Raw genomic sequence first — 51138 nt, 5'->3', positions numbered from 1 at the left:
ATAAAGAGAAGATCACTTTTCTGTATTATACATGCTTTTATTTTTATTTTTTATAATATAAATATTTTATAAATTTAATAGAATTTAGAAGAAATATTACAATGTAATAGTATTTTAATAATGTTATATATAATTTAATTACAAAATAAAAAATCTATAAGAATAAAATTAAGAATATTAATTTTTTTTTTTTTTTTATATTAAGTACCTAAATTTGAAGATTTAAATTATACTTTATTTTTTAAAAATATTATGTAGTAAATTTGAAAATTTCTTGACAAAAAAAGAAAAAAAATATATTATAATTCTATAGACGGAATAGTCGGTAGGTGATAATAATGGTTAAAAATGAAAGAATGACATATGAAAAGAGAAAAGAAGAAATAAAAAAAGTTGCCTCAAAGGTTTTCGTAGAAAAAGGATTTTCTAATACAACTATGGAAGATTTAGTTAGAGAAACTGGTTTGTCCAAAGGAGGATTTTACTATTATTATAAAAATACTATAGATATTATTTATGATTTAATGGTCGATGGTATAAATTATAGAAATGATATTATAAAAAAATCTTTGGATATAGAAAAAGAAATAAGCATTGAATTTTTGGCAAAAGAAATGACAAAAAAAGTAATAGATGATACTACACTAGCTGGTGTTTACGTGGAATTTTTGCTTGCAAAAAAAAGAAATGAAAAGCTTGAAGAAATTTATAAGACTTTGGCACGTAAAACTATAGAGTCTTTTAAAAAAATTAACATAAATTTTGATAATTACAATATTGCTGTAAGAAAGTTTGAGGTTTTAACTTTTTTTATAAATTCTATGATACTGTCGTCAAATATTTTAAAAGGTAGGGATACTCTTCTTGAGAATAGAGCATTACTTGAGGAAATGTTTTTACTAATTTTAAAAGACGAATAAATTTTTTTATTTTCGCATTGATAATGATTATTAAAACCTATAGAAAGGAGAAAATATGAAAGTATATAAAAAATTATTAAAGTATGTTCCTAATTTAAAACCGTTTGTTTTTATAGCTATATTCGTTTCATTTATTTCATGTTTAATGATTAATTATGGATATTATTTAATTTATAAGTTTTTGAAAACTCTTATTATAGATTCAAACTTAAATGAGGCTGAAAGTTTTGCGTTTAAAATAGCTGGTTTTATTTTTCTTGGAAGCCTAATTTACTTTTTGTCACTACTTATTGCACACAAAGTAGGATTTCATTTGGAGAATGTCTTGAGAAAAAAAGGTGTCGAGGGTTTAAGTAAGGCAAACTTTAAATTTTTCGACACACATTCTTCTGGAAGTATTAGAAAAATTATAGATGATAATGCAGCTTTAACTCACACTATAGTTGCACATATGATTCCAGATAATACAAAAGCATTTACATTTCCCGTATTAATTTTAATTTTGGGATTTTTCATAAGTTTTAGAGTAGGTTTATGTATTTTAATTTTGACAGTCTTATCGCTTCTTTGCTTATTTAGTATGATGGGCGGAAGTGATTTTATGAAAGTTTACCAAGATGCACTTGATAAATTGTCTGCTGAAACTGTTGAATATATTAGAGGGATTTCTATAATTAAAATTTTTGGAGTATCTATCTCTTCTATGAAAAAACTTTTTAAGTTAATTAATGAGTATTCAGATTTTGCTTATAAGTATTCTAAAAAATGCAAACCAACTTATGTTATTTATCAAGTATTATTTTTTGGAATGATAGCAATACTTACAATACCTATGGTTTTTGTTGTAGATAAGTTAGGAGATCCAAAACTGATAGCTCTTGATTTGATGATGATATTATTCTTGTCTGGACTTATGTTTTCAGCGTTGATGGCTGTTATGTATGTTAGTATGTATTCTTTTCAAGGAAACTATGCAGTTGATTCTTTGGAAAAATTATATAAACAAATGCAAGAAGAAAAAATAACATTTGGAAAAGAAGAAGTTTTTAAAAATCATAATATAGAATTTAAAAATGTAACTTTTTCTTATGATGAAAAAAAAGTTATTGAAAATCTTTCTCTTAAATTAGAGGAGAATAAAATTTATGCACTTGTCGGAAAGTCAGGTTCGGGTAAATCTACAATAGCAAAACTTGTCTGTGCATATTACAAAATTGATTCGGGGAAAATTTTAATTGGAGGAGAAAACATAGAAAATTATTCACAAGATGCAATTTTAAGAGAAATTTCGTTTGTATTTCAAGATTCAAAGCTTTTTAGTGATACAATTTATAATAATGTTGCATTAGCTAAAAATGGTGCAAGTAAAGATGAGGTGCTTAAAGCTATGTCATTAGCAGGGCTTGATAGTTTACTAGATAGACTTGAAAAAAGAGAACAAACAAAAATTGGAAGCTGTGGAATTTATCTTTCAGGAGGAGAATGTCAAAGAATTGCAATAGCAAGAGCTATATTAAAAGATTCTAAAATTCTTATAATGGATGAAGCCTCTGCATCGATTGATCCCGACAATGAATATGAACTACAAAAAGCTTTTAAAAATTTAATGAAAGAAAAAACAGTTATTATGATTGCTCATAGATTGTCTGCAATAAGAGGCGTTGATGAAATTCTTTTTATAGAAAATGGAAAAATCATAGAAAGAGGATCTCATAAGGAGCTCTTTAATAAAGATGGCAACTATAAAAAACTTTACAATATGTATACAATGGCAAATGAATGGAGGGTTAGCGATGAAGAACTTTCTTAAAAACCAATTTGCACTTACAGATGATGGTGTAAAAGGAACAATAAAGGCAAGTATTTACAGTTTTTTGGTTTTTGTTATTAATATGTTTCCTGCTATTTTACTTATGATTTTAATGGATAAATTTTTATTAAATCATTCTATGAGTAAAAAATTTTATTTAATTTTTTCTTTTATAACATTAATAGTTATGTTTATACTTTTGAGCATAGAATATGAAACTCAATATAATGAAACGTATAAGGAATCTGCAAAACTTAGAATTGATTTAGCAAAAAAATTATCTAAACTAAAGATGTCGTATTTTTCAAAACACGATTTATCAGACCTTGCACAAAGCATAATGGCTGATGTTTCTTCTATAGAACATGCAAGTAGCCATGCAGTACCAAAAGCTATTGGTTTTGTTTGCTTTTTGCCACTTATTACAATTTTGATGTTAATTGGAAATTGGAAGATGACAATTGTTTCAGTAGTACCAACAGTTTTATCATTTTTGTTTATTTTATTATCTAAAAATTATAGCAAAAGACAATTTGATAAATATTATGTAAGATTAAGAAAAAACTCTAAGGCTTTTCAAGAAAGAATTGAACTTTCAAAAGAAATAAGTGCATTTAATCTTTCTGATAGAGTAAAGAAAAATCTTTATGAAAAACTTGATGATAGTGAAAAAATTCACTGGTCATCAGAAATAAACAATGCTTTTATCATGTTATTTTCAGGAATTTTTTCTTACTTATCACTTCCTTTTACTATAATATTAGGAATTTTCCTTATGAAAAGTGGAGAAATTTCTATTCTTTATCTTTTAGGATATATTTTAGCATCGATGAAAATAAAAGAATTTGTAGATTCGAATATGGAATTTTTTATGGAAATTTTTTATATAGATTCTGCAGTTAGAAGAATAAATGAAATAAGAAATGAAAATGTGTTAAAAGGAAAAGATACAGAATTTAAAAATTTTGATGTTTCATTAAAAAATGTAGAATTTTCTTATGGAGATAAAAAAATTATCGACAATGTAAGTTTTACTGCTAAGCAAGGTACGGTAACAGCAATTGTTGGACAATCGGGCTGCGGCAAGACTACGCTTTTACGTTTGATTTCGAGATTATACGATTATGATAAAGGAGAAATTTTAATTGACAATCAAAATATCAAACAAGTATCCACAGAAAGTTTATATAAAAATATTTCTATCGTTTTTCAAGATGTAAAACTTTTTAATACAAGCATCATGGAAAATGTTAGAATAGGTAGAAAAGATGCAACTGATGATGAAGTTATAGAAGCTTGTAAACTTGCAAATTGTGATTTCATTGAAAAACTTAAAGATGGCTTTGCTACAGATATCGGAGAAAATGGAGAACAATTATCTGGTGGAGAACGACAAAGACTTTCTATAGCAAGAGCTTTTTTGAAAAATGCTCCAATACTTATTTTAGATGAAATATCTTCTAGCCTAGATGTAGATAATGAAATAAAAATTCAAAAATCTCTAAACAATCTCATAAAGAACAAAACGGTAATAATTATATCACATAGAATGAAGTCAATCGAAAATGCTGATAAAATCGTCGTTTTAAAACAAGGTAATGTTGAAAAGATTGGTACTCATAGAGAATTATTAAACTCTAGTGGAACTTATAAAAAATTGGTTGAAAAAACTAAAAAAGCAGAAGAATTTGTTTATTAGGAGGAAAAAATGAATAAAAAATTAGAACTTAAAGATTTGGTACTAATAGGAATTTTTGCAGTAATTTATTTAGTATTAATGTTTGCAATAGGAATGATAGGACTTGTACCTATACTATTTTTAGTTTATCCAACAATAGCAGGTATTATTTGTGGTCCTTTAGTATTATTATTTATGGCTAAGGAACAAAAGCCATTTGCTTTATTTATTTTCGGAATGATAATGCCGATAATTATGACTTTAGGAGGACATACTTATATTGTAGTTTTAATTTCAGTAATTATAATTTTAATTGCAGAGCTTATAAGAAAAATGGGAAATTACAACAGTATGAAACATAATATTATCTCTTGTGCAGTTTTTTCAATGTGGATAGGATCAAGTTTAAGTCAAATGCTTTTTGCCAAAGAAAAATATATACAAATGTGCAAAATGATGGGTGATGAATATACAAAGGCATTAGAAAAATTAATAACATATCCAAATCTTTTATTAGTATTTGTAGGAGCATTTATAGGTGGATTAATAGGAGCGTTTATAGGTAAAAAATTACTTAAAAAGCATTTTGAAAAAGCGGGTATAATTTAATGCTCACCTATAAAAACTCAAAAGTAAATCCAAATCCTATAAGTAAATTTATAGTATTAATTTTGATGAGTTTTACGGTTACTAAGCTAATTTATACTGAAATACTAATGGTATTTGTTTTTTGTATATTCTTTTTTATAAATGATTACAAAAAATTTGCAATAAAATCACTTTTGATATTTTTGATATTGTATTATATACCAAATTTTGAAATAATACTTAAATTTCCCTTTTTAGTAAAAATATTTTTAGGATTTTTATTGCTTATAAGAATGTTTTATCTTCCTTATCTTGCAGGAAGTTTTTTAGTAAGAACATCAGATGTAAGCTCGATAATTACATCTTTTGGAATGTTAAAAGTTCCAAGAGAAATTTCTATTCCTTTAGCAGTTATGTTTAGGTTTTTTCCTTCATTTAAAGAAGAACATTACAATATTAAAACAGCTATGAAAATTAGAGGAATATCAAAGAAAAATATAATAAAATATCTGGAGTATGTTTTTGTTCCTCTTATTATAGTTTCCACAAATTTAGCTGATGATATATCTAAAGCGGCAGAATGTAAAGCAATTTCAAACCCATGTAAAAAAACTAGATATTTTGAAGTTAAATTTAAGCTTGTAGATTTTATTTATTTAGCTATGTTTGTAATTTTGTTTTTTGGAGGTATTTTATGCTCAAAATAGAAAAATTGAATGTGACTTACGGAGAAAAACAAGTATTGAAAAATGTCGATTTAAAAATAAAAGATGCAGAATGTGCTGTTTTAACAGGAGAAAGTGGCTGTGGAAAGACAACTATATTAAATTCGATAAATGGAATTTTGGAAAAATTTACCAATGCAAAAATAAAAGGAAGCGTAAAAATTGACGATACCGATTTGAAAGCAAAACAAATGTATGAAATTTCGATGCTCGTTTCATCAGTTTTTCAAAATCCAAAAACCCATTTTTTTAATATTAATACAACTCAAGAGCTTTTATTTTTCTTAGAAAATATTGGTCTTGATAGAAGTAAAATGGATAAAAGATTGAACAAAATGCTTGAGATTTTTCCTATAAAATATTTACTTAATAGAAATATTTTTAATTTGTCAGGAGGTGAAAAGCAAGTTTTATCTCTGGCAAGTTCATATATTTCAGGGTGCAAAATTTTGTTATTAGATGAGCCAACATCTAATTTAGATTTAAGATATATAGACATACTTAAAAATATGTTAAAAATTTTAAAAAAAGAAAATATAAGTTTAATTATCGCTGAACATAGGTTGTATTATTTGATGGATATTTTCGATAGAGTTGTATATATAAAAGATGGAGAAATAAAAAAAATTTACTCAAAAGAAGAATTTTTGCAGTTTAGCACGGACGATTTACATAATATGGGACTTAGAAGCGTAGTTAGAGAAAAATTGAAAGTTGATTCAATTACAAATGACGGAGAGCTTTACATTGAAAATTTGAATTTTCAATTTACCAAAAACAAAAAGTTTGAAATGAGAAATTTGCATTTTAAAAATGGTTTTGTATATGGGATAATAGGAGCAAATGGTTGTGGGAAGTCGACATTTATAAAATCATTAATTGGTGTTATGAAAAAATCAAAAGAAAAAGTCTACTATAAAGGAAAACTTATAAATAAAAAACAAAGACTTAAAAAATCATCTCTTGTTATGCAAGATGTAAACAATCAACTCTTTAGTGAATCTGTAGATATTGAACTTAAACTTAAAAATGAAAAAACAAAAGAAGAAACAATAGACAAGCTTTTAAATAGATTAAATCTTTTATCATATAAAACAAGCCATCCAATGAGTTTATCTGGTGGCCAAAAACAAAGAGTCGCTATTTTGACGAGCGTTTGTGATATGGCAGATTTTATTTTCTTTGATGAACCTACAAGTGGAATGGATTATAAAAATATGATGTCTATATCTAAAATAATAAAAGAACTTAAAGGTGAAAATAGAATTATTTTTATTGTTTCTCACGATATTGAATTTTTAAATGAAACAACTGATTTTGTATTAGATGTCGAAAAAGAATGTATAAAATAGCTATTTAAAATATTTGAATAGTATATTTTATTAAACTATTGAGAAAGAATCTAAATTTATAAAAAATATAAAAACGGGTATGACTATTTATGAACTGGTAGTTAAAAATTAGATTTAAAAACTAATTAAAGTAGACCAGTTAAGTCATTACCCGTTTTTTAAAATTGTTTTTTAATGAAATAATAAATAACTTATTTTTATTATTTTAAATATTATTTATATTAGAGAAATAATTTTTAATAAACATGATTCCTTCTAAAGTTAATGCTAAACCTAAGCCTGTATAGAAAAAAGCTACAAAAAAAACGGGGAAGACATTTAAAATTCTTAATATAATACCTAATGAAATCATAAAAATCATTATAATATAAGATTTCAAGTCGAAAAAATTCCAAAAGTATGTATTATTTTTATATTTTAAAATTCTTTTTATATGTTTCTTTTTGATTTTAAAAAACATTATTTCAAACAAAAAAAATATAATACTTGAAATAAATAATAAGTAATTTTTTTTATTAATTTGAAAGAAAGAAATTATTCCAATTCTTACTACATTTAATCCTGCTATAATCCAAAAAGTTCCAGCAATTATTAGAAGTGTTTTAGGTTTTACTTTAAACATTTTTCTAACCTCCATTTTAAGTTACTTTTTTAAATGTTTATCTGCATTTTCACATATTTTATAAAAGATATTTTTAAAAATAATCATTTCGTCAGAAGAAATTCCTTCAAATAAATTATTGATAAATTTTTTTTGCAAATTTTTTCCTTCATTGATTATAACTTTGCTTTTTTCTAATAAAAAAATCTCAATATATTTTTTGTTATTGCATTTTTGTTTTCTTATAATTAATTTATTTTTTTCTAAATTTTTTAAAGAATTAGAGACATGTGATTTAGTAGATTTTCTTTTCTCAATAATTCCAGAAGCTGTTTTACATTCTGGATTATTGTATAGAAACATTAGAATATTGTATTCCATCTGTGTTATATTATTTTTATTACATATTTCTTTAGTTAGTTTTTCATAAAAATTTGTAATTGTTTTATGTTTATCCCAAAAATCCATGAAGCCCTCCAAATAGTTCTATTTAGAACCATTTTACTGTTAATACATCTTTTTGTCAATTAAATAATTTCAAAATTAATTATTATATATACACATATTTTTTTTTTTTTTAAATAATTATAAAAATCATGATAAAAAATAATAAAATATTGAAATAAAAAACGAAAGCGTGTATAATATTAAAAAAGCGCTTTCCAACATGATATTTTTATAAAAAGGGGTGATAAAAATAGAAACGAAAGTAAATATGATAGAAATAATAAATAAAGGTATTGATATTGGGGCGAGTGATATTCATATATATCCGAGTCTGAAGAAAATATCCGAAATAAAATATAGAGTGCGGGGGAAAATAGAAAAAGATAGAAAAATAACAAATGATGAAATTGAAGCAGTAATATCATTACTAAAATTTAATGCTAAAATTGATATATCATTAAATAAAACACCTAAATCAGGAAGATTTGATTATGAATATAATGAAAGGATGTACAATTTAAGAGTATCTACCTTACCTTTAAATGAAGTTTATGAAGGTTGTGTTGTAAGAATATTTACGAATGAAATAGAAAAGGTAGATTATAGTATCTTCAATGAGGATATTAAATTAATAAATGGGTTATCTAAATATAAAACAGGTTTAATAATATTTTCAGGGCCTACTGGTTGTGGGAAATCTACATCGATGTATAAATTAGCTTTAGATATAGCAAAAGACAATCGTCAAATCATATCGATAGAAGATCCGATAGAAAAACAATTAGAAGAGATAATACAAATGCAAGTAAATGAAAAAGCAGGAATTAACTATGATAATGCATTAAAATCAATATTAAGATGTGATCCTGATGGAATATTAGTGGGAGAGATAAGAGATAAGGTAACAGCTAAATATGTAATAACTTCAACTTATTCAGGACATATAGTTTTAACAACTCTTCATGCAGAAGATTGTGAAGGTGTTATAAATAGATTACGAGATTTAGAAATATCGAATGAAGATTTAAAACAAACATTGCTTTGTATAATATCTCAAAGAATAGTAAATACAAAAAATGGCAGAAAAGTAATAACTGAATTAATGCAAAAAGATGATATAGAAAAATATATTAAGAAAGAAGAGAAGAGTTATATATTATTAAAAGATAAATTTGAAAGAGCATATAGAGATGAAAAAATATCAATTAAAGAAAAAGAAAAATGGGGATATTAAAAAACTATTATCGAATGAAGAAAAAATATATTTTGTAAGAAGACTAAGAGAATTAATAAAACATGGATATATGATGGGAGATTCGATAGAATTTTTGATGATACAAAATAATGCAAGTGAAGAAATAATTGAAAGTGTAAAAAAAGATTTATCTGAAGGAAAGAAATTATCAAATATATTTAAACAATTGAACTATCCTATGACAATAATAAGTAAAGTCGAATTTTCTGAAAATTACGGAAAAATTGAAAGTATGTTAGAAGAAGTAGAGAAATATTTGATTTTAAAAAAACAACAAAAAGAAAAGATAATAAAAACATTAAGGTATCCTATATTTTTAATTATAACTTTAATGATGATAATAATATTGTTTAATAGTATGGTAATACCTCAATTTCAAAGTATATATAACTCAACAAATTTAAAGATGAGTATAGAAGTAAAAGTATTAATAAAAACTTTATACTATATACCTAAATTACTGACATTAATTGTATTATTAATTATTTTGTTCATTTTATATTTTTCTTATCTATATAAGAATAATCAAAAAAGGTTTTTAAGAGAAATATCAAAAATACCTATAATAAACAGTTATTTTGAAAAATATTTTTCTTATCAATATTCATTAGAAATAAGTTTATTTTTAATGAGTGGATTTTCTATAAAAACCACATTATCAGAAATAATTAAAAAAAATTATAATAAATTTTTCACAGAATTTTCTAGAAAAATAGAAAAAAGCTTAGAAGAAGGAACTCAATTGGAGGAATCGATACAAGGTATAAATAACTTAGATAATAAAATGTCGAGATTTGTAAAACATGGATTAAAAAATAGTATGTTAGAAAAGGAATTAAAATTATATAGTGATATAACTTTAGACACATTACTAAGACAAATAGAAAAATCATTAAAAAAGATACAGCCAATTTTATTTTTGTTATTAGCAATGATTATAATAGGTTTATATTTAGTAATTTTATTGCCGATATTTAATATGACTAGTTCACTAAAATAAGGAGAAGAATATTATGAAAATTTTAAAAAAAATGAAAAAAAATAATGAGGGATTTACACTGATAGAAATGTTAATTGTAATATTTATAATATCAATATTGCTTTTATTAATAATACCAAATATTACAAAAAATTTGGATTCAGCCAAAGATAAAAGTTCACAAGCATATGTGAAAACAGTTCAATCACAAGTAACATCTTATGAATTAAATGAAGGAGATAGCGATGTTACATTTGAGAAATTAGTAGAAAAAGGATATTTAAACGGAACAGCAGAAGAGGCAAGTAAAGCTCCAAATGGAAAACAAATAATAATAGAAAATGGAAAAGCAAGAATACAAGAATAATAAAGGGTTTAGTTTTATAGAAACAATAGGAGTGTTATTTATAGTTAGTATAGTAATAACTATATTGGCATATAATCCAGTAAATAAATATGAAAAATATAAAGAAAGATTAGCAGTAAATGAAATAGTATCAGACATATATTTAATGCAAACAAAGAGCTTAACAACAAAAGAACCAACATTTATAAAATTTTATGAAAAATCTAATGAGTATTTAATGAAATATGATGGTAAATTTGTTAAAAAGAATGTGAAAGAGCAAGGAAAAACCGGAGTTGGGATGAGAGCATTAGATTTTAGATACACGAAAGGAAATGTTAATATTTCTAATACAGTATTAGTTATGTTTAAACATAGCAAATACGAAATAATTATACATTTAGAAACAGGATACATAACAGTTAATGAGAAAAAATAAAGGGTTTATATTAATTGAAATATTGGCAGGTATGTTTATTTCTTCTATAATATTAATCTATTTAATTCCGATGTTGGTGAATGAGAATAAAATTATGAAACAAAATGAAAAGAAAATAGAAATGAAAGAAATATTATATGAAGAATTAATGTTATATGAAAATGAAAATATAGAAGAAAAAAGGGATAATTATGAAGTAATGATAACAGAAGATAAAGCTAGTATAAGAGACACAAAAACAGGAGAAACTCTGACTTATGAGTAGAAATTCAGGATTTACAATGTTAGAAGTAGTAATATCTTTAGCAATACTTTCTATGTTGGTGATATTATTATCGAATATATTGAATTTAACTACAAAAATATCAAATAGTTTTTTAGACTATAGTGAATATGAATATGCAATGATGCACAAAAAAATATTCAATTTTTATAACGATAGTGACAAAATTGAATTAAAAAACAATGAAATAAGATTTTATAATACAGAAGAAGGAAGAGAACATGTCTTAGTTTTTAGAAATTCAAAAATTTTTAAAAAAACTAAAAATCCTGATAAAAATTATGCATCTGGATTTTCATTGTTGTTGGAAAATGTAAAATCATATCAACTTAATATAGAAAATGAAAAAATTATTGTAATCAATATAGTAGATAGAATGGGGAAAAAAAGGACTTTAAAATTTAGATTATTGGATAATTCGAAAAGTAAAGATGAACAAAGAAAAGAAGAAAACTATGAAGACTTTTATGAAAAATAATAAAGGAAGTGCTATTTTAATATCAATATTAACTTTAGTTTTGGTATCTATAGTTATATTTTCCGTTGCCAACATTTATATAAATAAAATAAAAAGCTTAAAAAGTATAAATGATTATTATGATATTAAGATAAAAGAACAAATAATTAAAAATAAAATAAAAAGTTGATATATAAAATAAATTTTTATATTTTCATAGTGGTATATAAAAAATAAGTATTAATATGTACTACAAAAAGGCTTATTAAAATAATAATTTTTTAATAAGCCTTTCAATTTTTTTATTTATTTTTTTTAGGTATTTGAACAAGAATAGATGTTCCCAATATTAAAAATGCACCTATAATTTGAAAAATACTTAGTTTTTCATTTAAGAAAATATAAGAAAAAATAAGAGCAGATATAGGATCTATGTAGGTAAGTAAAGCTACATTAGTAGTAGGCAACTTGTTGACAGCAGAAAAATAGAATAAACAAGCAATACCAGTATGAATAATTCCTACTATAATTATAAAAATTATACTTATTGTATCTGCAGGCAAAATAAGCATTTCCTTGTTTATAACCAATAGATAAATAGCTAGAATCACCGTAGCTATTATCATTTCTACAAAGGTTGTTGTATTTCCGTCTACTTTATAAATTTTTTTATTGAATATAACTAAGAAAGTATATCCAAAAGCAGCAACTAATGCAAAAAAAATATCTTTATTTTCTGATAATTCATTTAGTTTAATATTTGCTACTAAAAACATTCCTATTGTAGAAAGTACAACACAAAAAATTTTAATAATAGTTAATTTATCTTTAAAGACTATTGGAGAAACTAATATTAAAATTGTGGGAGAAAAATAGTATATTAAAGTAGCTATACTTATTTGAATACGGCTATAGGCCTCAAATAAAAAAACCCAACTTATACCTAAAGCACATCCAGCAAAAAAAAGTGGAAAAATATTTTTTTTAATTCCTTGTATATCTATTTTATTTTTGGTAAGTAAAAAAATAAGTATAAAAAAAATTGATGCTATTATAGTTCTAAGTAAGACTATGTGCATTGCAGGAATATTAATATTCTTAATAAAAACCCCAATACTACCAAAAATTAATGAAGATATAATAAGTTTAAAGTAATCTAATTTTTTGTTAGTCATAATATCCCTCAATAAAAGGCGGGATACCTCCTCCCGCCTTACTTTCCATATTTAATTTATTTTATTTATCAGAAGCGTTTTCTAACATTATTTGATCATTAGATATGCTAACTTCATCATATTTGAAATCATTATCATATGAATAATTCATTGTTAATCCCATTTCCATAGAGTAGTCTGAAAAGTCATCTTCAGTTCTATCTAATATAAGTTCATTACAATTATATCGTTCATCAGCATAATCTGATATAATTTCACTATTATAATTTAATTCTGTATTGAAATCCTGGGAATATTCATCATCATCTGAATAAATGAGGTGAGGTGATTCCAAATTAGATAAGTTTGTTGTATACATATTTACACTCCTTATTTGTTTATTTAAGATAATTGTAAATTATTATAATGTAAAAGTCAATATTTAAAATATCTCATTTTATATTATAAAATTAATTAAATATAATATTTTTATATATCGATAATTTTCATAAAAAATCCTCTAGTTTTTAAATTTTATAACATTTTTAAAATGAAATTATTTTGAAACAAGTTAAAAAAGAAAGAAAATACATAAAAAATTTTTAAATTTTCAAAAAAATATGGAAATTATTTTGAAAATATGCTATAATCAAAGATGTTTTACAGTTGTACAGCTTAAAAACTTATAATAATGAGACAAGGAGGTATTCATGAAAGATAGCATTAAATTAAGAAAAAGAGACGGTTTTGCTTCTAGATGGGGTTTTATATTAGCTTGTATTGGATCAGCGGTAGGCATGGGGAATATTTGGCGTTTTCCAGTCCTTGTTTCACAATGGGGTGGAATGACATTTTTAATACCTTATTTAATATTTGTTGCATTGATATCATGTACTGGAGTTATTGCAGAATTCTCGTTAGGTAGAATGGCTGGAGCAGGGCCAGTTGGTGCATTTGCTATGTGTACTGAGCAAAAAGGAAGTAGGAAAATAGGAGAAATAATAGGAATAATACCCATATTGGGGTCACTTTTACTAGCTATAGGTTACACTTGTGTAATGGGATGGGTTTTTAAATACTTTTATTATGCAGTTAATGGTAATCTTACTTCTTTTTCAAATGATATGGATAAAATTGGTTCTACATTTGGAAAAACTGCTTCTTCATTTGGAGCTAACATTTGGCTTGTATTAGCTGTTTTTGTAAGTTTTATTATTTTATCAAAAGGGATTTCTAAAGGAATAGAAAAAGTTAATAAAGTAATGATGCCAGTTTTATTTTTCTTATTTTTAGGACTCGCTATATATATTTTCTTTCAACCTAACTCATTGGGAGGTTATAAATATATATTTACAATTAACTTAAAAGGACTATTAGATATAAAATTATGGATATACGCATTTGGTCAAGCATTTTTCTCTTTATCAGTTGCAGGTAATGGATCTGTTATATATGGTTCTTATTTATCTAAGGAAGAGGATATTCCTTATTCAGCTAAAAATGTGGCGATTTTTGATACTTTAGCAGCATTATTAGCTTCATTTGTAATAATACCTGCAATGGCAGTAGGAGGAGCTACTCTTAGTAAAGGGGGTCCTGGATTATTATTCATATACATAGTTAATGTTATTAATTCTATGATAGGAGGTAGAATATTAATTGTAATTTTCTACTTATGTATTCTTTTTGCTGGAGTAACATCTATTATCAACTTATATGAAGTATCTGTTTCTTATTTAGAAGAAAAAATGAGATTAAATAGGGTCGTATCTTCTTTTATAATCCATTTTATAGGTGGAGGTATTGCACTTTTAATACAAGGTATAGTAGCACCATGGATGGATTTTGTATCAATTTATATATGTCCACTAGGAGCCTTTTTAGCAGGAATAATGTTCTTCTGGGTATATGGAAAAGATAGAGCTTTGAATGCTGTAAATTTAGGAGCAAATAAAAGAGTAGGCTCTGTGTTTTATTTTACAGGAAAATATATTTATTGTGCATTAGCAGTACTAGCGTTGATAATAGGAGCAATTTTAGGAGGTATAGGATAGAATAAATACTTATACTAAATGTAAAAAAATATGAGTTTTGATACAAGTTTATCTTAACAATATTTTAAAAATAAAAAAAAACTACAGCTACATAAATAGCTGTAGTTTTTTTATTCTATTTACTTTTCATATAAGGAAATAGTAAAACATCTCTTATTGAAGGAGAATTAGTTAAAAGCATTACTAATCTGTCAATTCCTATACCTAGACCTCCTGTAGGAGTCATACCATATTCTAGTGCTTCAACAAAATCCTCATCCATTTCATATATTTCTTCATTTCCAGCATCTTTTTCTTTCATTTGTTCCATAAATCTTTTTCTTTGTTCAATAGGATCATTTAATTCTGTAAATGCATTAGCGTGTTCTCTACCAACAATAAAAAGTTCAAATCTATCTGTAAATCTACCATCTTCTTTATTAGTTTTAGCTAAAGGAGAAACTTCTACGGGATGGCCATAAATAAATGTTGGTTGAATTAGTTTATCTTCTACAAATTTTTCAAAAAATTCATTAATTATATGACCTACCTTCATATCTTTTCTAGTTTCAATTCCATGTTCTTTTGCTAATTTGTGAGCATCAGAATCAGACATTTTTTTCCAAAAATCTATACCTGTTACTTCTTTAATTGCGTCTACCATGTGAAGTCTTCTCCATCTAGGAGTAAGGTCAATTTTGTATTCTCCGTATTCAATTTTAGTAGTTCCATGAATTTCATTACATATGTATGCAACCATATTTTCTGTAAGTTCCATTATATCGTGAAAGTCAGCATAAGATTCATAAAGTTCCATCATTGTAAATTCAGGATTATGTCTAGTAGATACCCCTTCATTTCTAAAAGCTCTTCCTATTTCATAAACTTTTTCTAGTCCACCAACAATCAGACGTTTAAGAGGTAACTCAAGTGCGATACGCATATATAATTGTATATCTAGTGCATTGTGATGAGTTATAAAAGGTTTTGCTGCGGCTCCACCAGCAACGGTATGCATCATAGGAGTTTCTACTTCCAAATAGCCTCTATCATCAAGATATTTTCTCATACTTTTTATTATTTTAGATCTAGTTATAAATGTATTTTTACTTTCCTTATTCATTATAAGATCAACATATCTTCTTCTATATCTTTCTTCAACATCTTTAAGTCCATGAAATTTGTCAGGCAATGGTCTAAGAGATTTAGATAATATCATAAATGAATTGGCTTTTACAGTTAATTCTCCTACATTTGTTTTGAAAAGAATACCACTAATTCCTACAATATCGCCAAGGTCAATGTTTTTAAATAGTTCATATTGATCTTCTACTCTGTCTTTTCTTACATAAATTTGTATTTGTCCTTTTAAATCTTGTATGTGAGCAAAGCCGGCTTTTCCTTTTCCTCTTTTAGTCATAATTCTGCCTGCTATAGTTACTTCAATATTTTTCTTTTCTAAATCCTCTTTAGTTAAATCGTTATATTTTGCAACTAAATCGCCTGATAGATGGGTTCTTACAAATTTGTAACCATAAGGATCAATCCCTTTGTCTATCAAATCTTTCATTTTTTCTCTTCTTACTTTCATTTGATCGTTTAGATCTTCACTGTTCATATTTTTATTTTCCGTAGTCATTATAAATCCTTTCAGTATAATCTATAAATATAAGATAGTATTAATTATATCACACATCATAATAAAACTCTACTTTGATTATTAGTAAAGTAGGGTTTTAAAATTTAATAATTAATTGAAACTTATTATTGAATTTTAAAAGAAGAGATTTAAGTTATTGAAAAAAATTAAGAAAAGTTATTACGGAAAAAACAATTTATATAATTTTATATTAATATAATATATTAAGTTATATATTATTTATAGATTAATATTAATATTAGAATATAGATGGTAAAGTATGTTTGTTATTTTTATTAAAACATAAAAATATCTAAAATTATGAACTGTATTTGTCTTTATTAAAGATATTTTTGCTAAATGTAATCATTGATATATACTTAGGTGTGTAAAAATAAATTAGTAATAAAAATTTATAGTAAAAAAAAGAATGTTTTTTCTATTGATAAGATTTTTTTGAAGAATACATATACAAGTAAAGGGAAAATATAATCTTTAGAGATATAGATAAAAAAGGGTGAGTAAAAGAGTAGAAAGGAATAGAGTGAAATTTTAATAAATTTGTAAATCTTAATAATTTGAACTAGGCGAGGTTAGAGAATTTTTAAATTTAATTTACTTAGTTTAAATGTGTTTAAGTTAAATTATAGAATAAATATTAATATATGATAGTTTGTATAGTATATATGATATTAAGAGGAATATCTTTATTACCCTTTAATTTTATAATATTTTTCATTTATGATATGATGTTTGTAATTTATACTATTTAATACACATATTTAGCAGTATTTCAAATAAAAAAGCAAATTAAATATTTTTTAGATTAAAATAAAAAATTTAAAGGTAACATATAATAGAAGAAAAGGTTATTTTATATAAAAATTACAGAATAGGTAGAGAAATATAAAAATGTATAATAATTTTGAAATATATGTTGACATACAATAACATATATGATAATATACTTAATGTGAGTACTTTTCATTATTATTTTAAGCGTTTAGCTTAATTTTTTTACTTGCAAATGAACCACCTGGATGTGTGGTAAAAGAAATAAAATAAAAAATAAGGAAGGAGGGATTACTGGATGCCTACTATAAATCAATTAGTACGTAAACCACGTAAATCAAAAGTAGCAAAATCAGATTCACCAGCACTTAATAGAGGATACAATTCTAAAAGAAAAAAAGAAACTTATGTTTCTTCACCACAAAAAAGAGGAGTATGTACACGTGTTGGTACTATGACACCTAAAAAACCTAACTCAGCTTTACGTAAATATGCTCGTGTACGTTTATCAAATCAAATCGAAGTTACAGCGTATATTCCAGGGATAGGACATAATTTACAAGAACACAGTGTTGTGCTTATTCGTGGAGGTCGTGTTAAAGACTTACCAGGGGTACGTTACCATATAATTCGTGGAGCATTAGATACATCTGGAGTTAACGACCGTATGCAAGGACGTTCTCTATATGGAACTAAAAAACCAAAAGAGAAAAAAAAAATAATATAAAAGCTATATAAACGTATGAAAGGAGGCAAAATAATGCCACGTAAAGGACCAGTTGCAAAACGTGATGTTTTGCCAGATCCAATTTATAATTCGAAATTGGTTACAAAATTAATAAATAAACTTATGTTAGATGGGAAACGCGGTACTGCTCAAAGAATATTATATTCATCATTTGATATAGTAAAAGAAAAATCAGGACGTGAGGCAATCGAAGTTTTTGATGAAGCATTAAATAATATAATGCCAGTTTTAGAAGTTCGTGCTCGTAGAGTAGGTGGTTCTAATTACCAAGTTCCTATTGAAGTTCGTGCAGATAGACGTATTACATTAGGATTACGTTGGTTAGTTAACTATTCTCGTTTAAGAGGAGAAAAAACTATGGAACAACGTTTAGCTAATGAAATTCTTGACGCAGCAAATAATTCTGGGTCTGCTGTTAAGAAAAGAGAAGATACACATAAAATGGCTGAAGCTAATAAAGCATTTGCACATTATCGTTGGTAATAAATTAAAATTTATTATTTAAAATTTAAAATTTAATATTTAATGAAAGGAGAAAAATGACTCATGACTAGAGCGTTTTCTTTAAAAGATACTCGTAATATAGGTATCATGGCTCATATAGATGCTGGGAAAACAACTGCCACTGAACGTATTCTTTATTACACAGGTAAAATCCATAAAATTGGAGAAACTCATGAAGGTGCTTCTCAAATGGACTGGATGGAACAAGAACAAGAACGTGGAATAACAATAACTTCAGCTGCTACAACAGCACAATGGAAAAATCATCGTATAAATATAATAGACACACCAGGACACGTAGATTTCACTGTAGAAGTTGAACGTTCATTACGTGTTTTAGATGGGGCAGTAGCAGTTCTTGATGCACAATCAGGAGTTGAGCCACAAACAGAAACAGTTTGGAGACAAGCAACTACATATGGTGTTCCTAGAATAGTTTTTGTAAATAAAATGGATAAAACAGGAGCAGATTTCTTTTATTCAGTAGGAACAATCCATGAAAGACTTCAAGCAAATGCACACGCAATTCAAATACCAATAGGAGCAGAAGATAATTTCGAAGCAGTTATAGACTTGCTACAAATGAAAGCAATTTATAATGAAGGTGAAAAAGGGGAAATAGTTCGTGTAGCAGATATTCCAGAAGAATATATGGAAAAAGCAGAAGAATATAGAGAAAAACTTCTTGAAGCAGTTGCAGAAACAGATGATGAATTAATGGAAAAATATCTTGGAGGAGAAGAATTATCTGTTGAAGAGATAAAAGCTGCAATTCGTCGTGCAACATGTAAAGTTGAATTTTTCCCAGTAGTATGTGGTTCTGCTTTTAAAGATAAAGGTGTACAACCAATGCTTGATGCAATTGTAGACTTTTTACCATCTCCATTAGATGTACCAGCAATAAAAGGTACAGATCCAGAAACAGGTGAAGAAGTAGAAAGACATTCTTCTGATGATGAACCATTTTCTGCACTTGCTTTTAAAGTAATGACAGACCCATATGTTGGTAAATTGACATTCTTTAGAGTTTATTCTGGTGTATTATCATCAGGTTCATACATTAAAAATTCTACAAAAGGAAAACGTGAACGTGTAGGACGTATTTTACAAATGCACGCAAATTCACGTAACGAAATTTCAGAAGTTTATGCTGGAGATATAGCAGCAGCTGTTGGATTAAAAGCTACATCAACTGGGGATACACTTTGTGATGAAAAAAATGAAGTTATATTGGAATCAATGGAATTTCCAGAACCAGTTATTCAATTGTCAGTAGAACCAAAATCTAAAGCAGATCAAGATAAAATGACAACAGCACTTCAAAAATTACAAGAAGAAGATCCTACATTTAGAGCGGGAACTGATGAAGAAACTGGACAAGTTATTATTGCAGGTATGGGTGAACTTCACCTTGATATAATTGTTGATAGAATGAGAAGAGAGTTCAAGGTTGAATGTACTGTAGGTGCACCAATGGTTTCTTATAGAGAAACTTTCAAAAAATCAGCACAAGTTCAAGGTAAATTTACACGTCAATCAGGTGGCCGTGGACAATATGGTGATGTATGGATTGAATTCACACCAAACGAACCAGGAGCTGGATTTGAGTTTGAAAATGCAATTGTTGGTGGTGTAGTTCCTCGTGAGTATGTTCCAGCAGTAGAAGCAGGATTAAAAGATTCAATGGCAAATGGAGTTTTAGCTGGATATGAATTAATAGACGTTAAAGCTAAATTATATGATGGTTCATACCATGATGTCGACTCTTCTGAAATGGCATTTAAAGTAGCAGCATCATTAGCACTTAGAGAAGCAGCTAAAAAATGTAATCCAGTTATTCTTGAACCAATAATGAAAGTAGAAGTAGTTATGCCAGAAGAATATTTAGGAGATATTATGGGAGATATTACTTCTCGTCGAGGTAGAGTTAATGGAATGGAAGCAAGAGGTAATGCTCAAGTAGTTTCAGCAGATGTTCCATTGGCAGAAATGTTTGGATATGCTACATCACTTCGTTCATCTACTCAAGGTAGAGGTACATATTCAATGAAATTTGATCATTACGAAGAAGTTCCAAAATCAATTTCTGAAGAAATAATCAAAAAAAATAAAGGATAATTACAATAAATTTTATTTTTAAGGTTGCAAAATAAAATTTAAAATTATAAAATAATATTATCATAGAAATATGTTAATTTAAGAAAATATAAATCAAACAATAAGGAGAATAAAAAATGGCAAAAGAAAAATTCGACCGTAGCAAAACGCATGCTAACATTGGTACAATCGGACACGTTGACCACGGTAAAACTACATTAACTGCTGCAATAGCAACAGTATTAGCAAAAAGATCAGGGAAAGGTGAAGCTAAATCATATGATGCGATTGATAATGCACCAGAAGAAAGAGAACGTGGTATAACTATCAATACTTCTCATATTGAATATGAAACAGAAAAACGTCATTATGCACACGTTGACTGTCCAGGACACGCTGACTACGTTAAAAATATGATTACTGGAGCTGCTCAAATGGATGGAGCTATCTTAGTTATAGCAGCAACAGATGGTCCTATGGCACAAACTCGTGAACATATTTTACTATCAAGAAACGTTGGAGTTCCTAAAATTGTTGTATTCTTAAACAAATGTGACATGGTAGACGATGAAGAACTATTAGAATTAGTAGAAATGGAAGTTAGAGAATTACTTTCAGAATATGGATTTGATGGAGATGACGTACCAGTAATAAAAGGATCAGCTCTTAAAGCATTAGAAGGCGATGAAAAATACGAAGATGATATCGTTGAACTTATGAAAGTCGTTGACGAATACATCCCAACTCCAGAAAGAGATAATGCTAAACCATTTATGATGCCAGTGGAAGATGTATTCTCAATCACAGGACGTGGTACTGTTGCAACAGGACGTGTTGAACGTGGACAAGTTAAAGTTGGTGATGTTGTAGAAATAGTTGGTCTTAGAGATGAACCATTATCAACAACAGTTACAGGTGTTGAAATGTTCCGTAAATTATTAGATTACGCAGAAGCTGGAGATAATATTGGTGCATTATTACGTGGTATAGCTCGTGAAGATGTTGAACGTGGACAAGTTCTTGCAGCTCCAAAATCAATAACTCCACATACTAAATTTACTGCAGATGTATATGTACTATCAAAAGAAGAAGGTGGTAGACATACTCCATTCTTCTCAAATTATCGTCCACAATTTTATTTCCGTACAACTGACGTAACAGGTGTTGTTACTTTACCTGAAGGAACTGAAATGGTAATGCCTGGAGATAATGTAACAATGACAGTTGAATTGATTTCACCAATCGCGATAGAAACAGGAACACGTTTCTCAGTTCGTGAAGGTGGACGTACAGTAGGTTCAGGTGTTGTAACAGAAATAATTAAATAATTTTTTAAAAAAGATTAGCAATTGGATATTACATATGCTAATCTTTTTTTTGAAATTTTTAAATATAAAAATCAATATTTAAGGAGTTTTTAATGAGCAAAACAACTCAAATAAAACCAATATTAGATGTGAATGAGAAACCAAAGTTATTATTATGGATAACATTAAGTTTACAACATTTATTTGCTATGTTTGGTGCTACTGTATTAGTGCCAATTTTAACAGGATTATCTCCTAGTGTCGCTTTAGCTACATCAGGTATTGGAACTTTAATATATATTATAATTACAAGAGGGAAGATACCTGCTTACTTAGGGTCTTCTTTTGCATTTATAAATCCTATTATTTCACTATCAACTTCTAATAATTTGCAGACAGCTATGATGGGGGCATTTTTAGCAAGTTTAGTTTACGGTATTATTTCATTATTCATACAAAAATTTGGTATTGATTGGCTATTAAGATTGTTACCACCAGTGGTCGTAGGACCCATTATTATAGTGATAGGTTTAGGAATGGCTCCAACTGCTATAGATATGGCAATGAATAGAACAATAAATGGCACTAAAGAATACAGTTTACAAAATTTTTTAGTAGCTATAATTACATTACTCATAACAATAATTTGTTGTGTGATTCTTAGAGGTTTTGCAAAATTAATACCAGTGTTATTAGGAATTATTTTTGGCTATATTGTATCATGCTTGGTAGGTATAGTAGATTTTACTCCTATAATAGAAGCACCATGGTTTCAATTTCCAAAATTTTTTATACCATTCATTAATTATGTGCCTTCATTTAATTTAGCCGTTTTTGCTATGGTGCCCATTGCAATAGTTACTATAAATGAACATATAGGTCATCAAATTGTTCTGTCAGAAGTGGTAGGGAAAAATTTTATAAAAAATCCCGGTTTGCATAAATCTATATTGGCAGATGGTTTAGCTATGATGTGTGCTTCACTATTAGGAGGTCCTCCTAGCACAACTTACGGAGAAAATATAGGGGTGTTAGCAATAACAAGAGTATTTTCAGTTTTTGTCTTAGCTGGAGCAGCTATATTTGCTATAATTCTAAGCTTTATAGGAAAATTTTCAGCATTTATATCAACAATACCTACACCAGTAATGGGAGGAGTATCGATATTACTATTTGGAATAATAGCATCAAGTGGATTAAGAATGATGGTTGATAAAAATATAGATTTAAGCATAAATAGAAATTTGGTTATTTCTTCTGTTATTATAGTTTTAGGAATAGGAGGAGCAGTTTTAAAATTTAATAGTATAAATTTTGAATTACCTTCAATGGCACTAGCCGCAATTAGTGGTATTTTATTAAATATAATTTTACCAAAAAAAAATTAAAATAAATAATAAAAAATTGTAATAGTCTAATATAGAAAATAATTTATTAAAATTAATAAGAAAAAAATTATACAATAAAATTGTCAATAAACGATTATAATTAAAAAATAAAATAATAAATATCAATGAAAAAGACAAAAAATAGTTGTTCTTTGTAGTTGATATTTTTTTAAATTTTAAATTTCTATTGTTCGTTATTTATAGATGAGTATATAATACAGAAAATTATAGAAAAAAAGAAAGGGGTATGATAAAATAATTTTATAAATAAAGAAGAAGGGGAAAATATGATTATAGCTATAACAGGAAGTATTGCGTGTGGTAAAAGTACGGTGACAAATTATCTTTTAAAAAAAGGATATAAAGTTATAGATGCCGATAAAATAGCACACGACATAATTTTGTACCCTGAAGTAAAAAAATATATAAAAAAAGAATTTTCAGAAGAAGTTTTTGAAAAAGAAGAAATATCTAGAGTAAAATTGGGTAATATTGTTTTTAATAATAAAGAAAAATTAAACAAATTAAACAGTATTTTACACCCTATGATAAGAAAAGAAATATTGAAAAAAATATCAAAATCTGAGAATATTACTTTTTTAGATATCCCATTACTTTTTGAAGCAAAATTTGATGATTTAGCAGATTTCATTTTAGTTGTTTATACAGATAAGTTAAAACAGATAGATAGATTAATGAAAAGAAATAATATAACATATATAGAAGCAATAAAAAGAATAGATAAGCAGTATTCATCAGAATATAAAAAAAAATTAGCAAACTTTGTTATAGATAATAATGGAACAAGGGAGAATACCGAAAAACAAGTAGATAATTTATTAGTAGAATTAAATAAAATAAGAAAGGGAAAAAATTGTGTTAAACATTAAAAATTTAGTTGGGGGATATAACAGAAAAATTGTTATAAAAGATATTACTTTTTCATTACCAAAGGGTAGTATAACAGCATTAATAGGTCTAAATGGTGCAGGTAAAAGTACCACAATAAAACATATATTAGGTTTATTAAAACCCATGGAGGGAAAAATAGAGGTAAATGGTTATAATTTAAAAGATAATTTAAAAGAATATAGAAGTAGTATTTCCTATGTACCAGAAAGTCCTATATTATATGAAGAATTAACTTTAGAAGAACATATAAATTTAACTGCAATGGCATATGGAATAGACATGAAAAAGGCTTGGGAAACTGCAGAAAAATTATTAGAAATATTTAAATTAAAAGATAAAAAGAAACTTTTGCCTATATATTTTTCTAAGGGAATGAAACAAAAAGTGATGATAATATGTGCTTTTTTAGTAGAACCTAATTTATACATAATAGATGAACCATTTTTAGGATTAGATCCTATAGCTATAAATAATCTTATCGAACTTATGTGTAGAGAAAAAAATAAAGGAAAAAGTATTTTGATGTCTACACACATATTAGCAACAGCAGAAAAATACTGTGATAATTTCGTGATTATTCATAATGGGAAAATATTAGCTAGTGGGAGTTTAGAAGAAATAAGAAATAAATTTAATATGAAAAATTCTTCGTTAGACGAGATATATCTTTCACTAACAACTGAGGAGTAATTATGAATGAAATAAAAAAAATATTAAATTTAAGAATAAAAAAAGAAAAAGAAAAAAGATTAGCATATACAAAATACATATTAAATTCGCATTTATTAATGTTTTTACTTATATTAGTAGGAGCAATTATATTTAATTATTCAAATTGGTTAAAAAACTCAACAAAGTTAGAATTATATTCAGTAATATTTATAATTCAAATATTGTTAATATATATTTTAACAACAATAAAAGTAAAAACTTATATAAAAGATGCCGACTCTGTATTTTTACTTCCTCAAGAAGAAAATTATAAAAGTATAATAAAAAGTATTATATTAAATACTATTTCTAAAAAATTTTTTTTAATTATAATTTTTATTTTTGTTTCATATCCTATAATTCATGTTTTAGGAATTGAGTATAAAATAATATTTTATTTTTTATCTATGTTAATATCAACTATATTTTTAACATTTTATAAATTTTATAAGGTTTTTTATGACCATTTAAATAATAAAGATAATATTATAATTTTTTTAATATATTTATTTATTTTAATAAATTTATTATTTATAGATATATTTATTCCATTTTTTATACTATCTATATTACTATTTTTAATTTTTAATAGAAAATTAGAAAAATATATAAATTGGGAAAATGCTGCAAAATACGATAACAATAGAATAGAAAAATATTTAAAATTTATAAATATGTTTGTTGATGTACCTATAAAAACTGTCAAGGTAGCAAGAAGAAAATATTTTGACATATTACTAAAAAAACTAGATAGTAAAAATTTTAATAGTAATAACGCATATAAATTTTATTATTTAAGATCTTTTTTAAGACAACAAAATACAGTTTTTTTATTAGCAAGGTTATTAGTTGTGATGCTATTCGTAGGAGCAACTTTTAAAAATATTTATGTATCTTCAGTTATTATAGTATTTTTTAGTTATTTGTCTATAATTCAATTGATTCCAATGTATAGAAAATTTAATAATATATTATGGTGCCATATTTTGCCAATTGAAGAACATTTAAAATTAAAAAGTTTTATTTTGATAATAAAAAGAATAGTTATGATTTTTTCTGCTATACTTTCTATAGTATTAGTAATAGTAGATTTTTCTGTCGTAAATTGTGTAGTAATTTTTATTGTTTATATAGTAAATATTGGATTAATAAAATATTTATTGAAAAAATCTTTATAGGAGAGGTTTATGAAAAATATAGCAATTATTGGAGGGAATATTTCTGCAGTAGCAGTTGCGTATTTTTTGGATAGAGTATTAAATTCAAAATCGAAAAAGTTTAATATTAATATAATAGAAAAAAAAGAACATCTTTCAGAAAGTAATCTTAGTAAATTCCAATATGGTCAAGAAATATATGATAATGGATGGTATAGTTCTGTCAGAAATGTAGGACCATTATTTCAATTAATATTAGAATTAGGGTTATATAAATATCTAATAAAAAGCAAGAAAAAAATGAAAGTAATATATGATAATAGTGAAATAAAAACTTTTCCAGAAAAAATGTTTTTTTCTTATCCCTTAGATAAAATAGAATTGTTACATAGCAATGTATTTACTATCTTAGAAAAAATATCATTAATATTCAATTTATATAAAGATGAGAAAATAAAAAATATAAATTCTATCACAATAGAGGAATTCTTTTTAAAAAAAATTAATAAAAATGTTTATTATAAGGTCATAGAACCTTTATTAACCAGTTATTATGGTAGTGACATATCCAATCAAAATTTTTCTATAATTTTGCAAGAATTATCTCTAATTGCAATACAGAACAAGAAATTAAATAAAATTTTAGAAAATATGTACAATAAACAAAAAGATGGAGATATTTATTTTGGAGAAGAATATAGACTTAAATTTACTCTGACTTCTATTATGGAAAATTTAGAAAGTTATTTTGGAAGTAGGGTATTTATCGATTTGAAATCAAAAGTAGAAGAAATAGAAAAAATAAACTCTAAATATGTTTTGACAATTAATAATAATAAGTATATATATGATTATTTGATAGTATCCACAAATTATAAAGAATTTTTACATTATTTTAGAAATGATAGAGTATTATGTGATTATTACAAAAATTTAAGCTATAATTCTGGTATTCTTCTTACTATCATATGTGAAAAAGGGAAAATAAGTTTAAATACAAGTATAGGAGAAATTATTTTTAATAAAAATTCTAATAAAAATATAACAAATATTGAATATTTTACTAATAAATGGACAGAAATAAAAGTAAATAATATAGATATAATAAAAATTTACGTTAAAAGACAGGATAAAGTTAAAAATTTACTATTAAAAAGTGATAAAGAAATAATAAATATTTTAATAAATGAGTTAAAAGAAATACATGGTGATTTTGAATATAAAGATATATTTTTAACAAAAAAAATTGAAGATAATATTATGATAAATAAAGATTATCAGAAAAATATAGATAAGATAAATAAACATATTTCAGAAAATTATCCTAATATGTATTTAACAGGAATGCTGATGAAAAATAATAATTTAGCGGATACAATAATAGAAGCTAAAGAGATAGTAAAAAAAATAATAGATAATATGTAGGAGAATATAATGATTTTTAGATACAATCAAATAGATGGTGTAATAGTAACAGAAACTTTTTCAGATTCTAAATTTAATTTAAATAGTAATTTGTATGAATATGTAAAAGAAAATGATATTTTTAGTTGTGAATTTTTGGATATTTATGCTAATTTACCTTATAACTCTACTAAAGAAGTGCTTTTAGGTTTAGGGTTAAAAAAACAATTAACAGCAGATAAGTACAGAGAAGCTTACTTTAATTTATATAATTATTTAGTATCTAAGAAAGAATATATATTTACAGTATCATTAATGGACGATATTGAATATATAAAAGCTGCTATAGAGGGATTTTATTATGGTGCATATAAATTTGATAAATATAAAACAGCTAAAAAAGAAAAAAAAGACATTATAATAAATATTAAAACTAATATAAGTGAAAAAGAATTTTTATATATTTTAAAAGAAACAAAAGATATAATGAGTGAAATATATTTTGTTAAAGATTTAGTTAATGAAAGAGCAGAGTATTTATATCCTGAAACATTAGCTAATATTTGTAATGATAGACTTACCCAAAATGGTATAAAGGTAAATATATATGACGAAAGACAATGTAAAAAAATTGGACTTAATGCATTTTTATCAGTAGCAAAGGGGTCAATAAGGGAACCTAGATTTATAGTTATGGAATATATGAATAATAATTCTAGTAAAGAAATATATGGTTTGGTAGGTAAAGGAATTACCTATGATAGTGGGGGATATTCAATAAAAACGACAAAAGGCATGGAAAATATGAATTTTGATATGGCAGGTGCAGCCACTGTAATAGGAGCAATAAATTTGATAGCCAAAAGAAAAGTCAAAGCTAATGTAGTAGCAGTGGTAGCAGCATGTGAAAATATGATTAGTGGATCATCATATAAACCTGGTGATGTATGTTATTCATTATCTGGAAAAACTATAGAAATAAATAATACTGATGCAGAGGGGAGAGTAACCCTAGCTGATGCAGTATATTATACAAACAAAAATTTAAAAGCTACAAAAATAATAGATATAGCTACTTTAACAGGTGCGTGTTTAGTCGCTCTAGGAGAAACCTATACAGGAGCTTTAACAAACAATAAAAAATTTTTTGAAGATTTTAAAAATGAAACTAATAATAGCGGAGAAAAAGTGTGGCTGATGCCCATAGATGAAGAATTTAAAAAATTAAATAATTCCAAAATAGCTGATATAAAAAACTCAGCAGGAAGAAATGCTGGAATGATTACAGCTGGACTGTTTATAAAAGAGTTTTTATGTAATAATACAGATTGGATACATTTAGATATAGCAGGAACAGCATTCAGAACAACTCCTCAAAAATATCATAAAGAAGGTGCTACAGCAGTACACTTGAAAACCCTTTATAATTTTATTAAAAAATTTTCTTAATAAAGAAACAATATTTTTTATCTGTTACTATTTTATAGTTTACAAAAAATAATTTATATATTATAATGAGTGTGTGTGGGTATACAATAGAAGGAGATAACTATGAATATTCTTAGGAAAAAAGATTTAGAAAGTATCCTACAGGAAAATAAAAAGAAAACACTTAAACCTACTTTAAAAACATTCGACCTAGTGTTATTTGGTCTTAGTGCTATTGTTGGTTCTGGTGTTATGGTATTATCTGGTATAGCTTCAGCAGCAGCTGGACCAGCAGTAATTTTCTCATTTCTATTGGCAGGACTTGCTTGTGCATTGGTTGCTATGTGTTATGCTGAGATGGCTTCAGCAATTCCATCAAGTGGTAGTACATATACTTATTTATATGTATCAGTAGGTGAGATAATAGCTTATGTAATAGGGTGGACATTATTGGGAGGATATATCCTAACAGCAGCAGCAGTAGCGAATGGTTGGTCTGCATATTTTGTGTCATTATTATCTGGTTTTGGTTTGAATATTCCAAAAGAATTTGTAACTATTCCTAGTGAAGGCGGATTTGGGAATGTTCCAGCTATAATTATGACATTATGCTTAATGTTACTCTTATTAAGAGGAACTAGTGAAAGCAAGTTTGTTACAAATTTACTTGCCACTATAAAAATAGGTATAGTTATTCTATTTATAGTAGTTGGGGCGTTTTATGTAAACACTTCTAATTGGACTAGTAATTTTGCACCAACAGGTTTTGGAGGAGTAATGGCTGCCTCTACAATAGTATTCTTTGCGTTTCTAGGAGTTGATGCTATATCAACATCTGCTGAAGAAACTATAAATCCGCAAAAAACTTTACCTAGAGGAATATTATTAACATTAGTAATATGTACAACATTATTTATTTTGGTATCATTAGTTTTAACTGGTACAGTACATTATTCAGAATTAGGAACAGGTAATGCGTTATTTTATTCATTACATCAAATAGGTCAAACAAAAGTAGCTGGAATTGTTTCACTTGGAGCTAGTATAGGACTAATAGCTGGGGTATTGTCATTTATGTATGCGAGTGTAAGAATATCATTTACAATTGCACGAGATGGTTTATTACCAAAAAAATTGACATATGTTAATAAAAATCAGGTACCAAATATAATGACAGTAATTGTAGGAATTTTAACAGCGGTATTAACAGGATTTTTACCATTAGCACAACTGTCAGAAATAGCTAATGTGGCTACAATATGTGCATTTATGTTAGTTGCTTATTCTACAATTAAATTTAGAAAATCTCATCCTGATGCACAAAGAAGTTTTAGAGTTCCTGCTATGCCATTTATTCCTATTGTAGCAATATTGTTATTTGCTGCATTACTATATAGTGTAACTTTAACAACGTGGTTAATAACTATTATATGGATAGTAGTGGGATTATTAATATACTTTTTATATTCCGCTAAACATAGTAAAATAAAGTAAATAAAAAAAATTAGTAGTTAATTTATTAACTACTAATTTTTTTATTAACAATATTTTTCTTTTATAAATTGAGCTAGTTTATTTGAATATAAATCTGCCATTTCATCCGTTTCCGCTTCTACCATAACCCTTATTAGATTTTCTGTTCCAGAAGGTCTTAGAAGAATTCTCCCCTTATTTTTTAATTCTTCTCCTATTTTTTTGTATTCATTTAATATTTCATTATCATTCATAACTTCATTTTTATTTTCAACTTTAATATTAATTAATTTTTGTGGAAAAATAGTTACTTCTTCTGCCAATTTTTTAAGGGTAGTTTTTTTCTCTTTTATTATAGATGTTAAAAAAACAGATGTTAGTATTCCATCTCCAGTAGATGCATAATCAAAAAGTATGATATGACCAGATTGTTCTCCTCCAAGTGAGTAATGATTTTTTTTCATTTCTTCAACAACATATCTATCTCCTACTGAAGTTTTAATAGATGAAATATCAATATTTTTTAAAGCTTTATAAAATCCTATGTTGCTCATTACAGTAGAAACTACCATATTATCTTTAAGTTTATTTTTTTCTTTTAAGTATTTAGCAATAATAAACATTATTTTATCTCCACATATGTGTGTTCCTTCATTATCTACTGCTAAAACTCTGTCACCATCACCATCAAATGCAAAACCAAAATCTACATCATTGTTTTTAACAAAGTCACTTAATGTATCTAATTTCGTTGAGCCTACATTGTCATTTATATTAGTACCATTAGGCATACATCCAATAGTTTCTATATCAGCTTCTAAATCTCCAAAGACAAATGGAGCAATGGATGAAGTTGCACCATTTGCACAATCTAGTGCTATTTTTATACCTTCAAAGTTTGTATTGACTGCTTGTTTAATATGTTGAATATATTTTTGTGAAACTTCAAGTGATGAATATACTTTTCCAATTTTATCATTTATTTGATTTTTTATAATTGTAGGATCATCTATAAGTTTTTCTATAATTAATTCTTCCTCATCAGTAAGTTTAAATCCATCCTTTGTAAATATTTTTATTCCATTATCTTGATATGGATTATGCGATGCAGATATCATAATTGCACTATCTGTGTTCAAAATTCCAGTTAAATAAGCAATAGCTGGAGTAGGGATTACACCTGCTATCATAACATTAACACCAACACTTGTTAATCCTGATACTAATGAATTTTCTATCATATCACAAGAAATTCTAGTATCTTTTCCTATAATTATTTTTGGATTATCTTTTTTAGAAATAAGAAGATGTCCTAAAGCTCTTCCTACTTTGTAGCTTAATTCAGCTGTAAGAGTTTTTCCGGCAATTCCTCTTATACCATCAGTTCCGAAATATTTTCTCATGGAAAATCTCCTTAAATTATTAAATATTTATATGATGATAATACTATATTATTTTGTATTAGTCAATTACATCACTAATTTTGTTTAGTATTAGAAAATAAATTTCTTTTTATGGAATTTTAAAAATTATAAATAATTAATATATAAATTAAAATTTTAAAGTAGTTTAGTAGTTTATATTGTTTTAAAATAAAAAGTTCCCTAAAAGGAACTTTTATTTTAAAATTTTAATTTGTTTCTTTATTATTAAATTTTTTTATATCATTAATCAAATTATCAACTTGATTTTTTCTTTTGAAAAAAGCATTATTTTTATAAATAATAGACGTTAATGATATCATATGTGCTGTTATAGGAGAAACTAATATTATAAATATAATAGCTAATATTAATTTATATTCTAAGGTATTTAAATATTTATAAAAGAATAAAAATCCAGCTATTAAAATTAATTCGACAGCAAAAGATCCTGTAACACCTGAAGCGTGTAATTTACATATTTCATCAGGTAATCTTATAAAACCTAATATAGTGCTCACCATAGCTATAATAGCTAGTATTATAAGAAAGATAATTATTATAGTTATTATCTTATTTATTATCATTGTTTAAAACCTCCTTGCGAGAAAGAAATCTGGTAGTAACCACGGTACCAACAAAGCAAATTATAGATATAATGAGTATTAATGTAATATAAGAAAGTGTTTTGTAATACATGCTTACTAAAACGATAGAAGATATTAACGGCATAGCTATAAGGTCGCTTGCAATAAGTTTATCATATATATTTTTTTTACTAACCATATAGTATAAAAGAAAAATAATCATAATAAACGATATAAAAATACCACAAAGTATAGTAATATTTAATATTTTTTCCATTAGCTTACCTCCAATATTGATTTTTCAAATGTTTCTTTTATAGCAAGTATTTCTTCTTGGATATTTTCTGTATCTAACCTATGTATAAATAGTTTTGAATTGTCGTGACTTATATTGACTGTTATTGTTCCGGGAGTCAAAGTTATCATATTTGATAGCATAACTATTTGCCAATTTTTCTTGATTTCTAAAGGGTATTCAAAAATAGCAGGATTAACATCTAGTTTAGGTTTATACATAAGTTTTAAAACACTTATATCAGCTTTTAGTAATTCTATTAAAAATAATAAAATAAGTTTTATCCATTTATATAAGTAGATAAAGTATAATTGTTTTCCTGGCATATATTTTCTAAAGATGCAGATTACTATAATTCCCCAAAAGAATCCAATAAAAAAGTATTCATGGCTAAATGTACTAGCAAAGAACATCCAAAGAATTCCAAAAAATATATTTATTAAAAATTGAATTGTCATAATGAATTATCCTTTCTTTAGTACTAGGTCTATATATATTTGCGGATTTATTATTGTGTTAGTTGCATTTTGTAAAAATGGATCTATTAAATTACTACATAGTCCTATAATTATAGCTAATGCTAAAAGCATCAAAACAGGGAACATTAAAATTTTAGGTAAAGGCTTGAATTCTAGAGTTTTATTTATATTATCGTAGAATATATTTAAAAATATTTTAATAAGAGAGTAGAGTATAATAAGCCCAGAAAGAGCTACTAGAATAGCTACTAAAATTTGTTTTTCCTCGATAAGTCCTCTTAAAATAAGTGCTTTTCCATAAAATCCACTAAATGGAGGAACACCCGCTAAGCAAAGTGAAGATATAAAAAATGTCCATCCTAGTAAAGGATATTTATTTATAAGTCCACATTTTTTGATATTTTTTACATTACAAATATAGATTATAATTCCAACTATTAGGAATAATACAGATTTTAGTAAAATATCATGAATTGCATATAAAATTACTCCTTTTAGGCCACTATTATTTAAAGTCGATGCTCCAGCTACCATAATTCCTAGTGAAATTACTATGTTAAATATAATAATTTGTTTTAAATTTTTTTGATAAATAGCTCCTATAGAACCAGCTATTATAGATATTGTTGCTAAGAATAGTAAAAAGTATTTTATAAAACTAGATTCATAATAAAATAAGCTGTATGTTCTTATGATTGAATATAATCCTACTTTTGTTAGTAGAGCAGCAAATATTACGGACACACCAATAGGAGGTGCAGCATATGCTCTATTCATCCAAGTGAATAGAGGGAATAAAGCCCCCTTCATGGCAAAAACAAAAATCATCACAGCACCTACAAGGTAAACTCCTCTTTTATCAGGTAATAATGAAATGGTTTTAGAAATATAAGCCATGTTTAGACTACCAACTATTGTGTATAAATATGCTACGCTTATTACAAATAAGCTACCTGCAAAAACATTCATAAGAACATAGCTTATTGACGATTTAACTTGTTCTTTTTTTGTTCCTACTAAAAGAAGTAGGTATGATGACATTAATAATATTTCATAAAAAACAAATAAATTAAAAATATCACCTGTAGTAAAAGCTCCATTGATTCCTACCATTATAAGTAAAAATCCAGTATAGAAGAAACTATTTTCTGTGTTTATATCAACAGTTTTAAACGAATATATTAAAGTCATTAAGAATACAAATGACGAGATAGAAATTAAAATACTATTTATTCCATCAAGAGTTAATGTTATTCCAAATGGACTTTTCCAGTTTCCCATTTCTAAAATAAGAGCTTTATATTTATAAATTTTTATAGTATTGTAAATAGCACTAGCAAGTACTAATAATGTAGCTACAAAAGTTATTTGTCTTTGTTTTACAGTATTATTTTTAAAAAATATTGTTATTGCTGCAAAAAGAAGAGGAATAACTATAGGTATTACAGGTAAATTACTAAGCATCTTTATTTACCTCCTTGATATAGTCTATATCTTCTAAAATACTTATATCATCTGTATTTTTGAGTTTATAATTAGATATGTAAATAGAAATTAATAAGCAAGTTACTGCAAATCCAATAACAATTGCAGTTAGTATAAGTGCAGCCGGGATAGGGTCAATATAATTATTTCCCAATTCAGAAATAATAGGGATAGCTCCATCATAAAGTCCACCAGAAATTAGTATTATAAGGTTTGCTGCATGGCTAAAAAGTCCAACTCCAATTATAATCCTTATAGTACTTTTAGAAAGCATCATATAAACTCCAAAGCTGACTAGGATGCCACAAAGAATTATCATATAAAATTCCATATTATTTTCCGTCCTTTCCAAATGATATGATAATAGTCATTAAAACTCCCACAACTACAAAATAAACTCCAAGATCAAATAGTGCAGCTGTATGAAGCTCAACTTCACCTATTAGGGGAAAGTGTATATGTGTAAAGTGATGTTTGAAAAAATTTTCTCCAAAAAATATTCCACTTATTGCTGTAAATATAGAAAAGACAAGTCCTAGTGCAATCACATATATGTAATTTATTTTTAAAATACTATTTATTTTATTTATTCCATATGTAAACATTAAAAGGCTAAGTGCCATAGTACATAATAATCCTCCTACAAAGCCACCACCAGGAGCAAAATGTCCTCCAAAGTATAAATAAAGAGATAATAAAAATATAAATGTGGAAATAATACCAGCTAATGTTTTCAATATAAGTTCATTAGTTTTCATTTTTAAATTCTCCTTTTTTCATAATTTTGAACATTGAATAAATAATTAATGCTACCATACTCATTACAGTTATTTCAAATAGAGTATCAAATCCTCTGAAGTCCACGATTATAACATTTACTATATTTCCTCCACCAGAAGGAACAACGTTGTTACTATAAAATGGACTTATTATTGAAGGATTTTTATATGCATAAGAAACAAGTCCTACAATAATAAAACTAATACCTGTAATTATCGCTATAAAAGCATTAGTAAATTTAAAGGTTATTTTTTCAATATGTTTAGTGTTTTTTGTAAGTAATATGAAAGCTATTAAAAATATTATGGTTGATATAGATTCAATAACAAATTGAGTCATAGCAAGGTCTGGTGCTCTAAATGTTACATATAGTGCTGTCATCATAAAACCAACACCAGAAGATGTCATTATTATAGCAATTCTATTTGTCATCTTAGATAGTGCAATACAACAAACAATAATTCCTATTGCTATTATAATATTCATATAATGTATCTTAGAAAAGTTACCAATTAACTTGGGTTTATCTAAGAAAAAGTAGCCGAAAATAATTGTTGCTGATAGGGATAAGAAGATATAACTCATATTTCTTCTTAATCTATTTGTTACAAAATTATCATGTAAAATTTTAGATACACTATGAATAATAAAGCCACCTTTATTATATAATTCTTGAATATTAACTATTACTGGATTATAACTATAAATTTTATTTTTATTTGCAAATGTAAAATATATTAACAGACCTAAAATAATAATTACTATAGATGTTAAAAGTTCTGTAGTTATTAAATTATTATGTTTAATATTAGATATAAATTGCTTATTATAGACTATAGATTGTTGAGCTGGTATAACTAAATAGTCTTTATAAAAATTATTTATTAAAGTTAATATAGCTAATATTAATGGTGAAATAATAAATCCTTTAGAAGGTTTATGTAATTTTCTATCTTTTAAAATAGCATCATCGAATTTTCCTAAAAAAGGTTTGAAAGCTAAAATAATTGAATATACAAAAGTACCAATAGAAGCAATAATTATTAATAATATTACTAAATAATAAATACTACTTATATTAGCAAGTTGATAAACAACGGTTAAGAAAAATTCTTTAGAATAAAATCCACTAAATGGAGGAACACCAGCCATAGATAATGCTGCTAATATACTAATAATAAAACTTATTGGTAAAAAAGTTTTCGCTCCTCTTATTAATGATATATTACGAGAATTAACAGTATGATCTATTATACCTGCAATCATAAACAAACATGCTTTGAAAACTGCATGATTAAGAATATGAAAACATACTGCATAAAATGCAAAAGTATAAATAACATTTTGATTATTATAAAGTCCTAAACTACCTATACCAATCATAATTATCATCATACCTAATTGACTTATTGTTGAATATGCTAATATAGCTTTTAAATCTTTTAAGAAAACAGCATTTATAGATCCTATAAGCATTGTTAAAGTACCAAAAATAATTAGTATAGTACTAAATTTGTAGCTTAAAGAAAAAATAATACTAGTTCTAAGAAGTAAATAAACTCCTGCTTTTACCATTGTAGCCGAATGTAGATAACTACTTATAGGAGTTGGAGCTGCCATAGCATCAGGAAGCCATATATGAAATGGGAATTGTGCTGATTTTGTAAAGGCTCCAATAATAAGTAACACCATTGCAATAAATGTATAATTAGATTTATCACTTGTATTTTTGTAAAAATCAATTATTTGTGTTAAATTGAAACTTCCAGTAATTTCTCTGATAATAAAGATTCCAACTAGCATACAAAGTCCACCTAATACTGTGATTAATAGAGATTTTAATGCCCCTTTTCTAGAAACTTCACTTTCATGCCAATAACTAATTAGCAAGAATGATGAAATAGAAGTGAACTCCCAAGACATATACATACTTAGCATATTATCTGATAAGACAATTCCAAGCATACTAGCCATAAAAATCATAAGAAATATGTAAAATTTATGTAATTTACTATCTTCCTTATTCATATAAAATATAGAATATATTATTACTAGTGTACCAATTCCTGTTATAAGAAGAGAAAAAAGTAATGATAATCCATCTAGTTTTAAGTTCAAATCAAGTCCAACATTAGAAGCAAAATTTAAATTGCTAATTATGTTATTACCATTATAAATAGTTGTTATTTTGCTAACAAAATAAACAAATATAACTAATGGAATAAAGAAAACGAAATATCCCAAATGTACATTTCTAATTTTCTTCCTTATTAAAGGTATTATAAAAATCGCAAGAAGCGGTAATAATATACTTATTTGTAACATCAAAAACCCCTCTTTCTTAAGTATAATATTATAATAATATATTATATAACATAAAGAAAAAAAATTCTATATAGAGTAAGAAAGACAAAAAGTATTTATAACTTTTTAAATGTTTAGTAAAATATAAATTATTGTAAAAATTTTTGCTGTTTTTATAATTAGCTTGGCAACCTATGTTAAATATATTTAATAATATTTAGAAAAATAAATTTTATTTTAAAAAATACAATATAAAATACATATTAGTAATATATAAGTAGAGATAAGTATATAAATTTATCATTTATTGATTTTTACAAATTGCTAGTGTATAATTAGTTTAAAAAATTACATTTTATAATATGAGGTGTTAAAATGAAAAAAGTAAGAGTAAGATATGCTCCTTCGCCAACAGGTAATTTGCATATAGGAAATGCAAGAACGGCTCTTTTCAATTATTTATTTGCAAAACACTATAATGGGGATTTTGTATTAAGAATAGAAGATACGGACTTTAAACGTAATAAAGAAGAAGGCGAAAGAAGTCAGCTTAAATATTTGAAATGGTTGGGCTTGGATTATGATGAAGGTATTTTTAAAGAAAAAGATTGTGGCCCATACAGACAGTCAGAGAGATTAGATATATATAAAAAATATGCTGAAAAACTATTAAAAGAAGGTAAAGCATATAAATGTTATATGACTGCAGAAGAGTTAGAAGAAGAGAGAGAAGAACAAAAAAAACAAGGATTACCTCCTAGATATAGTGGAAAACATGCTCATTTAACAAAGGAACAAGAAGAAGCTTTTGAAAGAGAGGGAAGAAAACCTTCAATTCGTATTAGAGTTCCAAAAGATGGAAAATATGAATGGGATGACATGGTAAAAGGTGAATTATCTTTTTTAGGGAAAGATTTTGGAGATTTTGTTATTTTAAAAAATAATGGAGTAGCTACATATAATTTTTGCGTAGTTATTGATGATTATTTAATGGGAATAACTCATGTCTTAAGAGGAGATGACCATGTATCTAACACGCCAAAACAATTAGTAGTTTATGAAGCATTAGGAATTGAGCCACCAAAATTTGGACATATGACTTTGATAGTAAATGAAAATAAAAAGAAATTATCTAAGAGAGATGAAAGTATTATTCAATTTATAGAACAGTATGATGATTTGGGATATTTACCAGAAGCAATTTTTAATTTTATAGCTCTTTTGGGATGGTCTCCAGAGGGAGAAGAAGAAATTTTCTCTAAAGAAGAGTTTTGTAAAATATTCGATGAAAGACGTTTAAGCACTTCACCAGCATTTTTTGATAATCAAAAATTAACATGGATTAATAATCAATATATAAAAAAACAACCTTTGAAAAGAATAAAGGATCTTTCATTACCATTTTTGGTTAAGAAAGGGATAACTACAGAAGAAAAAATTGAACAAAATAAAGAATGGTATGAAAAATTGATATCATTATATCAACCACAGATGAGTTATGGAGCAGAAATAGTAGAATTAACAACACAATTTTTTAAAAAAGAATTAGAGTTTACTGATCAAGAAAAAGAAATATTAGAAATTGAAACTAACAGTATTGTTTTCAATTCTCTATTAGAAAAAATAAAAAAATTAAAAGAATTTAATGCTTTAGAAATAAAAAAAATTATAAAAGAAGTACAAAAGGAAACAAAAGTAAAGGGAAAAAATTTATTTATGCCTATAAGAGTAGCTGTAACTGGAGAAACTCATGGTCCAGAATTAAGTGTAAGTTTAGAATTATTAGGCAAAGAAACTGTTGTTAATAGAATCAAAAAATGTTTAAAATAAATAGTGTTATTTAATCTAATAAGTACATAGTTACTTATTAGATTTTTTTAAAAATTAATAATTAAAAAGTTTATTATAATATTTGTAAAAGGAAAAATATTTTTAATGAAATACTATTAAATTTAATTATTAAGATAATATAATATTTATAATTAATAGACTTTAATAATTTAATATAGTATAATAGTGTCTATATTGAGTAAATTTTTAAATTACGAGAGGTAGATAATGATTAAATTTTTAAAAGCAGTAGTAACTGAAATAAAAAAAGTAAGTTGGCCTACTATGCCAGAACTTTTAAGAAAAACAGCTATTGTAATTTTTTCTGTTGCAATAATTATGGCTTTTATTTATTTTGTTGATTTGGGGATATCAACAGTTTTAAGACAAATGAAGTAAGGAGTTAAAATGGAAGAAAATACAATTAATAAAGAATGGTATGTTATACATACATATTCAGGATATGAAAATAAAGTAAAAGACAATTTAGAAAAACGTGTTGAAACGTTAAATATGCAAGACAAAATTTTTAGAATAGTAGTACCAGAAGAAAAAAGAGTAATAACTACTCCAACAGGTAAAAAGAGAGAAATAAATAAAAAAACTTTTCCAGGATATGTTTTAGTAGAATTAGTAATGACAGATGAGTCATGGTTTATAGTAAGAAATACTCCTGGAGTAACAGGATTTGTAGGATCTCATGGGGGAGGGAGTAAACCTGAACCTTTATTACCTGAAGAAATAAATTTTATTTTAAAAGAAATGGGATTAGCAAGTATATCTGAAATTGATATGGAAAAAGGAGATAGAGTTAAAATTATTTCTGGACCTTTTTCAGATATGGAAGGAATTGTATCAAACATAGATTTACCAAATTACAAAGTGGATGTTCTTATAGAACTTATGGGAAGATCTACTAAGGTAGAGTTAGAATTATATCATGTAGAAAAAATAACCAATTATTAGAAAGATTAGGTAAGTATATGAAAAAAACAGCAGTACTTGTAGATTCAACAGCATATATGGACAATGCCTTAAAAAATAATAAAAATTTAAGAATTGTTTATTTAACTGTAAATATTGATAAACAAGTAAAAAAAGAAATATTAGACATAAATATGGATGAATATCTAAAATATTTGTCAAAAGAAAGAAAAAAATTTCCTACAACATCTCAACCTGCTATAGGAGAAATAGTAAAAGTATTACAAAATTTAAAAAAAGAAGGATATACAGACGTTATAGCAATAGCGTTATCTAGTGGTATAAGTGGTACATATTCATCTTATAAAACAGCATCTTTAATGGTTGAGGGAATAGAATTGCATACTTTTGATTCTGAAGTTTCATGTCAGGCAGAAACATATTATGTTAGAAAAGCACTGAGATTAATAGAAGAAGGAGTTTGCCCTGAAAAAATAATAAATGAATTAGATGAAATGAAAAAAATTTCAAGGGCATATTTTGTTGTAGATGATCTTTCACATTTACAAAGAGGAGGAAGATTAACTCATGCAGAAGCAATAATAGGAAGTCTTCTTCAAGTAAAACCTATTTTACATTTTGAAAATACAAAAATAGTTCCTTATCAAAAAATAAGAACATTGAAGAAAACTATAAAGAAAATGTATGAACTTTTTGATGAATATTATACTAAAAATATAGGTAAGAATATATATATTAGCGTTTTACATATTAATAATATAGAAAAGGCAGAAGAAATAAAAGAGTATTTAGAAAGTAATTATAAAAATATAAATATAGAAGTAGGAGAAATAGGTCCAGTAATAGCAACCCACTTAGGACCTGGAGTTATAGGTATGTGTTATACTATATTATAAGATTAGCATTGCTAATCTTTTTTTATAAAAAATAAATTTTTACTAAATTTTCATATTATATGGTATAATCAAAATAGAATATTACTAGTAGAGGAAATAGTAATGAAAAATTTAAATTTTACAAAAGATATTTTTGTTGATACTATTTTAATAAACGATGAAATACTTATAAAAAAATTAAAAACAGCAAAAAGAGACTATAGATTTTCGATAATTTTAAGTTCTTATAGAAAAAAGGAAAATTTAAAAAATATAATAGAAAATTTACTATTACAAAAAGAACAAAATTTTGAAATACTTATAATAGATGATTTGATGACTAATGAAATAGAAAATATATATGAGTTGTTTTTTAATTATGAAAATATAAATTATATAAAAAAACAGTTAGGTTCAAGATCTAGTGCAAAAAATATAGCTATAAGTTATTCAAAAGGAGAATACATCATATTTATAGAAGAAGAAGTTAAGTCTTTAAATCAAGATTATTTATTAAATTTTGAGAAAAAGATAAAAACAAAATATTATGATATTATTGCATTAAAAGATACAATTTTTGATTATAATAGAACTGGTATTGAATTTTTAAATGATGAGATTTTGAGAAAAAAAGAAAAAATAGAGTCCTGTCTTGCTTTTTATGCTATAAAAAAACAATTTTTAAATTTATATTTATTACAATTTAGTACAGATATATTAGAAGGAGAAAATCTTTATTTTAAAATAAAACTTTTTAATATAGTAAAAAATATATCATATATAGACAATATAAGTTTTATAAAAAAAGAAGGTAAAAGGCTAAATGACAATATCATAAAGAATAATGAATATATATCGCGTAAACTAAAAATGATAGAAAAAATTGAAAAATATCTTAGTAATATTGATAATAACGATTATTTAAAATATTTGTGTGGATATCTATATCTAGAAACTCTTAAATATGTTAATGATATAAAATTAGAAAAAAGTATTTTACTATCTATAGCAGAAAGAGAAGAGTATTTTAAAAAAGATTCATTTTTTAAAAGGTTTATTTTGAAAATATCGCCAAAAATATTTATTAAGAAATATTTATAAAAATAAAATTCTGGAGGTTCAAATTGAATATTAACTTAATATATGCTAGTCTTACAGGGAATACTGAAGCACTTAGCGAACTAATAGTGGAAAAATTTAAAGATGATAAAAATATAGATGTAAAACTCAATTTTGTTGAAGATATGAGTGATTATTCATTGCTAGAAGATTCTGACGCCTTTATAATAGCAACGTATACTTATGGTGATGGAGATTTACCAGAAGAAATGGAAGATTTATATAATACTATTCCTTCACTTAATTTAAATGGAAAAATTTATGGCGTTGTAGGCACAGGAGACACAACATATGATGAATTTTGCGTATGTGTCGATCAATTTGATAAACAAATAAAAAAAGCTGGAGGAGTTAATCCAACAAGTAATTTAAAAATAGAAATAGAAGCAGATTGTGATGAAGATTTTGAAAATATTAATAAATTTATAGAAGACTTTTCTAATGCTTTAAAAGAAAAATAGTATCATAAAAAAAGAACGATATTAGCAAAAATATTGTTCTTTTTTTTATAATTATTATATTTTTCTTATTTTTCCATATAAATCATTAATATTTTTAGAATTAGTTATTATCATTAAATATACTATTTCTTTTTGCCATTTTTGTATTTCATTTATAAGAGCATTTTTCCCTTTATTTATTAATATATCTAAAAATACTCGAGATATACCACAAGCTTTAGCTCCTAATGCTAAGGTTTTTATTATATCAAGAGGATTTCGGATACCTCCACTTGCTATTATATCAATATTATTACGATATTTTTTAGCTATTTCGAGCGAAAAAGCTGTAGTGTAACCAATTTCCTCAAGATACGGAGAAGGAGTAGAACTTCTAATATTTTCGATTCTAGCAAAATTTGTCCCATCACGTCCGCTAATATCAATAGCATCTAATTTTAAATCAATAGCCATTTTAATAGTATTTTCATTCATTCCAAATCCAGTTTCTTTTAAGATTATAGGAACTTTTGTTTTTTCTCTTACATTTTTTAAAGTTTTATACCAATTTTCAAAATTTTTATCTCCTTCTGGCATTATCATTTCTTGTAGTGGATTAGTATGAAGCTGAAGATATTTTGCATTAGTATATTTTAAAGATGATAAAATTTCCTGTACTGATTTATCTAATCCTATATTTAATGTATTGTTTTTAGGATATGCGATTTTATCTTTTTCATTGTACAATGCAGGGGAAAATGATCCAGAAAAAAATTTAATATTTGTGATATTGCTAACTTCTAATAGAATATCGTTTATTTTATTACATTCTTTTCCACCCCCTGTGATTGCATTTATGAAAAAAGGCCACTCCCATTCATCGCCACAAATATTAGTTTTTGTAGATACATCATTTATTCCTATTAATGGAATACTATTATAATCTATTCTATAGGAATCTAAGCTTGTTTTTATAGTTTTTTCACTAAGTGCTATATTAATATGATCTTTTTTTCTCATAATTTCCTCACAATTTTTTCAAATCTAAAGTAACAGTAAATTTTTTCACTGTATCTGTTTTAAATGCTAATACCATATCTCCACATCCAGAACCGCTTTGTTTTCCACATGGATACATCATAATAAATTTTTTCATATCTATTGTTTCCATTGGTATATTAGATATTCTTTCTAGATATAATAAATTTTTTCTTATATCTTTTATTATGGGAATTATAAGATTAGGATTGCTTTGTTTTAAAAATGCTTTTAATCTTAAAGTTAGCTGATTTGACCTATCAATAAATCTTTTATATTTTGCTTTTTCTAACATTCTTTTTATTTTTTTTCTTATATTGTTAGTTTCTAAGAACATATCTTTTTTGTTTTGGCTCCATCTTTTAACATGAATTTTTGTATCTATGGCTTCTCCCGTCCATTTAGCAATCATTTCTAATGGAGCTTTAACATCTATTTTTTCTATTTTAAGATCTGGCCAAGGAAGTTTATCAATAATTTCTTTTGGGGAATTATTTTTAATATAGTGATATAGTTTCTCTTGATTAAATTTTTGATAAAAAATCACCCCTTGATTACAACTTGCTGCAACATCACCCATAGATCCTTTTAGATTGTTTATAATACTGAATGTAACTATTATTTTAAAAATTTTCAGGTTATCATATGAAACATTATAAAATCTAAGCATAGCTTTCGTAATTGCGACTAAGACAGCTCCACTAGATCCTAAACCATACTTTTTATTGTCACTTATTAATTCGTTATGAATTGTTAATGAAAAGTCTTCATATTTATCTACATAATTTCTTATAAAATTAATTAATTTTTGAATAATTGTAAAGTTTTCATGGTAATCTTCCATTAAAATTTCTTTATTGTGCATATTGTCATAAATTGTAGTTTTAGTTGATTTTGAAATAAATGCTATAATTTTTTTAGGAACAGAGGTAATAATGGCTTTAGAAGAATTTTCTAATATAGCATATTCTCCGCAGATATAAAGTTTTCCGTATCCTATTCCATACATAAAATGATTTTTTTTGTCCATAGTTTTTTAACTTCCTTATATATTAAGTCTTGGTTTTCTCTTTGATATAAAATTTTAACATTTGGACCAGCATCTATAGTAAAATAACATTCAATTCCTTTTTTTCTTAATTTTTTTACTATGTCTATAGCCTTATATGTTTCATTTGTTAAAAAAGAAAAAGGTGGATTAGCTTTTTTTGTTGTCGAATGCATATATAGAGCATTATCCTCAGCGATTTCGCCTATTTTTTTAAAGTCTGATTTTTTAATTGCATCTAGCATATTAGAAAAATCATTTTTTGCTTTACATACCCAGTCATTATAATTAGAGGAAGTATTTACACAAATTTCCATTGCTTTTCTACTAGAAATTTCTTTTCTATTTTCATTAACTACTAAAACCATCATCGCTAGATTAATATCAGATTTTATTTCCTTTACAGTGCCATCTTCTAGCCAAGATGCCATTTTATAAAAACTTCTACATGAAGAGCCAGAGCCTTCTTTGGCAATAGATATTAATTCTTCTTTAGATTTATTGAGATTAAAGTATTCATTACATGCTATTACTAATGCCATTGTACCGCTTGAACTAGATGAAAGACCAGCTGCTGTTGGTAAAGAATTATAACTAATTATTTTGATTTTTTCTCTATTTTTAGGAATAAATTTATTTATAAAATTTATTATTTTAGATAATTCTTCTTTAGATTGTTTTTCATCGTTAATATAAAATTCGTCATCATTAGAAGAACTTTTTATTATTTTAGTTTTGGTTTTTAATTTATCTAACCTTAATGATAAGTTGGGGTTGAATGGTAAAACGGGATTTTTTTGTTTTTTCCCCCAATATTTAACTAAAGCAATATTTGCATATCCTATACTGAAACTATCCATGATAAGAATCCTTTCTCTTTTAATTTTTTCTGAATATATTTAGCACTTTCATAGCTTTTACAAAGTGAAATACAACATCCTCCATTTCCCCCACCAGTAAGCTTACTACCTAGTGCATTGTTTTTGTTACAAATTTCTACCACTTCATCATTTTTTTCATGGCTAACATTAATTTTTTTTAGAATATCGTGTGCTAAATTCATATACTGTCCAATTTTTTCTAATTGTTTTTTTTCTAAGCAGGGAATAACTTTTTCTGTAATATCACCTAAAATATCAATATATTTTTTGTTTTTTTTATAATTTTTTCTTACGTTAGCAACAGTATCTTTGGTTATTCCTATAACTCCAGTATCTATTATAAGAAGAAAAGCATCTAGTTTAAAATCTAATTTTTTAGCTCCAGCATCTTTAGAAAAAACAAGAGGATAATCATTTAGAACCTGATTAACATCTATACCACTTGGATTTCCATGTATAAATTTTTCACATGAATCAGCTATTTCTTTAATATTTTCAACATTAGCAGCACGACAAATTGCTACACATAATGCAGCGGAAGACCCCAGTCCCTTACCTACTGGTATTTTACTTTCAATTAAAATTTCTGTATTATCATCAATATTGCATTTATTTGCAATAAATTTAAGAGTTTCATCTCTTTTTTGTTTATTATTTTTATTTTTTAGTAATTTTACATTTACTGTCATTTCTAATAGTGGAATAGTTATTCCTTTTTTTCCATATACAACAGAATGCTCACCAAAAAAAATAGCTTTAGCGTGTGTCATCTCAACCTCATTAATCATTTTATTTGTACATTAATTATAATAAAAAAATTAATTATTGTAAATGTCTTTAAATTATTATTAGTTGCATGATAAATTAATATTTTATTTTAAAATTATATATCGACGATAAAAATAATCAGGATGTATTTTAAATATTATAAACAAGAATAAATCTTTTTTTGATAAATGTGTTATAATAGAGAAGATTTAAAATTATAGTAATTTAGGAGTAAAGATAATGAAAAAAATAATATATAAAAAAAAAATAAGAATTTTTATAGAAATTCTAATAAGTTTAATAATAATTTTTTTTATTTTTATTTCTAGATACATACTTGAGGAAGGGTTAAATACACATTCTTATTTTAAGAAAATAGGATATACTAAAGAAAATAGTGCTATTCAAGAAGATAATCAAGAATATGAGAAAAAGTCAAATTCAGAAGTAGATATGTCAGAAAAAATAGATAATATATTAAAAGAATATGAAACAGATAATAATAAAATAGGAATAGTTTACTATGATTTAAAAAATAATTATAGATATTCGAATAGTAGTGATGAATATTTTTCAATGGCCAGTACAACAAAAGTCATATATGCTATGTATGTATATGACAGAGTTTATAAAGGACAAATATCAGAGGATGAAGAAATCCCTTATTATCCTAGTTATTTAGAAGAAGGAAATGGGGAAATAACAAACAATAAGAAAAAAAAATCATATAAATTAGATTATGTTATAAAAAATATGCTAACTTATTCTGATAATACTGCAACAAATATGATATTGGGAAATAAAAATAATACTACACAATTGTTAAAGAGCTTTTTTAGAAATAATTTTTCAATAGAAATTAAAGAAAATATGTTAAAAGAAAATAAATTGACACCTAGTCAAATGGAAAGTGCTTTTAAATATTTATATGAACATAAGGATAAGTATGAAAAAATTATAGAATATTTAAAAGATTCTAAATATAATGAATGGATTAAAAATGGTATTCATAATAAGATTATAGCAAGTAAATATGGCCAAATCTCAGGAGTTGCTAATGACTCTGCTATAGTTTTTGATGATAATAATGGTGACTATATATTGCTTATCTATACATATAATTTAAATAATCAAGAAAAGGTTATTGCTGATATAAGTAATAAAATAGATACATTGCATGATGAAAATAATAAAAATTAGGAAGTTAAAGTTTTTATTTTATATTTTAATCATATACTTTATTTTTTAAAAATTGCCAAAATATTTTATAAATGTTATAATTATTTGAAGTTGTAGGCAGTATATAATGAGAGGAAAAAAATAATGTCATTTTTAAGTAAAATATTTGATAATAATAAAAGAGAATTGAAACATCTTTCTAAAATTGCAGATAAAGTAATAGAAAGAGATAGTTATTATAAATCTTTATCAGAAATAGAGTTAAAAAATAAAACAGAAGAATTCAAAAATTATATAAAAGAAGAAAAAGAAAAAGGTAGAAAAAGTTCTGATATATTAGATGATATATTAATAGAAGCTTTTGCTGCAGCAAGAGAAGGAGCATATCGTTCTTTGGGATTAAAACCATTCAAAGTTCAAATTATGGGAGGAATAGTTTTACACCAAGGTGATATATCTGAGATGAAAACTGGTGAAGGTAAAACATTAACATCAACGATGCCAGTTTATTTAAATGCACTTGCTGGAGAAGGAGTTCATGTTATAACAGTAAACGAATATTTATCACAACGTGATAAAGAGGAGATGGGTGTTTTTTACGAATATATGGGACTTACTGTTGGATTAAATCTAAATTCATTGTCATCTCAAGAAAAAAGAGAAGCATATAATTGTGATATTACTTATTCTACAAACAATGAATTAGGATTTGACTATTTAAGAGATAATATGGTGAGAACAGTAGAATCTAGGGTTCAAAGGCCTTTAAATTTTGCAGTTATAGATGAGGTCGATTCGATTTTGATAGATGAAGCTAGAACACCACTAATTATATCAGGAGAGGGACAAGAATCTACATCTTTATATAAAGTTGCTAATTCATTTGTTAGAACATTAAAAAAATCTAATGAAGAGGATGGTAGTGATGGGGATTATACATTAGATATAAAAACTAAAGCAATTCAGCTTTCAGAAAATGGAATAGATAAAGCTGAAGAATATTTTGGATTACAAAATTTATATGATATAAAAAATGTAGAATTAACTCATCATATTAATCAAGCATTAAAAGCTAATTATACAATGAGTTTAGATGTAGATTATGTGGTTCAAGATGGTGAAATATTGATTGTTGATCAATTTACAGGTAGAACAATGCCAGGAAGAAGATTTTCTGAAGGACTACATCAAGCTATAGAAGCAAAAGAAAATGTAGTTATTCAAAAAGAAAGTAAAACAATGGCTACTATAACTTTCCAAAATTATTTTAGAATGTATAAAAAATTATCGGGGATGACTGGTACAGCAAAAACAGAAGAAGAAGAATTTAGAAATATTTATAATATGATAGTTACATGTATTCCTACAAATAAACCTGTAATAAGAATAGATGCACCAGATTTAGTATATTCTAATATGGATTCAAAATATAAAGCAATAGTAAGAGATGTAAAAGAAAGATATTTGCAAGGGCAACCCGTCCTTTTAGGTACAGTAGCAATTGAAACCAGTGAATTGCTTTCTAAGTTACTATATAAAGCTAGCGTTCCTCATAAAGTATTAAATGCTAAGCAAAATGAAAGTGAAGCAGAAATAATAAAAACAGCCGGTCAAAAAGGATCTATAACAATTGCAACTAACATGGCTGGACGTGGGACAGATATAAAATTAGGAGAAGGAGTTGTTGAACTAGGAGGGCTTGCAGTTATAGGTACAGAACGACATGAATCAAGAAGAATTGACAATCAGCTTAGAGGACGTTCTGGAAGACAAGGAGATCCTGGATTTTCAAGATTTTATCTTTCTTTAGAAGATGAACTTATGGTAAGATTTGGGGCAGATAGATTAAAAAAATTAATGAGTATGAACGATGATGCTCCATTAGAAAGTAGAATGATTTCAAGATCTGTAGAAAGTGCACAAAAAAGAGTAGAAGGTAATAATTTTGATGCAAGGAAACAAGTTTTACAGTATGACGATGTTCTTAGAAAACAACGTGAAATAATGTATAATGAAAGAAATCAGGTTTTAGAATCGGAAAAAGTTTCAGATACAATATCTTATATGATAAAAAATTCTATTCATAAAAATATAAATTATATATCTAATGTAGATTATTATGGAGAGCAAATTGAACTTGATGAGATAATAAAACAAATAAATGATAAATATTTTAGTAGTAATCCCATAATATTAAATGAAAATTCTGAATATACTACATTATCGGAAATAGAAGATAAGGTAATAAACAGGGTAGAAGAAGAAATTTCAAAAAAACGAGAATTGCTTACTGATGAAACTATGGATAGTTTTGAAAAATATATATTATTAAACTCTATAGATGAACATTGGACTGACCATATTGATCAAATGGATCAATTGAGAAAAGGAATATTTTTAAGATCATATGGGCAAATAGATCCTTTACGAGAATATAGAAATGAAGGACATATTATGTTTGAAAATATGATAGATGAAATTGAAGATTCTGTTGTTACTAATTTACTTAGAATAAAAGTAGAAAGAAAAGATGAAGTAGAGATAAAAGAAGAAGAAAAAGTTCTAGTTACTAATGATGGAAAAGAACATTTATCAAGAAAACCTATAAAAAGTTTATCAAGAGAAGAAAAAAAACAAAGAAAAAAAGATAGATTAGAAAAAATAAAAGATTTGAAAAAAAGAAAAAAAGAATTAGAAAAAAATACTGGATTTTAAATAAATATAATGATATAATCAATATGTTGTATGTAAAATTTGTATATTCTAAATAGGAGGTATATTTATGCGTGTAAATGTAACGTTAGCATGTACAGAGTGTGGAGATAGAAATTATATAACTAAGAAAAATAAAAGAAATAATCCAGACCGTATAGAGTTAAAAAAATATTGTCCAAGATTAAAAAAAGTAACTCTTCATAGAGAAACAAAATAAGAAACCTTATATTTTTAAGGTTTCTTTTATTTTATAAAAAATTATATTAATAATAAAAAAAGGAGAAATAAATTTATAAGGTGACCCCACAAAGTTGGACCTAAT

General features: G+C 25.6%; 51 protein-coding genes. 34 read left to right on the top strand and 17 right to left on the bottom strand.

Annotated elements, in window-relative coordinates; all coding sequences use genetic code 11:
* Nucleotides 1–338 precede the first annotated feature (338 nt).
* Genes HMPREF1871_RS01110 through HMPREF1871_RS01085 form a run of 6 tightly spaced genes read left to right on the top strand, consistent with a single transcriptional unit; the run spans nt 339 to nt 7073 of the window.
* Nucleotides 339–920 (top strand): TetR/AcrR family transcriptional regulator, encoded by a 582-nt coding sequence (locus HMPREF1871_RS01110; protein ID WP_066128855.1) that lies wholly within the window; start codon nt 339–341, stop codon nt 918–920.
* Nucleotides 921–975: 55 nt separating this feature from the next.
* Nucleotides 976–2730: an ABC transporter ATP-binding protein gene (locus HMPREF1871_RS01105; protein WP_066128851.1), complete on the top strand. Its 1755-nt coding sequence runs from the start codon at nt 976–978 to the stop codon at nt 2728–2730.
* A complete protein-coding gene (locus tag HMPREF1871_RS01100; RefSeq protein WP_066128850.1) occupies nt 2714–4429 on the top strand; it encodes an ABC transporter ATP-binding protein in 1716 nt (571 codons plus the stop codon). The genes HMPREF1871_RS01105 and HMPREF1871_RS01100 overlap by 17 nt, the downstream gene beginning before the upstream one ends.
* 9 nt (nt 4430–4438) lie before the next feature.
* Nucleotides 4439–5017, top strand: a complete 579-nt coding sequence (locus HMPREF1871_RS01095) for an MptD family putative ECF transporter S component (RefSeq protein WP_066128847.1) — start codon at nt 4439–4441, stop codon at nt 5015–5017.
* The gene (locus HMPREF1871_RS01090) at nt 5017–5703 is read left to right on the top strand and encodes an energy-coupling factor transporter transmembrane component T family protein (protein ID WP_066128845.1); all 687 of its coding nucleotides are present in this window, start codon (nt 5017–5019) and stop codon (nt 5701–5703) included. The genes HMPREF1871_RS01095 and HMPREF1871_RS01090 overlap by 1 nt, the downstream gene beginning before the upstream one ends.
* Nucleotides 5691–7073: an ABC transporter ATP-binding protein gene (locus HMPREF1871_RS01085; RefSeq protein WP_066128842.1), complete on the top strand. Its 1383-nt coding sequence runs from the start codon at nt 5691–5693 to the stop codon at nt 7071–7073. Before HMPREF1871_RS01090 ends, HMPREF1871_RS01085 begins: the two co-directional genes overlap by 13 nt.
* 205 nt (nt 7074–7278) lie before the next feature.
* On the opposite strand, the gene HMPREF1871_RS01080 is transcribed toward HMPREF1871_RS01085, so the two are convergent.
* Both HMPREF1871_RS01080 and HMPREF1871_RS01075 read right to left on the bottom strand, forming a co-directional pair.
* Nucleotides 7279–7695: a hypothetical protein gene (locus tag HMPREF1871_RS01080; protein WP_066128839.1), complete on the bottom strand. Its 417-nt coding sequence runs from the start codon at nt 7693–7695 to the stop codon at nt 7279–7281.
* Nucleotides 7696–7716: 21 nt separating this feature from the next.
* Nucleotides 7717–8142, bottom strand: coding sequence for a MarR family transcriptional regulator (locus tag HMPREF1871_RS01075; protein WP_066128836.1), 426 nt, complete (start codon nt 8140–8142; stop codon nt 7717–7719).
* Nucleotides 8143–8389: 247 nt separating this feature from the next.
* Here HMPREF1871_RS01075 and comGA point away from each other — a divergent pair, with 247 nt between their 5' ends.
* From comGA to HMPREF1871_RS01040, 7 genes are read left to right on the top strand one after another with little or no spacing between them, the layout of a single operon-like run.
* The gene (gene comGA / locus HMPREF1871_RS01070; protein ID WP_232297334.1) at nt 8390–9355 is read left to right on the top strand and encodes a competence type IV pilus ATPase ComGA; all 966 of its coding nucleotides are present in this window, start codon (nt 8390–8392) and stop codon (nt 9353–9355) included.
* A complete protein-coding gene (gene comGB / locus HMPREF1871_RS01065; protein WP_066128831.1) occupies nt 9312–10376 on the top strand; it encodes a competence type IV pilus assembly protein ComGB in 1065 nt (354 codons plus the stop codon). The genes comGA and comGB overlap by 44 nt, the downstream gene beginning before the upstream one ends.
* A 13-nt stretch (nt 10377–10389) precedes the next feature.
* Entirely contained in the window at nt 10390–10722 is a 333-nt protein-coding gene (gene comGC / locus HMPREF1871_RS01060) for a competence type IV pilus major pilin ComGC (RefSeq protein WP_083505602.1), read from the top strand.
* Nucleotides 10697–11140, top strand: a complete 444-nt coding sequence (locus HMPREF1871_RS01055; protein WP_066128829.1) for a prepilin-type N-terminal cleavage/methylation domain-containing protein — start codon at nt 10697–10699, stop codon at nt 11138–11140. The genes comGC and HMPREF1871_RS01055 overlap by 26 nt, the downstream gene beginning before the upstream one ends.
* A complete protein-coding gene (gene comGE, locus HMPREF1871_RS01050; protein ID WP_066128825.1) occupies nt 11127–11405 on the top strand; it encodes a competence type IV pilus minor pilin ComGE in 279 nt (92 codons plus the stop codon). The genes HMPREF1871_RS01055 and comGE overlap by 14 nt, the downstream gene beginning before the upstream one ends.
* Nucleotides 11398–11901: a prepilin-type N-terminal cleavage/methylation domain-containing protein gene (locus HMPREF1871_RS01045; protein WP_066128822.1), complete on the top strand. Its 504-nt coding sequence runs from the start codon at nt 11398–11400 to the stop codon at nt 11899–11901. Before comGE ends, HMPREF1871_RS01045 begins: the two co-directional genes overlap by 8 nt.
* A complete protein-coding gene (locus HMPREF1871_RS01040; RefSeq protein WP_066128819.1) occupies nt 11891–12070 on the top strand; it encodes a hypothetical protein in 180 nt (59 codons plus the stop codon). Before HMPREF1871_RS01045 ends, HMPREF1871_RS01040 begins: the two co-directional genes overlap by 11 nt.
* 112 nt (nt 12071–12182) lie before the next feature.
* On the opposite strand, the gene HMPREF1871_RS01035 is transcribed toward HMPREF1871_RS01040, so the two are convergent.
* Both HMPREF1871_RS01035 and HMPREF1871_RS01030 read right to left on the bottom strand, forming a co-directional pair.
* On the bottom strand, nt 12183–13055 hold the full coding sequence (locus HMPREF1871_RS01035; RefSeq protein ID WP_066128816.1) for a DMT family transporter: 873 nt from the start codon (nt 13053–13055) through the stop codon (nt 12183–12185).
* A gap of 61 nt (nt 13056–13116) precedes the next feature.
* Entirely contained in the window at nt 13117–13413 is a 297-nt protein-coding gene (locus tag HMPREF1871_RS01030; RefSeq protein ID WP_066128812.1) for a DNA topoisomerase IV, read from the bottom strand.
* Between the two features lie 331 nt (nt 13414–13744).
* Between HMPREF1871_RS01030 and HMPREF1871_RS01025 the strand changes: the two genes are divergently transcribed.
* Complete coding sequence (locus tag HMPREF1871_RS01025; RefSeq protein ID WP_066128807.1) at nt 13745–15088, top strand: sodium-dependent transporter; 1344 nt, start codon at nt 13745–13747, stop codon at nt 15086–15088.
* Nucleotides 15089–15203: 115 nt separating this feature from the next.
* Here HMPREF1871_RS01025 and lysS read toward each other — a convergent pair whose 3' ends face one another.
* A complete protein-coding gene (lysS, locus tag HMPREF1871_RS01020) occupies nt 15204–16685 on the bottom strand; it encodes a lysine--tRNA ligase (protein WP_066128858.1) in 1482 nt (493 codons plus the stop codon).
* A gap of 1111 nt (nt 16686–17796) precedes the next feature.
* Between lysS and rpsL the strand changes: the two genes are divergently transcribed.
* The 11 genes from rpsL (at nt 17797) to HMPREF1871_RS00965 (ending at nt 30648) form a co-directional block, all read left to right on the top strand.
* Nucleotides 17797–18225, top strand: coding sequence for a 30S ribosomal protein S12 (gene rpsL / locus HMPREF1871_RS01015; protein WP_066128804.1), 429 nt, complete (start codon nt 17797–17799; stop codon nt 18223–18225).
* Between the two features lie 33 nt (nt 18226–18258).
* Nucleotides 18259–18729: a 30S ribosomal protein S7 gene (rpsG, locus tag HMPREF1871_RS01010; RefSeq protein WP_066128801.1), complete on the top strand. Its 471-nt coding sequence runs from the start codon at nt 18259–18261 to the stop codon at nt 18727–18729.
* Nucleotides 18730–18792: 63 nt separating this feature from the next.
* Complete coding sequence (gene fusA, locus HMPREF1871_RS01005) at nt 18793–20868, top strand: elongation factor G (protein ID WP_066128796.1); 2076 nt, start codon at nt 18793–18795, stop codon at nt 20866–20868.
* Nucleotides 20869–20984: 116 nt separating this feature from the next.
* Nucleotides 20985–22175, top strand: coding sequence for an elongation factor Tu (gene tuf / locus HMPREF1871_RS01000; protein ID WP_066128793.1), 1191 nt, complete (start codon nt 20985–20987; stop codon nt 22173–22175).
* Between the two features lie 92 nt (nt 22176–22267).
* A complete protein-coding gene (locus HMPREF1871_RS00995; protein WP_066128790.1) occupies nt 22268–23542 on the top strand; it encodes a solute carrier family 23 protein in 1275 nt (424 codons plus the stop codon).
* A gap of 287 nt (nt 23543–23829) precedes the next feature.
* On the top strand, nt 23830–24432 hold the full coding sequence (gene coaE / locus HMPREF1871_RS00990) for a dephospho-CoA kinase (protein ID WP_066128786.1): 603 nt from the start codon (nt 23830–23832) through the stop codon (nt 24430–24432).
* Complete coding sequence (locus tag HMPREF1871_RS00985) at nt 24416–25144, top strand: ABC transporter ATP-binding protein (protein ID WP_066128783.1); 729 nt, start codon at nt 24416–24418, stop codon at nt 25142–25144. Before coaE ends, HMPREF1871_RS00985 begins: the two co-directional genes overlap by 17 nt.
* 2 nt (nt 25145–25146) lie before the next feature.
* Complete coding sequence (locus tag HMPREF1871_RS00980; protein WP_066128780.1) at nt 25147–26343, top strand: ABC transporter permease; 1197 nt, start codon at nt 25147–25149, stop codon at nt 26341–26343.
* A gap of 9 nt (nt 26344–26352) precedes the next feature.
* Complete coding sequence (locus tag HMPREF1871_RS00975; RefSeq protein WP_066128778.1) at nt 26353–27747, top strand: hypothetical protein; 1395 nt, start codon at nt 26353–26355, stop codon at nt 27745–27747.
* Between the two features lie 9 nt (nt 27748–27756).
* Nucleotides 27757–29175: a leucyl aminopeptidase gene (locus HMPREF1871_RS00970; RefSeq protein ID WP_066128775.1), complete on the top strand. Its 1419-nt coding sequence runs from the start codon at nt 27757–27759 to the stop codon at nt 29173–29175.
* 102 nt (nt 29176–29277) lie between these two features.
* The gene (locus tag HMPREF1871_RS00965; RefSeq protein WP_066128773.1) at nt 29278–30648 is read left to right on the top strand and encodes an amino acid permease; all 1371 of its coding nucleotides are present in this window, start codon (nt 29278–29280) and stop codon (nt 30646–30648) included.
* Nucleotides 30649–30692: 44 nt separating this feature from the next.
* Here the strand turns inward: HMPREF1871_RS00965 and glmM are convergent, their stop codons facing one another.
* The 8 genes from glmM to mbhE form a co-directional block, all read right to left on the bottom strand.
* Nucleotides 30693–32030: a phosphoglucosamine mutase gene (gene glmM, locus HMPREF1871_RS00960; protein ID WP_066128770.1), complete on the bottom strand. Its 1338-nt coding sequence runs from the start codon at nt 32028–32030 to the stop codon at nt 30693–30695.
* Between the two features lie 227 nt (nt 32031–32257).
* Complete coding sequence (locus tag HMPREF1871_RS00955; protein ID WP_066128767.1) at nt 32258–32635, bottom strand: monovalent cation/H(+) antiporter subunit G; 378 nt, start codon at nt 32633–32635, stop codon at nt 32258–32260.
* On the bottom strand, nt 32622–32834 hold the full coding sequence (locus tag HMPREF1871_RS06355; protein ID WP_269746034.1) for a monovalent cation/H+ antiporter complex subunit F: 213 nt from the start codon (nt 32832–32834) through the stop codon (nt 32622–32624). Before HMPREF1871_RS06355 ends, HMPREF1871_RS00955 begins: the two co-directional genes overlap by 14 nt.
* Nucleotides 32835–32911: 77 nt before the next feature.
* Entirely contained in the window at nt 32912–33388 is a 477-nt protein-coding gene (locus HMPREF1871_RS00945; RefSeq protein ID WP_066128761.1) for a Na+/H+ antiporter subunit E, read from the bottom strand.
* A 6-nt stretch (nt 33389–33394) separates the two neighbouring features.
* Nucleotides 33395–34873: a proton-conducting transporter transmembrane domain-containing protein gene (locus tag HMPREF1871_RS00940; protein WP_066128759.1), complete on the bottom strand. Its 1479-nt coding sequence runs from the start codon at nt 34871–34873 to the stop codon at nt 33395–33397.
* A complete protein-coding gene (locus HMPREF1871_RS00935; protein WP_066128757.1) occupies nt 34866–35225 on the bottom strand; it encodes a sodium:proton antiporter in 360 nt (119 codons plus the stop codon). The genes HMPREF1871_RS00940 and HMPREF1871_RS00935 overlap by 8 nt, the downstream gene beginning before the upstream one ends.
* 1 nt (nt 35226) lies before the next feature.
* A complete protein-coding gene (locus HMPREF1871_RS00930) occupies nt 35227–35652 on the bottom strand; it encodes an MnhB domain-containing protein (RefSeq protein ID WP_066128754.1) in 426 nt (141 codons plus the stop codon).
* Nucleotides 35642–37999 carry a hydrogen gas-evolving membrane-bound hydrogenase subunit E gene (mbhE, locus tag HMPREF1871_RS00925; protein ID WP_066128751.1) on the bottom strand — a complete coding sequence of 786 codons (2358 nt, stop codon included), beginning with the start codon at nt 37997–37999 and terminating at the stop codon, nt 35642–35644. The genes HMPREF1871_RS00930 and mbhE overlap by 11 nt, the downstream gene beginning before the upstream one ends.
* Nucleotides 38000–38353: 354 nt before the next feature.
* Between mbhE and gltX the strand changes: the two genes are divergently transcribed.
* The 6 genes from gltX to HMPREF1871_RS00895 all read left to right on the top strand — a co-directional run bounded on the left by gltX (nt 38354) and on the right by HMPREF1871_RS00895 (nt 43208).
* Nucleotides 38354–39808: a glutamate--tRNA ligase gene (gene gltX / locus HMPREF1871_RS00920; RefSeq protein ID WP_066128746.1), complete on the top strand. Its 1455-nt coding sequence runs from the start codon at nt 38354–38356 to the stop codon at nt 39806–39808.
* Nucleotides 39809–40036: 228 nt separating this feature from the next.
* Complete coding sequence (secE, locus tag HMPREF1871_RS00915; protein ID WP_066128744.1) at nt 40037–40207, top strand: preprotein translocase subunit SecE; 171 nt, start codon at nt 40037–40039, stop codon at nt 40205–40207.
* Nucleotides 40208–40216: 9 nt separating this feature from the next.
* The gene (gene nusG, locus HMPREF1871_RS00910; protein WP_066128741.1) at nt 40217–40774 is read left to right on the top strand and encodes a transcription termination/antitermination protein NusG; all 558 of its coding nucleotides are present in this window, start codon (nt 40217–40219) and stop codon (nt 40772–40774) included.
* Nucleotides 40775–40791: 17 nt separating this feature from the next.
* Nucleotides 40792–41649 carry a DegV family protein gene (locus tag HMPREF1871_RS00905; RefSeq protein ID WP_066128737.1) on the top strand — a complete coding sequence of 286 codons (858 nt, stop codon included), beginning with the start codon at nt 40792–40794 and terminating at the stop codon, nt 41647–41649.
* A gap of 102 nt (nt 41650–41751) precedes the next feature.
* Complete coding sequence (locus tag HMPREF1871_RS00900; RefSeq protein ID WP_066128732.1) at nt 41752–42729, top strand: glycosyltransferase family A protein; 978 nt, start codon at nt 41752–41754, stop codon at nt 42727–42729.
* 23 nt (nt 42730–42752) lie between these two features.
* On the top strand, nt 42753–43208 hold the full coding sequence (locus HMPREF1871_RS00895; RefSeq protein ID WP_066128729.1) for a flavodoxin domain-containing protein: 456 nt from the start codon (nt 42753–42755) through the stop codon (nt 43206–43208).
* A 54-nt stretch (nt 43209–43262) separates the two neighbouring features.
* On the opposite strand, the gene HMPREF1871_RS00890 is transcribed toward HMPREF1871_RS00895, so the two are convergent.
* The 4 genes from HMPREF1871_RS00890 to mvk are packed head-to-tail and all read right to left on the bottom strand — an operon-like array spanning nt 43263 to nt 46924.
* On the bottom strand, nt 43263–44207 hold the full coding sequence (locus HMPREF1871_RS00890; protein WP_066128727.1) for an alpha-hydroxy-acid oxidizing protein: 945 nt from the start codon (nt 44205–44207) through the stop codon (nt 43263–43265).
* Between the two features lie 7 nt (nt 44208–44214).
* The gene (locus tag HMPREF1871_RS00885; RefSeq protein WP_066128724.1) at nt 44215–45255 is read right to left on the bottom strand and encodes a mevalonate kinase family protein; all 1041 of its coding nucleotides are present in this window, start codon (nt 45253–45255) and stop codon (nt 44215–44217) included.
* On the bottom strand, nt 45222–46133 hold the full coding sequence (gene mvaD, locus HMPREF1871_RS00880) for a diphosphomevalonate decarboxylase (protein WP_066128721.1): 912 nt from the start codon (nt 46131–46133) through the stop codon (nt 45222–45224). The genes HMPREF1871_RS00885 and mvaD overlap by 34 nt, the downstream gene beginning before the upstream one ends.
* The gene (gene mvk, locus HMPREF1871_RS00875; protein ID WP_066128718.1) at nt 46115–46924 is read right to left on the bottom strand and encodes a mevalonate kinase; all 810 of its coding nucleotides are present in this window, start codon (nt 46922–46924) and stop codon (nt 46115–46117) included. The genes mvaD and mvk overlap by 19 nt, the downstream gene beginning before the upstream one ends.
* A gap of 238 nt (nt 46925–47162) precedes the next feature.
* On the opposite strand from mvk, the gene HMPREF1871_RS00870 reads away from it, so the two are divergent.
* From HMPREF1871_RS00870 to rpmG, 3 genes are all read left to right on the top strand, one after another.
* Nucleotides 47163–48122 (top strand): serine hydrolase, encoded by a 960-nt coding sequence (locus HMPREF1871_RS00870; protein ID WP_066128717.1) that lies wholly within the window; start codon nt 47163–47165, stop codon nt 48120–48122.
* 120 nt (nt 48123–48242) lie between these two features.
* On the top strand, nt 48243–50816 hold the full coding sequence (gene secA / locus HMPREF1871_RS00865) for a preprotein translocase subunit SecA (RefSeq protein ID WP_232297335.1): 2574 nt from the start codon (nt 48243–48245) through the stop codon (nt 50814–50816).
* Nucleotides 50817–50883: 67 nt separating this feature from the next.
* Nucleotides 50884–51033, top strand: a complete 150-nt coding sequence (rpmG, locus tag HMPREF1871_RS00860; protein WP_003145675.1) for a 50S ribosomal protein L33 — start codon at nt 50884–50886, stop codon at nt 51031–51033.
* The last annotated feature ends 105 nt before the right edge of the window (nt 51034–51138 follow it).

The organism is Gemelliphila asaccharolytica, from assembly GCF_001553005.1.
GTDB classification, from domain to species: domain Bacteria; phylum Bacillota; class Bacilli; order Staphylococcales; family Gemellaceae; genus Gemelliphila; species Gemelliphila asaccharolytica.
This window is presented reverse-complemented; position numbering and strand designations above follow the sequence as displayed.

Coding starts and splice junctions, on each gene's coding strand:
- HMPREF1871_RS01110 (WP_066128855.1), top strand. CDS start 339: ATGGTTAAAAATGAAAGAATGACATATGAAAAGAGAAAAGAAGAAATA.
- HMPREF1871_RS01105 (WP_066128851.1), top strand. CDS start 976: ATGAAAGTATATAAAAAATTATTAAAGTATGTTCCTAATTTAAAACCG.
- HMPREF1871_RS01100 (WP_066128850.1), top strand. CDS start 2,714: ATGAAGAACTTTCTTAAAAACCAATTTGCACTTACAGATGATGGTGTA.
- HMPREF1871_RS01095 (WP_066128847.1), top strand. CDS start 4,439: ATGAATAAAAAATTAGAACTTAAAGATTTGGTACTAATAGGAATTTTT.
- HMPREF1871_RS01090 (WP_066128845.1), top strand. CDS start 5,017: ATGCTCACCTATAAAAACTCAAAAGTAAATCCAAATCCTATAAGTAAA.
- HMPREF1871_RS01085 (WP_066128842.1), top strand. CDS start 5,691: ATGCTCAAAATAGAAAAATTGAATGTGACTTACGGAGAAAAACAAGTA.
- HMPREF1871_RS01080 (WP_066128839.1), bottom strand. CDS start 7,695: ATGTTTAAAGTAAAACCTAAAACACTTCTAATAATTGCTGGAACTTTT.
- HMPREF1871_RS01075 (WP_066128836.1), bottom strand. CDS start 8,142: ATGGATTTTTGGGATAAACATAAAACAATTACAAATTTTTATGAAAAA.
- comGA (WP_232297334.1), top strand. CDS start 8,390: ATGATAGAAATAATAAATAAAGGTATTGATATTGGGGCGAGTGATATT.
- comGB (WP_066128831.1), top strand. CDS start 9,312: ATGAAAAAATATCAATTAAAGAAAAAGAAAAATGGGGATATTAAAAAA.
- comGC (WP_083505602.1), top strand. CDS start 10,390: ATGAAAATTTTAAAAAAAATGAAAAAAAATAATGAGGGATTTACACTG.
- HMPREF1871_RS01055 (WP_066128829.1), top strand. CDS start 10,697: ATGGAAAAGCAAGAATACAAGAATAATAAAGGGTTTAGTTTTATAGAA.
- comGE (WP_066128825.1), top strand. CDS start 11,127: ATGAGAAAAAATAAAGGGTTTATATTAATTGAAATATTGGCAGGTATG.
- HMPREF1871_RS01045 (WP_066128822.1), top strand. CDS start 11,398: ATGAGTAGAAATTCAGGATTTACAATGTTAGAAGTAGTAATATCTTTA.
- HMPREF1871_RS01040 (WP_066128819.1), top strand. CDS start 11,891: ATGAAAAATAATAAAGGAAGTGCTATTTTAATATCAATATTAACTTTA.
- HMPREF1871_RS01035 (WP_066128816.1), bottom strand. CDS start 13,055: ATGACTAACAAAAAATTAGATTACTTTAAACTTATTATATCTTCATTA.
- HMPREF1871_RS01030 (WP_066128812.1), bottom strand. CDS start 13,413: ATGTATACAACAAACTTATCTAATTTGGAATCACCTCACCTCATTTAT.
- HMPREF1871_RS01025 (WP_066128807.1), top strand. CDS start 13,745: ATGAAAGATAGCATTAAATTAAGAAAAAGAGACGGTTTTGCTTCTAGA.
- lysS (WP_066128858.1), bottom strand. CDS start 16,685: ATGAACAGTGAAGATCTAAACGATCAAATGAAAGTAAGAAGAGAAAAA.
- rpsL (WP_066128804.1), top strand. CDS start 17,797: ATGCCTACTATAAATCAATTAGTACGTAAACCACGTAAATCAAAAGTA.
- rpsG (WP_066128801.1), top strand. CDS start 18,259: ATGCCACGTAAAGGACCAGTTGCAAAACGTGATGTTTTGCCAGATCCA.
- fusA (WP_066128796.1), top strand. CDS start 18,793: ATGACTAGAGCGTTTTCTTTAAAAGATACTCGTAATATAGGTATCATG.
- tuf (WP_066128793.1), top strand. CDS start 20,985: ATGGCAAAAGAAAAATTCGACCGTAGCAAAACGCATGCTAACATTGGT.
- HMPREF1871_RS00995 (WP_066128790.1), top strand. CDS start 22,268: ATGAGCAAAACAACTCAAATAAAACCAATATTAGATGTGAATGAGAAA.
- coaE (WP_066128786.1), top strand. CDS start 23,830: ATGATTATAGCTATAACAGGAAGTATTGCGTGTGGTAAAAGTACGGTG.
- HMPREF1871_RS00980 (WP_066128780.1), top strand. CDS start 25,147: ATGAATGAAATAAAAAAAATATTAAATTTAAGAATAAAAAAAGAAAAA.
- HMPREF1871_RS00975 (WP_066128778.1), top strand. CDS start 26,353: ATGAAAAATATAGCAATTATTGGAGGGAATATTTCTGCAGTAGCAGTT.
- HMPREF1871_RS00970 (WP_066128775.1), top strand. CDS start 27,757: ATGATTTTTAGATACAATCAAATAGATGGTGTAATAGTAACAGAAACT.
- HMPREF1871_RS00965 (WP_066128773.1), top strand. CDS start 29,278: ATGAATATTCTTAGGAAAAAAGATTTAGAAAGTATCCTACAGGAAAAT.
- glmM (WP_066128770.1), bottom strand. CDS start 32,030: ATGAGAAAATATTTCGGAACTGATGGTATAAGAGGAATTGCCGGAAAA.
- HMPREF1871_RS00955 (WP_066128767.1), bottom strand. CDS start 32,635: ATGATAATAAATAAGATAATAACTATAATAATTATCTTTCTTATAATA.
- HMPREF1871_RS06355 (WP_269746034.1), bottom strand. CDS start 32,834: ATGGTTAGTAAAAAAAATATATATGATAAACTTATTGCAAGCGACCTT.
- HMPREF1871_RS00945 (WP_066128761.1), bottom strand. CDS start 33,388: ATGACAATTCAATTTTTAATAAATATATTTTTTGGAATTCTTTGGATG.
- HMPREF1871_RS00940 (WP_066128759.1), bottom strand. CDS start 34,873: ATGCTTAGTAATTTACCTGTAATACCTATAGTTATTCCTCTTCTTTTT.
- HMPREF1871_RS00935 (WP_066128757.1), bottom strand. CDS start 35,225: ATGGAATTTTATATGATAATTCTTTGTGGCATCCTAGTCAGCTTTGGA.
- HMPREF1871_RS00930 (WP_066128754.1), bottom strand. CDS start 35,652: ATGAAAACTAATGAACTTATATTGAAAACATTAGCTGGTATTATTTCC.
- mbhE (WP_066128751.1), bottom strand. CDS start 37,999: ATGTTACAAATAAGTATATTATTACCGCTTCTTGCGATTTTTATAATA.
- gltX (WP_066128746.1), top strand. CDS start 38,354: ATGAAAAAAGTAAGAGTAAGATATGCTCCTTCGCCAACAGGTAATTTG.
- secE (WP_066128744.1), top strand. CDS start 40,037: ATGATTAAATTTTTAAAAGCAGTAGTAACTGAAATAAAAAAAGTAAGT.
- nusG (WP_066128741.1), top strand. CDS start 40,217: ATGGAAGAAAATACAATTAATAAAGAATGGTATGTTATACATACATAT.
- HMPREF1871_RS00905 (WP_066128737.1), top strand. CDS start 40,792: ATGAAAAAAACAGCAGTACTTGTAGATTCAACAGCATATATGGACAAT.
- HMPREF1871_RS00900 (WP_066128732.1), top strand. CDS start 41,752: ATGAAAAATTTAAATTTTACAAAAGATATTTTTGTTGATACTATTTTA.
- HMPREF1871_RS00890 (WP_066128727.1), bottom strand. CDS start 44,207: ATGAGAAAAAAAGATCATATTAATATAGCACTTAGTGAAAAAACTATA.
- HMPREF1871_RS00885 (WP_066128724.1), bottom strand. CDS start 45,255: ATGGACAAAAAAAATCATTTTATGTATGGAATAGGATACGGAAAACTT.
- mvaD (WP_066128721.1), bottom strand. CDS start 46,133: ATGGATAGTTTCAGTATAGGATATGCAAATATTGCTTTAGTTAAATAT.
- mvk (WP_066128718.1), bottom strand. CDS start 46,924: ATGACACACGCTAAAGCTATTTTTTTTGGTGAGCATTCTGTTGTATAT.
- HMPREF1871_RS00870 (WP_066128717.1), top strand. CDS start 47,163: ATGAAAAAAATAATATATAAAAAAAAAATAAGAATTTTTATAGAAATT.
- rpmG (WP_003145675.1), top strand. CDS start 50,884: ATGCGTGTAAATGTAACGTTAGCATGTACAGAGTGTGGAGATAGAAAT.